At 28.5% G+C, this 57,671-nt stretch carries 57 protein-coding genes and 1 riboswitch (2 of these 58 cut by a window edge); of the genes, 17 read left to right on the forward strand and 40 right to left on the reverse strand.

From position 1 onward, the window contains the following. Window positions 1-632, reverse strand: partial view of a BspA family leucine-rich repeat surface protein gene (locus KO506_RS09920; RefSeq protein WP_215994751.1) — the start only. 3,754 nt of this gene lie to the left of the window's left edge; the window shows 632 of its 4,386 coding nt (coding positions 1-632); it begins with the start codon at window positions 630-632; the stop codon falls past the left edge of the window. Window positions 633-810: 178 nt separating this feature from the next. On the opposite strand from KO506_RS09920, the gene tsaE reads away from it, so the two are divergent. From tsaE to KO506_RS09935, 3 genes are read left to right on the forward strand one after another with little or no spacing between them, the layout of a single operon-like run. Next, entirely contained in the window at window positions 811-1,218 is a 408-nt protein-coding gene (tsaE, locus tag KO506_RS09925) for a tRNA (adenosine(37)-N6)-threonylcarbamoyltransferase complex ATPase subunit type 1 TsaE (RefSeq protein WP_215994752.1), read from the forward strand. A gap of 7 nt (window positions 1,219-1,225) precedes the next feature. After that, window positions 1,226-2,422, forward strand: coding sequence for an alanine dehydrogenase (locus KO506_RS09930; protein WP_215994753.1), 1,197 nt, complete (start codon window positions 1,226-1,228; stop codon window positions 2,420-2,422). Window positions 2,423-2,470: 48 nt separating this feature from the next. Further along, a complete protein-coding gene (locus KO506_RS09935) occupies window positions 2,471-2,839 on the forward strand; it encodes a DUF4258 domain-containing protein (protein WP_215994754.1) in 369 nt (122 codons plus the stop codon). Window positions 2,840-2,878: 39 nt separating this feature from the next. Here the strand turns inward: KO506_RS09935 and KO506_RS09940 are convergent, their stop codons facing one another. Next, window positions 2,879-3,469: a YdeI/OmpD-associated family protein gene (locus KO506_RS09940; protein ID WP_215994755.1), complete on the reverse strand. Its 591-nt coding sequence runs from the start codon at window positions 3,467-3,469 to the stop codon at window positions 2,879-2,881. Then, window positions 3,466-4,146 carry a TrmH family RNA methyltransferase gene (locus KO506_RS09945; protein WP_215994756.1) on the reverse strand — a complete coding sequence of 227 codons (681 nt, stop codon included), beginning with the start codon at window positions 4,144-4,146 and terminating at the stop codon, window positions 3,466-3,468. The genes KO506_RS09940 and KO506_RS09945 overlap by 4 nt, the downstream gene beginning before the upstream one ends. A gap of 65 nt (window positions 4,147-4,211) precedes the next feature. Between KO506_RS09945 and KO506_RS09950 the strand changes: the two genes are divergently transcribed. Beyond that, on the forward strand, window positions 4,212-4,895 hold the full coding sequence (locus tag KO506_RS09950; protein ID WP_215994757.1) for an SIR2 family NAD-dependent protein deacylase: 684 nt from the start codon (window positions 4,212-4,214) through the stop codon (window positions 4,893-4,895). Between the two features lie 7 nt (window positions 4,896-4,902). Here KO506_RS09950 and KO506_RS09955 read toward each other — a convergent pair whose 3' ends face one another. The 11 genes from KO506_RS09955 to rpsF form a co-directional block, all read right to left on the reverse strand. Beyond that, window positions 4,903-5,175, reverse strand: a complete 273-nt coding sequence (locus tag KO506_RS09955) for an STAS domain-containing protein (protein WP_215994758.1) — start codon at window positions 5,173-5,175, stop codon at window positions 4,903-4,905. Between the two features lie 345 nt (window positions 5,176-5,520). After that, entirely contained in the window at window positions 5,521-6,225 is a 705-nt protein-coding gene (locus KO506_RS09960) for a LytR/AlgR family response regulator transcription factor (RefSeq protein ID WP_215994759.1), read from the reverse strand. A gap of 14 nt (window positions 6,226-6,239) precedes the next feature. Beyond that, window positions 6,240-6,563 (reverse strand): Hpt domain-containing protein, encoded by a 324-nt coding sequence (locus KO506_RS09965; RefSeq protein WP_215994760.1) that lies wholly within the window; start codon window positions 6,561-6,563, stop codon window positions 6,240-6,242. A 2-nt stretch (window positions 6,564-6,565) separates the two neighbouring features. Continuing rightward, complete coding sequence (locus tag KO506_RS09970; RefSeq protein WP_215994761.1) at window positions 6,566-7,612, reverse strand: sensor histidine kinase; 1,047 nt, start codon at window positions 7,610-7,612, stop codon at window positions 6,566-6,568. Beyond that, the gene (locus KO506_RS09975; RefSeq protein WP_215994762.1) at window positions 7,612-8,751 is read right to left on the reverse strand and encodes an FIST signal transduction protein; all 1,140 of its coding nucleotides are present in this window, start codon (window positions 8,749-8,751) and stop codon (window positions 7,612-7,614) included. The genes KO506_RS09970 and KO506_RS09975 overlap by 1 nt, the downstream gene beginning before the upstream one ends. 230 nt (window positions 8,752-8,981) lie before the next feature. Further along, a complete protein-coding gene (locus KO506_RS09980) occupies window positions 8,982-9,395 on the reverse strand; it encodes a response regulator (RefSeq protein ID WP_215994763.1) in 414 nt (137 codons plus the stop codon). A 143-nt stretch (window positions 9,396-9,538) separates the two neighbouring features. Then, entirely contained in the window at window positions 9,539-10,006 is a 468-nt protein-coding gene (locus KO506_RS09985) for a DUF6495 family protein (RefSeq protein ID WP_215994764.1), read from the reverse strand. Between the two features lie 61 nt (window positions 10,007-10,067). Further along, window positions 10,068-13,196 (reverse strand): TonB-dependent receptor, encoded by a 3,129-nt coding sequence (locus KO506_RS09990; protein ID WP_215994765.1) that lies wholly within the window; start codon window positions 13,194-13,196, stop codon window positions 10,068-10,070. Between the two features lie 101 nt (window positions 13,197-13,297). Then, complete coding sequence (gene rplI / locus KO506_RS09995) at window positions 13,298-13,744, reverse strand: 50S ribosomal protein L9 (protein WP_215994766.1); 447 nt, start codon at window positions 13,742-13,744, stop codon at window positions 13,298-13,300. Between the two features lie 15 nt (window positions 13,745-13,759). Next, window positions 13,760-14,056 (reverse strand): 30S ribosomal protein S18, encoded by a 297-nt coding sequence (gene rpsR / locus KO506_RS10000; RefSeq protein WP_015480245.1) that lies wholly within the window; start codon window positions 14,054-14,056, stop codon window positions 13,760-13,762. Window positions 14,057-14,059: 3 nt separating this feature from the next. Continuing rightward, complete coding sequence (rpsF, locus tag KO506_RS10005) at window positions 14,060-14,401, reverse strand: 30S ribosomal protein S6 (protein ID WP_068358101.1); 342 nt, start codon at window positions 14,399-14,401, stop codon at window positions 14,060-14,062. A 126-nt stretch (window positions 14,402-14,527) separates the two neighbouring features. Here rpsF and KO506_RS10010 point away from each other — a divergent pair, with 126 nt between their 5' ends. Then, the gene (locus tag KO506_RS10010) at window positions 14,528-15,430 is read left to right on the forward strand and encodes a sterol desaturase family protein (RefSeq protein WP_215994767.1); all 903 of its coding nucleotides are present in this window, start codon (window positions 14,528-14,530) and stop codon (window positions 15,428-15,430) included. 42 nt (window positions 15,431-15,472) lie between these two features. Here KO506_RS10010 and ald read toward each other — a convergent pair whose 3' ends face one another. The 4 genes from ald to KO506_RS10030 form a co-directional block, all read right to left on the reverse strand. After that, window positions 15,473-16,555, reverse strand: a complete 1,083-nt coding sequence (ald, locus tag KO506_RS10015; protein ID WP_215994768.1) for an alanine dehydrogenase — start codon at window positions 16,553-16,555, stop codon at window positions 15,473-15,475. A gap of 202 nt (window positions 16,556-16,757) precedes the next feature. Then, a complete protein-coding gene (locus tag KO506_RS10020) occupies window positions 16,758-17,873 on the reverse strand; it encodes a hypothetical protein (RefSeq protein WP_215994769.1) in 1,116 nt (371 codons plus the stop codon). Between the two features lie 114 nt (window positions 17,874-17,987). Then, the gene (locus KO506_RS10025; protein WP_215994770.1) at window positions 17,988-18,791 is read right to left on the reverse strand and encodes a hypothetical protein; all 804 of its coding nucleotides are present in this window, start codon (window positions 18,789-18,791) and stop codon (window positions 17,988-17,990) included. Continuing rightward, window positions 18,778-19,338, reverse strand: a complete 561-nt coding sequence (locus tag KO506_RS10030) for an RNA polymerase sigma factor (RefSeq protein WP_215994771.1) — start codon at window positions 19,336-19,338, stop codon at window positions 18,778-18,780. Before KO506_RS10030 ends, KO506_RS10025 begins: the two co-directional genes overlap by 14 nt. A 153-nt stretch (window positions 19,339-19,491) precedes the next feature. Here KO506_RS10030 and KO506_RS10035 point away from each other — a divergent pair, with 153 nt between their 5' ends. Beyond that, window positions 19,492-21,129: a hypothetical protein gene (locus KO506_RS10035; protein ID WP_252726836.1), complete on the forward strand. Its 1,638-nt coding sequence runs from the start codon at window positions 19,492-19,494 to the stop codon at window positions 21,127-21,129. 100 nt (window positions 21,130-21,229) lie between these two features. On the opposite strand, the gene priA is transcribed toward KO506_RS10035, so the two are convergent. Next, the gene (gene priA / locus KO506_RS10040; RefSeq protein ID WP_436836412.1) at window positions 21,230-23,653 is read right to left on the reverse strand and encodes a replication restart helicase PriA; all 2,424 of its coding nucleotides are present in this window, start codon (window positions 23,651-23,653) and stop codon (window positions 21,230-21,232) included. A 108-nt stretch (window positions 23,654-23,761) separates the two neighbouring features. Between priA and KO506_RS10045 the strand changes: the two genes are divergently transcribed. Together KO506_RS10045 and KO506_RS10050 are read left to right on the forward strand one after the other, a co-directional pair. Beyond that, window positions 23,762-24,646: an alpha/beta hydrolase gene (locus tag KO506_RS10045; protein WP_215994772.1), complete on the forward strand. Its 885-nt coding sequence runs from the start codon at window positions 23,762-23,764 to the stop codon at window positions 24,644-24,646. Between the two features lie 18 nt (window positions 24,647-24,664). Continuing rightward, on the forward strand, window positions 24,665-25,516 hold the full coding sequence (locus KO506_RS10050) for an alpha/beta fold hydrolase (RefSeq protein ID WP_215994773.1): 852 nt from the start codon (window positions 24,665-24,667) through the stop codon (window positions 25,514-25,516). 124 nt (window positions 25,517-25,640) lie between these two features. On the opposite strand, the gene KO506_RS10055 is transcribed toward KO506_RS10050, so the two are convergent. The 12 genes from KO506_RS10055 to KO506_RS10110 all read right to left on the reverse strand — a co-directional run bounded on the left by KO506_RS10055 (window position 25,641) and on the right by KO506_RS10110 (window position 37,828). Beyond that, on the reverse strand, window positions 25,641-26,423 hold the full coding sequence (locus tag KO506_RS10055; RefSeq protein WP_215994774.1) for an SHOCT domain-containing protein: 783 nt from the start codon (window positions 26,421-26,423) through the stop codon (window positions 25,641-25,643). Between the two features lie 361 nt (window positions 26,424-26,784). After that, window positions 26,785-28,554 carry a translational GTPase TypA gene (typA, locus tag KO506_RS10060; RefSeq protein WP_215994775.1) on the reverse strand — a complete coding sequence of 590 codons (1,770 nt, stop codon included), beginning with the start codon at window positions 28,552-28,554 and terminating at the stop codon, window positions 26,785-26,787. A gap of 124 nt (window positions 28,555-28,678) precedes the next feature. Beyond that, the gene (gene moeB, locus KO506_RS10065) at window positions 28,679-29,731 is read right to left on the reverse strand and encodes a HesA/MoeB/ThiF family protein (RefSeq protein WP_215994776.1); all 1,053 of its coding nucleotides are present in this window, start codon (window positions 29,729-29,731) and stop codon (window positions 28,679-28,681) included. Window positions 29,732-29,776: 45 nt separating this feature from the next. Further along, a complete protein-coding gene (gene thiH, locus KO506_RS10070) occupies window positions 29,777-30,889 on the reverse strand; it encodes a 2-iminoacetate synthase ThiH (RefSeq protein WP_215994777.1) in 1,113 nt (370 codons plus the stop codon). Between the two features lie 3 nt (window positions 30,890-30,892). Further along, on the reverse strand, window positions 30,893-31,663 hold the full coding sequence (locus KO506_RS10075) for a thiazole synthase (protein WP_215994778.1): 771 nt from the start codon (window positions 31,661-31,663) through the stop codon (window positions 30,893-30,895). Window positions 31,664-31,689: 26 nt separating this feature from the next. Continuing rightward, window positions 31,690-32,322, reverse strand: a complete 633-nt coding sequence (gene thiE / locus KO506_RS10080; RefSeq protein WP_215994779.1) for a thiamine phosphate synthase — start codon at window positions 32,320-32,322, stop codon at window positions 31,690-31,692. Then, the gene (locus KO506_RS10085; RefSeq protein ID WP_215994780.1) at window positions 32,322-33,083 is read right to left on the reverse strand and encodes a hydroxymethylpyrimidine/phosphomethylpyrimidine kinase; all 762 of its coding nucleotides are present in this window, start codon (window positions 33,081-33,083) and stop codon (window positions 32,322-32,324) included. Before KO506_RS10085 ends, thiE begins: the two co-directional genes overlap by 1 nt. Before the next feature lie 115 nt (window positions 33,084-33,198). Continuing rightward, on the reverse strand, window positions 33,199-33,795 hold the full coding sequence (locus KO506_RS10090) for a thiamine phosphate synthase (protein WP_215994781.1): 597 nt from the start codon (window positions 33,793-33,795) through the stop codon (window positions 33,199-33,201). A gap of 121 nt (window positions 33,796-33,916) precedes the next feature. Beyond that, window positions 33,917-35,779, reverse strand: a complete 1,863-nt coding sequence (thiC, locus tag KO506_RS10095; RefSeq protein WP_215994782.1) for a phosphomethylpyrimidine synthase ThiC — start codon at window positions 35,777-35,779, stop codon at window positions 33,917-33,919. A 168-nt stretch (window positions 35,780-35,947) separates the two neighbouring features. Continuing rightward, window positions 35,948-36,151: a sulfur carrier protein ThiS gene (gene thiS / locus KO506_RS10100; protein WP_215994783.1), complete on the reverse strand. Its 204-nt coding sequence runs from the start codon at window positions 36,149-36,151 to the stop codon at window positions 35,948-35,950. 69 nt (window positions 36,152-36,220) lie between these two features. Next, window positions 36,221-36,316: riboswitch (TPP riboswitch) on the reverse strand. Between the two features lie 49 nt (window positions 36,317-36,365). Next, on the reverse strand, window positions 36,366-36,662 hold the full coding sequence (locus tag KO506_RS10105) for an LETM1 domain-containing protein (protein WP_215994784.1): 297 nt from the start codon (window positions 36,660-36,662) through the stop codon (window positions 36,366-36,368). After that, window positions 36,662-37,828 carry a proline dehydrogenase family protein gene (locus tag KO506_RS10110; RefSeq protein ID WP_215994843.1) on the reverse strand — a complete coding sequence of 389 codons (1,167 nt, stop codon included), beginning with the start codon at window positions 37,826-37,828 and terminating at the stop codon, window positions 36,662-36,664. The genes KO506_RS10105 and KO506_RS10110 overlap by 1 nt, the downstream gene beginning before the upstream one ends. An 86-nt stretch (window positions 37,829-37,914) precedes the next feature. Here KO506_RS10110 and aroB point away from each other — a divergent pair, with 86 nt between their 5' ends. After that, complete coding sequence (gene aroB / locus KO506_RS10115; RefSeq protein WP_215994785.1) at window positions 37,915-38,973, forward strand: 3-dehydroquinate synthase; 1,059 nt, start codon at window positions 37,915-37,917, stop codon at window positions 38,971-38,973. A 93-nt stretch (window positions 38,974-39,066) separates the two neighbouring features. Here the strand turns inward: aroB and KO506_RS10120 are convergent, their stop codons facing one another. The 3 genes from KO506_RS10120 to KO506_RS10130 form a co-directional block, all read right to left on the reverse strand. Further along, window positions 39,067-41,583, reverse strand: coding sequence for an outer membrane beta-barrel protein (locus KO506_RS10120; RefSeq protein ID WP_215994786.1), 2,517 nt, complete (start codon window positions 41,581-41,583; stop codon window positions 39,067-39,069). Window positions 41,584-41,778: 195 nt separating this feature from the next. Next, complete coding sequence (locus tag KO506_RS10125; RefSeq protein ID WP_215994787.1) at window positions 41,779-42,594, reverse strand: AraC family transcriptional regulator; 816 nt, start codon at window positions 42,592-42,594, stop codon at window positions 41,779-41,781. An 87-nt stretch (window positions 42,595-42,681) separates the two neighbouring features. Beyond that, on the reverse strand, window positions 42,682-43,134 hold the full coding sequence (locus tag KO506_RS10130; protein WP_215994788.1) for a cold-shock protein: 453 nt from the start codon (window positions 43,132-43,134) through the stop codon (window positions 42,682-42,684). A 303-nt stretch (window positions 43,135-43,437) separates the two neighbouring features. Here KO506_RS10130 and KO506_RS10135 point away from each other — a divergent pair, with 303 nt between their 5' ends. The 5 genes from KO506_RS10135 (at window position 43,438) to KO506_RS10155 (ending at window position 49,761) form a co-directional block, all read left to right on the forward strand. Further along, window positions 43,438-44,466 carry a hypothetical protein gene (locus KO506_RS10135; RefSeq protein ID WP_215994789.1) on the forward strand — a complete coding sequence of 343 codons (1,029 nt, stop codon included), beginning with the start codon at window positions 43,438-43,440 and terminating at the stop codon, window positions 44,464-44,466. Window positions 44,467-44,620: 154 nt separating this feature from the next. Beyond that, window positions 44,621-45,292, forward strand: coding sequence for a TetR/AcrR family transcriptional regulator (locus KO506_RS10140; RefSeq protein ID WP_215994790.1), 672 nt, complete (start codon window positions 44,621-44,623; stop codon window positions 45,290-45,292). Window positions 45,293-45,296: 4 nt separating this feature from the next. Next, window positions 45,297-46,961, forward strand: a complete 1,665-nt coding sequence (locus KO506_RS10145; protein ID WP_215994791.1) for a peptidase domain-containing ABC transporter — start codon at window positions 45,297-45,299, stop codon at window positions 46,959-46,961. Between the two features lie 9 nt (window positions 46,962-46,970). Beyond that, a complete protein-coding gene (locus tag KO506_RS10150; protein WP_215994792.1) occupies window positions 46,971-48,335 on the forward strand; it encodes an HlyD family secretion protein in 1,365 nt (454 codons plus the stop codon). A gap of 28 nt (window positions 48,336-48,363) precedes the next feature. Further along, window positions 48,364-49,761 carry a TolC family protein gene (locus KO506_RS10155; RefSeq protein ID WP_215994793.1) on the forward strand — a complete coding sequence of 466 codons (1,398 nt, stop codon included), beginning with the start codon at window positions 48,364-48,366 and terminating at the stop codon, window positions 49,759-49,761. 4 nt (window positions 49,762-49,765) lie between these two features. Here KO506_RS10155 and KO506_RS10160 read toward each other — a convergent pair whose 3' ends face one another. Both KO506_RS10160 and KO506_RS10165 read right to left on the reverse strand, forming a co-directional pair. Continuing rightward, entirely contained in the window at window positions 49,766-49,966 is a 201-nt protein-coding gene (locus KO506_RS10160; RefSeq protein WP_215994794.1) for a helix-turn-helix transcriptional regulator, read from the reverse strand. A gap of 1 nt (window position 49,967) precedes the next feature. Beyond that, complete coding sequence (locus tag KO506_RS10165; protein ID WP_215994795.1) at window positions 49,968-50,411, reverse strand: hypothetical protein; 444 nt, start codon at window positions 50,409-50,411, stop codon at window positions 49,968-49,970. Window positions 50,412-50,530: 119 nt separating this feature from the next. Between KO506_RS10165 and KO506_RS10170 the strand changes: the two genes are divergently transcribed. After that, window positions 50,531-50,962, forward strand: a complete 432-nt coding sequence (locus KO506_RS10170) for a hypothetical protein (protein WP_215994796.1) — start codon at window positions 50,531-50,533, stop codon at window positions 50,960-50,962. Between the two features lie 16 nt (window positions 50,963-50,978). On the opposite strand, the gene KO506_RS10175 is transcribed toward KO506_RS10170, so the two are convergent. After that, the gene (locus KO506_RS10175) at window positions 50,979-51,443 is read right to left on the reverse strand and encodes a MaoC family dehydratase (RefSeq protein ID WP_215994797.1); all 465 of its coding nucleotides are present in this window, start codon (window positions 51,441-51,443) and stop codon (window positions 50,979-50,981) included. Between the two features lie 73 nt (window positions 51,444-51,516). On the opposite strand from KO506_RS10175, the gene KO506_RS10180 reads away from it, so the two are divergent. Next, window positions 51,517-54,771, forward strand: a complete 3,255-nt coding sequence (locus KO506_RS10180; protein WP_215994798.1) for a S41 family peptidase — start codon at window positions 51,517-51,519, stop codon at window positions 54,769-54,771. A 52-nt stretch (window positions 54,772-54,823) separates the two neighbouring features. Here the strand turns inward: KO506_RS10180 and KO506_RS10185 are convergent, their stop codons facing one another. The 3 genes from KO506_RS10185 to KO506_RS10195 all read right to left on the reverse strand — a co-directional run bounded on the left by KO506_RS10185 (window position 54,824) and on the right by KO506_RS10195 (window position 57,100). Then, the gene (locus KO506_RS10185) at window positions 54,824-55,444 is read right to left on the reverse strand and encodes a trimeric intracellular cation channel family protein (protein WP_215994799.1); all 621 of its coding nucleotides are present in this window, start codon (window positions 55,442-55,444) and stop codon (window positions 54,824-54,826) included. Next, a complete protein-coding gene (locus KO506_RS10190) occupies window positions 55,445-56,566 on the reverse strand; it encodes a DEAD/DEAH box helicase (RefSeq protein WP_215994800.1) in 1,122 nt (373 codons plus the stop codon). 135 nt (window positions 56,567-56,701) lie between these two features. After that, window positions 56,702-57,100: an acyl-CoA thioesterase gene (locus tag KO506_RS10195; protein ID WP_215994801.1), complete on the reverse strand. Its 399-nt coding sequence runs from the start codon at window positions 57,098-57,100 to the stop codon at window positions 56,702-56,704. A 93-nt stretch (window positions 57,101-57,193) separates the two neighbouring features. Between KO506_RS10195 and KO506_RS10200 the strand changes: the two genes are divergently transcribed. Next, window positions 57,194-57,671, forward strand: partial view of an MATE family efflux transporter gene (locus KO506_RS10200; RefSeq protein ID WP_215994802.1) — the beginning only. Its footprint extends 866 nt past the window's final position; the window shows 478 of its 1,344 coding nt (coding positions 1-478); its start codon is at window positions 57,194-57,196; its stop codon lies off the right edge, out of view.

Here is a 57,671-nt window from a genome sequence, read left to right on the forward strand (position 1 = left end):
GCTCCATATTGTTTCCCATCTGTTCCATCAATATCATTTCCAATTTGAGACCAATTCCCACTTTCCAATTGATAAACTTTAACATGTCCATCATTATCATATCCAACTCCATCAGTATCATTTCTTCTTGCACCAATAGCAATGATATTACCTGTACTATTTAAACTAACAGAATAACCAAATTCATCGCCAGTTGCTTCTCCAATAATTTCACTACCAAGTTGTACCCAATTAGAACTTATATATTGATATATTTTAACAGAACCAATATTACTATAAGGTGTACTTCCATCATTTAAAGGTGCTCCTACAGCAATTATATTTCCATCATTTGAAATATCTACAGAAAAACCAAATTCATCGCCAAGATTATCTCCTATTATATCGCTTCCTAATTGAAGATATTCCCCTGTATTTTTATCGAAAACTCTAATATACCCTTTACCATGTTCAGCTCCATCATTTTGTGGAGCACCAACAATAATTCTGGATCCATCACCAGATATTGACACAGACTTACCAAATACGTCTCTATTCGTATCTCCAAGAAGATTATTTTGAGTTAGGGTCCACTGACCAACTATCTCTATTGCTGTTAAAAATAGCAATGTGAAAAGTAATTTCAATTTCATAATTATATATTTATTTTTTCAAATATTTGATAATAAATACATTATTACAATACCTACTAATAGGTATTTTAAAAACTTCAACTCACTGATTTTTATGAAAATCACTTTTTTTTATGTAATAATTAAGATTTTGACAAAATCTGTTTTTATTCAATAACTTCACTATTTTTGTGCTACTATGAATAAAAACTATTCTATACATAACTTATCTGAAATCGCATCAGAACTTATCTCATCAGTAAATAATAAAACACTATTATTTTACGGAGAAATGGGGGTTGGTAAAACAACACTAATTAAAGAAATTTGCAAACAATTGGGGGTTTTAGATAACATCTCCTCTCCTACTTTTTCACTGGTTAATGAGTATCAATCAGAAAAAAATGAAATCGTTTATCATTTTGATTTTTATAGAATTAATGACGAAGAAGAAGCTTTAGATATGGGCGTAGAAGAATATTTTTATTCTGATAATTGGTGTTTAATTGAATGGCCAGAAAATATCAAAAATTTACTACCTTTAGATGCTGTTGTAATTCATCTTACTACATTAGATGACAACCAACGTAACATAAAACTTAAATAACCAAACTATGAGTTCATTTTCTCCTTTTAGTAAAGAAGAATTATTGCCACAAACAGAAATGCTAGAGGTTAAAAAGAAAAAAGGAGAATTATTTATTGGTTTGCCTAAAGAATCTTATTTAGGTGAAAAACGAGTTTGTTTAACTCCTGATGCAGTAACAGCATTAACTAATAATGGGCATAGAATTGTTGTAGAAACTGGTGCTGGTGATGGTGCAAATTACACAGACAAAGAATATTCAGAGGCTGGAGCAAAAATTTCTTATAATGTAGAAGAAGCATTTAAATGCAAAATTGTTTTAAAAGTTGCTCCACCATCAGAGAAAGAAATAGAGTATATAAATCCGCAAACTATACTAATATCATCACTTCAACTAAAAACTCAATCTAAAAAATATTTTGAACTTTTAGAGAAAAAAAGAATTACAGCTGTTGCTTTTGATTATATAAAAGACGATCATGATACTTACCCAGTTGTAAAATCTTTAAGCGAAATTGCAGGAATTGCCTCTATTCTAATTGCAGGAGAATTAATGAGCGGAGCCAATAAAGGTAATGGTTTACTTTTAGGAAATATTGGTGGTGTACCACCATCTAGCGTAGTTATTTTTGGTGCAGGAACTGTTGGCGAATTTGCTGCAAAAACAGCATTAGGTTTGGGTGCAAGAGTAAAAGTATTTGATAATTCTATCTCTAAGCTAAGAAAATTACAACATTGCTTAAATTCACCTATTTACACCTCTACAATTCAACCAAAGTCTGTTGCAAAAGCATTAATGAGATGCGATGTTGCAATTGGTGCAATAAGAGGTAAAAACAGATCGCCAATTTGTGCTACTGAAACAATGGTAGAAACCATGAAAGAAGGATCTGTTATTGTTGATGTTAGTATTGATAGAGGGGGTTGTTTTGAAACATCTAGCGTAACTTCTCATAAAAATCCGTCTTTTGTAAAACACGGTGTAATACATTATTGTGTACCAAACATACCTTCTAGGTACGCAAGAACAGCATCTGTTTCTATAAGTAATATATTTACTCCATATTTATTAAATATTGCTGATGAAGGTGGTTTTGAAAATGCTGCACGTTTTGATAAAAGCTTAAGAAATGGAATGTACTTTTATCATGGAATTTTAACCAACAAAACTGTTGCTGATTGGTTTGATATACCTTACAGAGATATTAATTTATTGATTATATAATCTCTTTTTTCAATGTAAAAAAGTACATTTGCACTTCAAAATTTTAGAATGTTTATTAAAAGATTAGGGTATTTTTTATTAGGAGTTTCAATTAGCTCAATTGGAGTGTATTTTTTTTGGGAAAAGAAAAATGCATCTTTCGATTATGGTATGGATGCTAGAACATTAAAAACCATCAGAATTAAAGAACGTTTTTTTTCTGAAGATGCTAAAAAAGTTATGCAAAACTCTAATCTTGATACGCTTAAGATTTCAACTATTTTAAATAATGGTAATGTAGATTTTGGTAATAGTAAACCAAGGCAAAAACCTTGTGCAGAATACGTTATAACTGGTAAAAAGGATTTAGAAAATGTAAACCTATATATAACCAGATGCGATTCTACTGCAACAATTGATAAGATTATTATAGATTAAGTTTTCTATAAATGTTGTTTTTTTTGATATAATTACTATTTAACAATTCTTATACTTATCATATAAACCAAAGTTATTTAATATTAAAGGAATAATTTTATCTAATCTAGTTTGTTTTGTTTTTGCTCTTTTTGCTGATGAAATGTATTCACAAAACTCTCGTTGTTTACTATTTGTAAAATTTTCAAATTTTGATTTTAGAACTTTATTTTCAGATAATTTTTCAGCTAATTCATCTGGTATAATAACATCTTTTTTAGATCTATCAGTTTTAATTTCCTTCCCTTCATTTACATTTTCTATGGCTTCTAAAATGTAAGCCTTTATTAAATTCGCATTAATTTCTTCTAAGTTATTAAAACGCCATTGCAACATAGCTTTCGTTTTGCCTTCTTGTGCATTAATAAATACTTTATGTTTATCTTTTAATAAAGCTCCTTGAAAAAACCATAAACCACAATAGTCTTTAAAAGCTGCTAAACCAACAATGTTTTTCCCTTTGTAAACATAAGTTGGTGCTCCCCATTTTATAGTCTCATCTAAAGGTAAATTAGTAATTATAAATCTTAACAACTCTAATTCTGTTTTCCAATTTTCTTTTTTAGAGATATATTCATCTATTTTATTCATAATTTATCTTTTAAATTTTCTAGATAATGAGCTTCAATTTTATCAATATTTTTAATGGTTTTCTTTACCCAATCATAATATAAAATTTCTTTTTCTTCTTTAGTTAATTGCCAATCTAATTCAGAATTTCTAAGTTTTGTAGTAACATCTTGTAAAATAATTGCTGCTGCTACAGAAATATTTAAACTTTCTGTAAAACCAACCATTGGTATTTTTAAAAATCCGTCTGCATTTTCTTTTACATAATCAGAAACCCCTTCTGCTTCTGCTCCTAATATAAATGCAGATTTTTTGTTAAAATCAAAATTGTGTAATAAATTAGAATCGCTATGAGGAGTTGTAGCAATAATTTGATATCCTTTTTCTTTTAAATTATCTAAACAGTTTTTAGTATTATTTCCATCTGTTTTATAACGATGACTAGTAATCCATTTTTGAGAACCTTTGGCTACATATCTAGAAACTCTATTTATGTATCTATTTTCTATAACATGCAAATCTTGAATACCAAAAATATCGCAAGTTCGTACAACAGCACTTGCATTATGAGGTTGATATATATCTTCTAAAACTACTGTGAAATGACGAGTTCTGTTTTCTAAAACGGTTTTAAAGGTATCCTTTCTTTTATCAGTTAAAAAGCTTTCGAAATATTCTAATTGTTTTTTATCAATCATAAATACAAAATTATGATTTTATTCTTATTTTTATACTCTTAGTCTTTTTTTAAAAAAATTAGTGAATGAAAAAAATTGTTATTTTAACTGGTGCAGGAATTTCTGCAGAAAGTGGTATAGAAACGTTTAGAGATGCAGATGGTTTATGGGAAGGTCATGATGTTATGGAAGTTGCTTCACCAAAAGGTTTTGCAGCAAACCCTGAATTAGTTTTAGATTTTTATAATAAACGTAGAAAACAATTATTAACTGTAAAACCGAATAAAGCTCATTTAAATTTAGTAGAATTAGAAAACAATTTTGATGTTGAAATAATAACACAAAATGTAGATAATTTACACGAAAAAGCAGGTAGTAAAAAAGTTACTCATTTACATGGCGAGCTCTTAAAAGTACGCAGTTCTATTGATGAAACTTTTGTTTTAAATTGGCACAAAGATTTATTTCTGGGCGATTTGTGTATAAATAACAGCCAATTAAGACCACATATTGTATGGTTTGGAGAAATGGTACCAATGTTAGATAAAGCCATAGAAATTACACAGAAGGCAGATATTTTGGTTATTATAGGTACTTCTATGCAAGTATACCCTGCTGCGAGTTTAATAAATTACGCACAGCAAAATATACCTATATATTTTATAGATCCTAAACCATCTGTTTCTGAGAGTAATTTTAATAACTTAACAATTATTAAAAACGTGGCTAGTAAAGGTACAGACGAGTTAATTGAAATATTAAACAGTTAAGCTTTTATTAACTTGCTTGATAAAAATGATCGTAAATTTCTTTACAACCACCACCAACTATAGAAAAGTTTTTATCTTTAGAACTAGCTAATGTCATTAAATGCTGAATTGCATTTAAACCATTTTTATCTATTTCTATAGCTTCTTCTATATTTAGAGTAATTTTATTTTTTTTATCAATTTTATTGATAAAATAAGTTAAAAATTTAGGAACATTTAATGAGTTTACGTTTCCTTTTAGATGATAAACACTTTTCTTTTTAGAGATTTGTAGGGGCATAATATATTTATTTAAGGGTTAATTAATCTATTTCTTATAATATAGGATGTTTTAAGAAAAATTGACTAGTTTAAAAAATGCAAAACTAAATTTTAAGTTTTTTGAATTTTTTATTTTAAATTCTCTCTTTGTTTCTGTTTTAATCTTTTCCAGTTTCTTATTACTAAGCTTACCATAACAATTAACATTTAAAGCAGTTACAAATAATGAAACTAAAATAATGAACACTCCTCTCATGATATATTTATTTATATCATAAAATTAAAAATTAATTAATTTTAAAAGTAAAATCTTCGTTTTTATCAGATTTACTTACGATGAATGAATATTTTAATACGATTAAAGTTATAGTAAATCTAAGCGTTTCATTAACTCTGGCCTATTAGATCTACTTACAGGTATAACTTCTTTTTTAATTAATACGCTATTATCTTCTATATCTATTATCTTTTTTACATTTATTATGTAAGATCGATGAACTTTTAAAAATAAAGAATCTGGTAGTTTTTCTTCAATCTTTTTTAGCGTTGAATGTACTATATAATTTTTATCTTCAGTTTTTATATCAATGTAATCACCTTTTGCTTTTATTAAATATATGGTAGACAAATCTATCTTAATTAATCTACGATCAATATTTACATAAAAATCATTTTTTACGGCAGCTTCTTTTTTAGTTTCAACTTTAGATTCTGATAATTGTAATTTTTCTGCTTTTCTAATTGCTTTTTCAAAACGAGGCAGTTCTATAGGTTTTAAAAGGTAATCTGCAATAAAATCATATTCAAAAGCTTGAATTGCAAATTTAGGATCTGAAGTAGTAAAAATTATTTTTGGTGGGTCTTTTAGTGTTTTTATAAAATCTAAACCACTAAAATTAGGCATGTGTATATCTAAAAAAATTAGATCTACACTGTTTTCGTTTAAATATTTCATAGCATCTATAGCCCCAGAAAATTCTTTAACGAGATTTATTCTTTTTATTTCATTGCAAAGAGTTCTTATAATAACTCTTGCCATTTGTTCATCATCAATAACAATACAATCCATGAAGGGGGAAGCGTCTAAATTGTTTTCAAAAATAAAGAGATATCTAATAATGTTTGTTCAAAATATTCTTTCTGCATATTATCTAAATTATGTTCTCGAAGATTTTTTTCAAACTCATTAGCCTTCTCGTAACTTGTTTCAAGTCCTAAAATACTAAATTTATGTTTAATTCGATGAACATTATCTTCAATTTCTTTAAAATCTTTTTTTTCAATGCTACTATTATATTCTTCTACTTCATCAGGAAACTCTGTTTTAATAACATCTATTAAGGTATTTTTAATAGATTCATCTCCTCTAGCTAACTTATCAATATATTCTAAATTTGGTTTTTCCATAGTTATTTTTTTAAAGTAAATATAAATGTTGTTCCATTGCCTAGTTCAGATTCTAAACAAATTTTACCATGGTAAGCTTCAACTATTTTTTTAACAATAGATAGCCCAATACCTGTAGATTTGTAATCGTTTTCAAGTTTTTGAAATGCAACAAATATTGTTTCGAAGTATTCTTTTTCTATTCCTTTACCATTATCTTTAATTTTAAACTTCCAGAAATCACCTTCATCAAAAAATAAAATATCTACAAGCCCATCATCACCTTTATCATTAAATTTAATAGCATTACTTATTAAGTGATAAAATAATAATTCTAACCTATGTTGATCTCCATAAATTAATGGTAATTTTTCCGGTATTGAAACAGGTATATCATTTTTATTTTCAATTGTAAATGATAAATCATCTATTAAAGAATTTAAATCTACTTTATAACGTTTTGTTTCTGCTTTACCTATTGTAGAATATTGCAAAATACCCTGAATAAGGGTGTCCATTTTTTCTACATTTTCTTTAATTAAATTTACAATTTCTCGACCACCTTCACCTAAATTTTCATAATAATCTTCCTTAATCCAACATGTTAAAGCATCTATACTTTGTAGTGGGGATTTTAAATCATGTGAAACCATGTGAGCATAATCATTTAATTCTTGATTTTGTTGCTCTAAATTAGCTACTAATCTATCTTTCTGTTTATTAATTTCGATAATCTCTTTTGTTTGATTATCTATAAAATCTACTAACTTTAAAGAATCTGAATCTTCATGATTATTTACTTCTTCTAATTCGTAAAATTTTAAATTATTAATTACATTATTTAATTTAGAAATAATTTCTTTCTGTGATTCTGATTCTTTTTTTAATTTTTTATTCGATTCAAAAAGTTCTTCAGAACTAATAGACGCTGCTCTCTGCAGCATTGTAAATTGGTCTTCTGAAGTTATATAAGATCTATTTACAGCATCTAAGAACACTTCCAAGTCTTTGTTGGCATGTAATTCTTTAGGTAAATATTTTCTTATTTGTCTTTTTAAAAGAGAATTCATTATTCACTAATTAGAGTAATAGCCATAGTTTGGTTATGTAATTGGCAATTTACTTCATCATTAAAAGGTGCTATTTCACCATAAGAATATAAACCACAAACTGTAGCATCTTTCCCAACAACTTCTAACACTTCTTCTACTTCTTCTTCTACTCTTTGATCTAAAACTAGTTTTCTACCAATACAACTTACTAAAATTGCTAATTCTGGTTTAGAATTCCTATACTCTAAAGCTTTACTAGCTCCTAATTCTGCTGCATTAACTATACTATCTACATTTGTCATCATTAACTGAACTTTTGATTCTTCAAAAATATCACCAGCTAATATCATAGAGTTTTTTTCTTCATTTATATTAAGAATAGTTCTAACAATTGATTTTTTTTCATCTGAAGATTTTACTTTTAAAGGATATAATAATGCAGCTCCAGGTAATTCTTTACTTTTTTCTCCTAAATAAGTTTTGTATAAATCTAAAGCTGGTTGCCCATCTAATTCATATAAAATATTGCCTTGAGATTTAGTAACAATTCTTTCTGGTCCAAAAGGTGTCCATCCTCCTTTTGTAGCAAATGAAACTTCTAAAGTATCACCATATAAACCAATGGCTACAATTTTACCTTCTTTTGGCAGTTCATTGTAAGATGTTAAAGTAATTTCAAATCTAGATCCATCACCACATAAAGCTCCTGTAATCAACAAATTATCATCTGTAGCAGCATTCATACCTTTGGTTAATTGACTACCATTTACAAAGCTACCATCAGAAACCACAAAAACATATTTTAAATTGTCTTGAGGTAATTGTTCTATTAATTCTTTTCCTGTTTTAAAACTGTTGATTTTGTTTTCATTATTTAAAACATTTGTGGTTTTAATAACAAAACTACTTTTCTCAAATTCTATTGCTGTAATGGTTATAGATTCATCATCTACAGACTCTGAAGTTATGTCTCCTGAAGTTGAGCCAAATACTAAATGGCCATCTGGAAAAACTGTTTTTATTTCATCGTAAATATTTTTATCTTGTAACATATATCTATTACCAAATACAAGAACTAATGGTTCTTTTAAAGTAATTTCTTCTGATATATACTTTAGATTTTCATTTCCGATTTTCTTTAACTGAACAGTTTTCATTTCTTTATTTTTTGAGGGTGAAAATAAATTTAATGTCTATAATTTTTAAATTACAAAATGGGTTGGTTTAAATTTACAATCTTTTTAGCAATTATTAAACCAAATTCAACAGAATATTTATAATTATGTTTTAAATACAATTTAACTTATTATAGATATAATAAAAAGAAAACATTTTAAATGATTATAATCTGATATTTTAAAATTTAGTTTTATTTATAACTATAAATCTATAATTTTCTTAATTCATTAACACTCCAATAAGCTAAAACTGTTTCAATTTTCTTAACATAATCTTCGTATTTTAATGGTTTTAAAACATAACCAGACATTCCTGTTCTATAACATTCTAGCAAATCTTTTTGGTTACTAGATGTAGTTAAAATAATTGTAGGAATGTGTTTTAAATCATCATCTGCCTTAATAATTTTTAAAAACTCAATACCGTTTATTTTAGGCATATTAAGATCTAATAGAATAATATCTGGAATATTAGCTTTGTCTTCTAAAAACTGTAAAGCTTCTTCTCCGTTTTTAGCTTCGTGAATTGTATGTTTTAATTTTAATAATGAAATGGTTCTCTTCATTTTCATTATTTCGATTAAATTATCTTCTACCAATAAAACTTTTAAAATATTTTCCATTTCAGCTATAACATTATAAGGAGTTATCAATATACAAAATAAGTTTAAAGTTAAGTTATTTTTAGGTAATGCTTGTTTAAACGTTAAAAACTTAGGTTAAAACACAAAAAAGTGTCGATAAGCTGTTTTTATCTAAAACTAATTTATTTAATCAATTGACTAAAATACTCAAAAATTTCTCCTTTAGAGATTGCACTTCCTTTTTCAATTAAGTCAAAAATCTCTTCATTTCTCTTTGGATTATATGGTTTAGAACCTTTAAAAATATCTACAGAATTATCTAAAGGATTTTTCATTAACCACTCAAAACCTTCTTTTTTCAATAAATTAATATCCCAATTTACCTTAATTGCTATTCTATGAACCTCTTGTTGATCGCATTTAAATAAATTTACTGATGTTTCAGAAAAGTGTTCTAAATAATTTGTTTTACTTAACACATCATCCCAAACAATATCAGAAAAAATATTCATTTCCTCTTCTGCAACTTCTGGTTTTTCTTTTTTAATTTTATCCCATTCTTTTACATCTATACTTTGTGTAGCTAAAAAGTGTGCAAATTCACTATGTAAGCTTTCAAATTGTTCTTTAGTAAGTTGTCTGTATTTCATATGTATCTATAAAAAAACCGCCCAATTTTGGGCGGTTCAAATATCTTAAAAATTTATTCGTTTAGAAAATATAACGTAAACCAACTTGTGCTTGCCAACGTGAATCTAAATTAGACGAATAACCAAATGTACTAGTTTGTGTTCCATCAAAAGTATAAACTGGTGCACCAGCAGCATCAAAACTAATACCAATTGGTTGAACACTGTTTGGTTGTTGAATTAAACCCCATTTAGAGCTTAATAAGTTACCAAAGTTTAAAATATCTATACTAAATTGAATGGTATTGGTTTTACCATTACTAACATTTATATTTAAGTCTTGTAAAAATTTAATATCCCATCTACCTCTCCAAGGTGCTAAAGCTCCATATCTTTCTGCATATTGTCCTCTTCTACCACTTAAATAATCATCTTGAGCTATAAAAGTATCAAAAGCATCTCCTTGACCAGCTTCAGAGAATTGCATTTGAGAAATTTCATCAGTTGTTGGTATATAGATTAAATCGTTACCAGCTGCTCCATCACCATTAATATCTCCACCATAAGTATAATTAAAACGACCACCTTGTGCATACTCAAAAAATGCAGTTAACGTAGTTGCCCATTTATCTTCTGTACCATAAGTCCATTTTTTACTAGCCACACCAATAAAACGATGAGTGTCTCCGTATTTAGAATAGCTTAATTGCTCGTCATTTACATTGTTTAAAGCAGGATTAAATGCAAACGCATCTCCTGTAATTTCTGCTTCAATTGAGTTCACATCTTTTGCATTTAAGTAATTATAAGCTAAACTTGTATATAAACCATCATCAAAAGTTTTTTGTGCTTTAAAAGAAGCATTCCAGATTCTACCTTTATCAGAATTTGTTAAAGTATAAGCATTTGCATTTCCTAAAAATGAAGTTGCATGATCTTCTGCTAAATAAACTGGTCTATTGTCTACACCTGCTAAAGTACCTGTTGGCGTTTTTAACCCCCAGTTTTGTACGTGAACTCCATTTATATCTTTTGTGTAAGAGATGTCTGTAGTTAAAACTACACCATTTTCTAAACGTTTATCTACACCTATATTTGTTCTCCAAACTTGTGGAAATTTAAAATCTGGATCTACTACTTGGTAAAAGAAAACATCAGAACCACTTACTTGGTTACCTATCCAAACAAAAGGTAAACGACCTGTAAATAAACCTGTTCCTCCTCTAATTTGTAAACTAGCATCACCATTAGTATCCCAATTAAAACCAACTCTTGGTGAAATTAACCATTGATTAGAAGGCATTTCTGTAGAATCGAAAACGTAAGCTTCTCCATCTGCTGGATCATAATACTCAATATCTGGAACAAACCACTCAGAATTCTCTGTATCAATAAATTTTTGAGCTAATTCTGAAGTATTAAAAAACAAAGGTTTATCGAATCTTATACCATAAGTTAATTTAAAATTGTTGCTTATTTCCCATTCATCTTGTACATAAAAAGCTAATTGACCAAAATTCATTTCAGCTAAATTCCAACCACCATCAACACCATCTTCTAAACTATTTCTATCATTAAAAGTGGTTTGAGCAGCAGCCAATGCAGCAGCATAATTATTAGCATCAAAATCAGCAATATCTACACTACCAAAAACATCAAAACCATAACCTTTTAAGTTAAATGAATTTTCGAACATAAACTTTTCAAAAGAAAAACCAACTGTATAAGTATGATCTCCTTGAAAAAAGCTCATATTATTTGTTAATTGAATAACTTTTTGATCTAACTTATTATTGATAGAAAATGGTTCGTGACCAGCTATAATATAAGGTGATCCGTTTTTATAAATGTTAATTACTGGAGCAGGAGCAGAAAATGGATCTCTTGAATCTTCGAAATGAGAATAACCTACTTGTAATTTATTTGATACATTATCAGATAAAGTTGAATTTACTTCTAACTGAAAAGAATTTAATATGTTATTGATTCTGTATCCAGAATTTTCGAATTGTAAAGTATTAAAATCTGGACCCCTTCTGTTGATTGCTGTTGGATGAGCTGGTTTATCTTTAGATGCATCTAAAAAATTATAGATAAAAGCCAAACGATTATTATCATTTATGTTCCAATCTAACTTTAAAATACCTTTTATAGATTCTGTTTGATGTGTATAACCTTCATAAGTTCCAGGATCGTAACCTATACCTAATAAAGCATCTCTAACATCAATTAAATCTTGTTCTAAAACTCTAGATTCATTAATTGCTCCAGAACCTGTATTTGCTACCCAACTTTGTCCTAAATCTTTACGTTCATCTTTTTCAAAATTTGCAAAGAAAAATAACTTGTCTTTAATAATTGGGCCACCAATACTAAAACCTACTTGACTTTGCGATAATTCTGGCACAAATATATTGTCTCCATTTACTTTACTACCTGTTAAGTCTTCGTTTCTGTAAAAACCATAAACAGTTCCTTTAAATTCGTTTGTACCACTTTTGGTAACTGCATTTACGGAAGCACCTGTAAAACCAGATAAAGTTACATCATATGGTGCAGTAGATACAGAAATTTGATCTATGGCATCTAATGAAATTGGCTGTGAACCAGTTTGACCTCCAGGAGTTGGAGCATCTAAACCAAAAGGATTGTTAAAAATAGCACCATCCAAAGAAAAATTATTGAATTGGTCGTTTCTCCCTCCAAAAGAATTACCACTTGCAGATGGCTCTAAACGTGTAAAATCTGATGAAGACCTAGATATGGTTGGTAAAATTTTTAATTGAGTAGCAGAAACACTAGTTTGTGCACCAGTTCTATCGCTATTAAAAGTTTTATTTTTAGATGATGAAATTACAATTTCATCTAAAGCTTGGCCCTCTTCTGCCAATTTACCATTAATAACTGTAGTTTTACCTAAAAGTAAAAATACATTTTCTACTACTTGAGGTTTAAAACCTAAATAACTAAATGTTACTTTATAAGGCCCACCTACTCTTAAATTAATAACAGTAAATCTACCATTATCTTGGGCAGTTGTACCTGTTAATGTACCTGTAGGCTCATGTAAAACTGATATTGTTGCTCCTAAAAGCGGTTCACCAGCATTGTCTGTAACTAGTCCTTTAATTTTAGAGGTAGTAACTTGGGCACTTGAGTAACCAATTACTAATAAAATTAAAGACAACATTAAAAGTAATCTTTTTTTCATTTTATGATTTTATTTGAATTTACCACAAAAATAAGCCATAAAAAAAACACCTGCTTAAAAGCAAGTGTTTATTTCTTAACAAATAGTTAACAAATTTGTAACTATTCTGCAACTACTTCAAAAGTAATATCTGCAACTACAGCTCTGTGTAATCTTACAGCAGCTTCGTATTTACCTAATCTTTTTACAGAACCACCAACAACTTTAATAAATTTCTTGTCTAATTCTGTACCAGCTTTTGTTAATGCAGCAGCTAAATCTATGTTGTTTACAGAACCAAATAATTTGTCTCCAGAACCAGTTTTAGATGCAATTTTAATTTCATATCCTTTAATTGTTTCAGCAATTGCGTTAGCGTCTTCAATTAATTTAGCTTCTTTATAAGCACGTTGTTTTAAATTCTCTGCTAAAACTTTCTTTGCAGATGAAGTTGCTAAAACAGCTTGCCCTGTTGGGATTAAAAAGTTTCTACCATAACCGTTTTTAACAGATACAACATCATCTTTAAATCCTAAATTTTCTACGTCTTGTCTTAATATCAATTCCATTTCTCTAGGTATTTATTATTTTAACATATCACCAACGTAAGGCATTAACGCTAAATGACGCGCTCTTTTAATTGCTTGCGCAACTTTACGTTGATATTTTAATGATGTTCCTGTTAAACGTCTTGGTAAAATTTTACCTTGTTCGTTTACTAAATACATTAAGAAATCTGCATCTTTATAATCGATATATTTGATACCTTTTTTCTTAAATCTACAGTATTTAGCTTCTTTTTTAGTTTCTATATCTAATGGCGTTAAATATCTAACGTCAGCAGATTTACCACCTTTTGCTTGTTGTTCTATTGATGCCATTTCTTATTTTTTTGAAGATTTAACTCTTTCACTTCTAACTTTAGCCCAAGCTGCAGCATGTTTGTCTAATCTAACAGAAAGGTAACGCATAACGCTATCATCTCTTCTAAATTCTAACTCAAATGCAGCAATCTCTTCACCAGCTACTTTGTACTCTAATAAATGGTAAAAACCACTTTTTTTCTTTTGAATTGGATAAGCTAATTTTTTTAAGCCCCAATCTTCTTTAGAAATCATTTCGGCACCTTTAGAAACCAAATAGTCCTCGAACTTTTGTACTGTTTCCTTTATCTGAGTATCAGATAAAACGGGATTCAAAATGAAAACAGTTTCGTAATGATTCATAATTAAAAATTTATTGTTTAATTTTAAGGGTGCAAATATACTAACTTTTTTGTATTTATAGCATCTTTTTTATGTTTTAAAATTCTTATTTTTAAAACCTTAAATTACTCTCCTAATTTTTAAAAAATGGAAATACCAGAAATACCCGATTTAATTCATTACGCAATACCTTTTTTTGCTTTTACAGTTGTTCTAGAAATAATTTTAACTGTAAAGGTTAAACTCGAAGATTATGAATTTAAAGATGCAGGAACATCTATATTAATGGGTTTAGGTAATGTTTTTGTTGGTTTATTTACCAAAGGAATTATTTTAGCTTGCTTTTTTTTTATATATAAATATAGACTTTTTACAATTCATTTTACTTGGTGGTCTTGGTTAATTATTTTATTTGCTGAAGATTTTTGCTATTATTGGAATCATAGAATTGCACATGAAAGTAGATTCTTTTGGGCTAGTCATGTGGTGCATCATTCATCAGAAAAATATAATTTAAGTACTGCTTTAAGACAAACTTGGACAGGGAGTTTCTATACATTTATCTTTTGGTTTCCTTTAGTTTTAATTGGTTTTCATCCTATAATGGTAATTGTACAGATGTCTATCAGTTTAATATATCAATATTGGATTCATACTGAAATGATTGATAAAATGCCAAAATGGTTCGAAACTATTTTTAATACTCCAAGTCATCATAGAGTACACCATGCAACAAATGCACAATATTTAGACAGAAATCATGCTGGTATTTTTATTATTTGGGATAAACTTTTTGGCACTTTTGAACCCGAAGTTGAAAAACCTATTTATGGTTTGGTTACAAACATTAACACTTATAATCCTATTAAAATTGCTTTTTTAGAATGGAAAAATATGTTTAAAGATTTTTATCAATCAAAAACATCACTTATAAACAAATTAAAATATTTGATAAAACCACCTGGATGGAAACATGATGGAACAGGAGTTTTATCTACAGATCTTAGAAAAGATTGGGAAGAAAATAGTGGAAAAAGAAAAAAGAGGTAAACATCACATAAACCTCTTTTTTACAATAAAAACCAAAAATAATTAATCAAAAATACCTTCTAATTCTTTATATACTATTTTACCATTTACAATATTTAAACCTTTAGCTAGGGTTTTGTCTGCTTCACAAGCTTTTTCCCAACCTAGATTTGCTATTTTTAAAATGTAAGTAAGTGTAACGTTTGTTAATGCCATTGTAGATGTGTAAGGTACAGCTCCTGGCATATTTGCAACACAATAATGTACTACATCATCTATAATATATGTAGGATCTTCATGTGTTGTTGCTTTTGTGGTTTCGAAACATCCTCCTTGATCTACAGCTACATCTACAACTACAGTTCCTGGACGCATTTCTTTAAGCATATCTTTTGTGATTAGTTTAGGTGCTTTACCTCCTTTTACTAAAACACCTCCCACAATTAAATCGTGTGTTTTTATATGTTCTCTTATACTATATTCGCTAGAAAAAGCAGTAACTACGTGGTTTGGTAATACATCATTTACATAACGTAAACGTTTCATATTAATATCCATAATAGTTACATGTGCACCTAATCCTGCTGCCATTTTTGCTGCTTGTACTCCAACAACTCCTGCTCCTAAAACTAATACCTTACCTGGTTTTACACCTGGTACACCACCTAATAAAATTCCACGACCTTTAATAGGTTTTTCTAAATATTTTGCTCCTTGTTGTATAGACATTCTACCTGCCACTTCTGACATAGGTGTTAACAAAGGCAAACTACCATCTTCATCTTCTACAGTTTCGTAAGCAATACAAGTAGCTTTACTTTTAAGCATTGCTTTTGTAAGTGGCTCACTTGATGCAAAATGAAAATAAGTAAAAACAATCTGATTTTCTTTTATTAAAGGATACTCTAAAGCAATTGGTTCTTTTACTTTAACAATCATATCACTTTGATTGTAGATATCTTCTATTGTTGGTAAAATTGTAGCACCTACTCTTACATAATCTTTATCAAAAAAACCACTACCTGCACCTGCATTAGATTGTACATATACTGTATGATTGTTTTTAGTCAATGAAAAAACTCCTGCAGGCGTCATTCCAACTCTGCTTTCGTTATTTTTAATTTCTGTAGGGATCCCTATTATCATCAAATTTTATAAAAATAATTATGGTGTAAATTTAAAACCTTTTTGTTTTATTTTAAACAAAAAGGTTTTAAAAAGTTATTTTTATGATAATGACATAATCTTAACATCAAAATAATAAAATGATAAAATTTACTTATATTTTTTAAAAATTACATGTTTTATAGTAAAAATATGTAATCAAAATAGATTATTATCATCGATATTAATTCAAATCTAAACGTATTCCCATAGAAAAGTTTCTAGTTTCGGTATTTTTAAACAATGGATTTAAATCATACTTTACATAAAAGCTCGTATTTTTATAACCTATATAGCTACTTAAACCGTAGTTAAAAACATTCATATTAAAATTATCATATTGTAACTGTTCAACTTCTACATTAGTATTGTCTCTATACTCTAAATATTGTCTTGTACCTAGTTTAAAGCCAACAAAACCACCAACTCCTAAACGCACACCTCTATTTGTTCTATCTCTTACTCTGCCATCATCATAAGTTCTATTTTTAGAAAAATCTAATTCTAAATGCATAGGAAAGTTCATTTGTACGTGACGTAATCTACTTTCTGATAATTGATTACTGAAGTTTTCAATTTCTGTAACATCTCCGTTTTTAACGTGAATTTTATTATCTTTTAAACGTAAGTTGTTCCAAAGAAAAGAGAAACCGTATTTAAAATATAATTTTGATGGTTGTCTAGAAAATCGGGTTTTCCAGGTCCACCCTAATTCGTAAAAATGCGATTGCCATAGTTTATATTCTGAATCATCTAAAGAAGACAAATCGTTATCATTTAAAACATTATTTAATCCCATTGCAAAAACAAATTGAGTTGTGGTACTTCTTTGTTTCTTATTTTTAGTTTTCCATCTTTCTTTTCTTCTATTATTGCGTTCTTCTAAATCTCCCTCAGAAATATTAAGCCTAAAAACTTTACTACCAATAGTAAAAACATTGTCTTCATCTTCGTCTGTAATTGATTCTTCTACATCTTCTGAAGTAGCAATTTTACCATTCGTTTTATCTTGCACTAAAAGTTGTAATAAACGCTCTTGCTCACCAACTAATTTTTCAATTCGTCTTGCATGATAAGCAGCAACTTCTTTCTTAAGAGTTTCTGCAGTGGTTTTTGTGATTTCTCCTTTTTCTAACTTTTTATCAATATCAATAACTTTTACTTTTAAAGAATCTTTTTGTTGTTTGGTAATTCTTTCTATTCTTTTTGATATTTTACTTACTTCTTTCTCGAATGTTTTTTCTTGAGATTGGGCAATAGTTGTACATAACAACACTAGTATTAGTAGTATTCTTTTCATTTTTAATGGGTTTTAAAGATTTTGTTTTTTTCTGTTTTTGTTCAATGAAGTTATAATAAAGTAATCTGTTAATTAATTATTAGATTGCTTATTAAACTCACATTGATAAACTATTTAATCGTTTCTACTGGCAATTGCTGATGCAATATCTGTAACTCTTCTTTTTAATGATTTCATAAAGTTATTCTGAAAGTCATCATCATCAATTGTGCGTTCTACTTCTGCTAAAATAGTATTCGGATTTACTTTTATGTTCGATTTTTTGAGCTCATTTTTAATCGTTCTAAGTACATCTTCTCTATTCACATTGTATTTTGCATAATATTCTTTTACTTCTCTTGGGCTGTGTGTAACTGCATATAATAAATCGTCTGCGTTTATTTTTATAGTGCTATTTGGGTCTTGTTCTAAGATTTTTATTTTATTTATTGAAGATTTTTCTATTTCTGTAGAAATTACATCCTTATTTTCAATATCAACTTTTGCAATAACTGTTTGTTCTTTTTTAGTTGCGTTATTTTTTTTATGTTGATATTTTTCTCTCTTAACAATTACCTTTTCAGTATTTTTTTTGTTATCAAATTCTACTTCTTTTTGATTTACTAAAGCTTCTTCAACAGGAATTTCATTAATAAATTTCTCTATTTTTTTATCAATCAAATTAGTATCAATAGGTGATATTACAATTTCCTCTTTTGGTATAATTTCTTCTGTATCATCAGAAAACATTTTAATACCTATTGTAACCAATAACAAAATACTTGCTGCTGCACCTATATAAAAAAACCTGCCTATTTTCTTTTGTTTTGGTTGTTCGTCTAATTGTACAGACAAACGTTCCCAAGCAGAAGCTGATGGCTTAAAAGTTCTATTCTCAAACTTTTGTTTTACGTCTTTATCTATTTTATTTGTCTTCATTAATTACTTTATTCATTTTAATATAATTCTGTTGCAATAATTTACGTGCTTTAAATAATTGCGATTTTGATGTACTTACAGAAATACCCAATTGCACTGCTATTTCTGAATGTTTAAAACCTTCTATGGCGAATAAATTAAACACCATTTTATAACCTTCTGGTAATTGATCTATCAGTTTTTGAATATCTTCTACAGAAGTATTTTCTAAACTTTCTGTGGCTGCATCATTAAAAACATAATCTTCATCAGATAAATCGATTCTATTTTTTTTTCTGAGATAAGAAATACATGTATTTACCATAATTCTTCTTATCCAACCTTCAAAACTACCTTCGTGTTTAAATCTGTGTAAGTTTGTAAAAACTTTTAAAAAGCCTTGTAACATTAAATCTTCTGCGTGATGTAAATCTTTTACATACTGCCTACAAACACCTAACATTTTAGGCGAATGCTGCTCAAACAATTGTTGCTGCGCTTCTCTGTTATTATTAACCGCTTTTTTTATGAGCGATTTTTCTTGATTATGCAATTTTATAATTTTCAAGCCTCTTCAGTTAGTTTTTATTGCCTTACAAATATAAAGACTACAAAGTTTTTAAAAAGGTTGCTTTGGGTGTTAAAAAAAATCATTTATTTTCAGATTATTTAAAATGGGTATAAAATTTGATACATTTATAACCAATAAGTAATTACAACTATGAAAAACAAACTTACCTTATTATTACTCCTAGTTCCTTTTTATTTTTTTGCACAAACAACCAATAATACTAATTTTAAAACTATTTCTGGTTTTATAAAACATAAAGACAAGGCACTTTCTAATGTAACTATTTTTGTAGAAAACACAATGCGTTATGCAATTTCTGATACAAATGGTTTTTATACTATTAAAGCTAAAATTGGTGAAACCTTAAGTTATAGTTATTCAGGATATTTAAAAACTTACGTTATCGTTGAAGATGTTTCTGAAACGTTGAATATCAATATGATTGTTGAAAACAAATCGTCTAAACTAAGATTTAATTCCAACCCAAAATTGGGTGATGTAAATATTGGAGAAAATGTTCCTGAATTTGGAGTTATTAAAATTGATGGAAAATCTTTAAACAAATATGCTACTTCATTAACAAGAGCTCTTGTAGAAAAACTAACTTTTTTTTACATAAAATTTAATAAATATGGAGAAGAAACACTCTATTTAAAAGGCAAGGAATTTAATGGTTCTGCTGTTTGGTTGATTGATAATTATGAATTTGATATTCCTTTTCCTATTCTAATATCAGAAGTAAAAGAAATTATTGTAATGAACTCTGAAAAAAACAATCCAGTAATTAGAGTTAGTACGAACATAGATTACAAAAAGTTAAAGAATATCGATTTTAACAATTATTTTTTTACTGATGATGATTTTTATAGTTATGATGCTAAAAAAGTCAAGAAATTAAAAAACATCTATCCTTTTTTAGATAAATACAAGAAAATTTCTAAAGAAAAAGAAGCACTAGAATTATTTGAAAACACTTATAAAAAGGACAAAAATAATAAAGATTATTTCTTAAATATTTACAAATATTTTAAAGATAAAAAATTCGATAATACATTTTTATCAGAAATACTATCAACGTATGAAAAGGAAGCTAATAATAATCCAGAAACTCTAAAGGCAATTGCTTATAAATATCAAGAAATAAATGAAGATAAAAAAGCAATTGAAGTTTATAAAAAAATTATAAAACTAAGACCTAATTACCTACAATCTTTTAGAGATTTAGCGAATGCATTTTTAGAACAAAAAGAATATAATGAGTTTTGGAAAACCTATCATTACTTTTTGAATAAAGGCTATAAAGTTAAAGAAGATGATATAGGTGAAATTATTGCATCAGAAATTATAACTGTATATAATTTGGATATCGAAAACGATAATAATCGTAAGAAAATTAAGATTGAAAACCCTAATAAGAATGTAAAAAGTGATGTTAGACTTGTTTTTGAATGGAATACAACTGAAGCTGAATTTATAATAGAATTTGTAAACCCCTATTTAGCGACTTATAAAATTGAGAATTCCTTTAAAGAAAATCAAAGTTTGATAAAAGATCAAAAAATAAAAGGATATACTTCTAAAGAAATTTTTATTGATAAATTAATTCCTGGATTTTACTTAGTAAACCTAACTTATTTAGGCAATAAACAAGAAAAACCTACTACTTTTAAAATTACAACTTATTATAATTGGGGAAAAGAAAATCAATCTAAAAAGATTAAAGTATTTGATTTTTCAAATTACAATGTAAAACATCAGTTAATAAAATTAAGTAGAAAATACTTATAAAGTATTACTGAAACCAATATTAATTAAAAACTAACATTCTAAAATTAGTTAAAAAAACAATTATTAATTGCAACTTTTAGAGCTTTAAGATAAAAATTTCCTAGTAAGCATCAACATCCATAATAAAACGAATTGGTCTAAAATCTTTAACAGCTTCGAACGTGTTTTTAATTTTTGCAACTTGATTTTTAGTGTTTGCTAAACTTTGTTTTGGCGGAATTTTGATTACAATATTTTTAATATACTGATTTCTAATTCTAGAAACTGCAGGTGCTGTTGGTCCTAAAACGTACTCACCAAAAGAAGCATACAAAGCTTTAAAAAGCCAATTTACTCCACTTTCTACTTTATTATAATCTCTATGTTTTAGGGTTATTTTTATCAATCTATAATAAGGAGGATATTTAAACTGCCAACGTTCTTGTAATTGTTCTTTATACATTTCTGTATAATTTGTGGTTGAAACTTGCTGTAATATTTGATGATAAGGATTGTAGGTTTGTATAGCCACATTTCCTTGTTTTTTATATCTACCTGCTCTACCAGAAACTTGCACCATCATTTGATAGGCTCTTTCATGGGCTCTAAAATCTGGAAAATTTAGCATAGTATCAGCATTTAAAACTCCAACAAGGGTTACATTATCAAAATCTAATCCTTTAGATAACATTTGTGTACCTACTAAAACATCAATTTCTCTGGCTTCGAAAGCACCAATTATTTTTTGATATCCGAATTTACCACGAGTTGTATCTAAATCCATTCTTCCTATTTTGTAATCAGGAAACAATTCTTTTAATTCTAATTCAATTTGCTCTGTACCAAAACCTTTGGTGTCTAAGGTATTACTACCACAAGCAGAACAAGAATTTGGCATTGCTCTTTGATAACTACAATAATGGCAACGTAACTCGTGTCTGAATTTATGAAATGTTAAACTAACATCGCAATTAGGACATTGAGGAGCCACTCCACAAGTTTTACATTCTACAATTGGTGAATATCCACGTCTATTTTGAAATAAGATTACTTGTTCTTTTTCATCTAAAGCCCCTTGAATTAATTTTAACAAACGATCAGAAAAATGACCTGTCATTTCCTTTTTCTTTTGTTTATCTTTTACATCTATCAATTCAATTTTTGGTAATTGTACATTTCCATGACGTCTATTTAATTCTACAAAACCATATTTGTTTTGTTGAGCATTAAAATAACTTTCTAAAGAAGGTGTTGCTGAGCCTAATAATATTTTTGCTTGATGCATTTTTGCCAAAACAATAGCTGCATCTCTAGCATTATATCTTGGTGATGGCTCAAATTGTTTATAAGAAGTTTCATGTTCTTCATCAACAACAATTAATCCTAAATTAAAAAAAGGTAGAAAAATAGATGATCTTGCTCCTAAAATAATTTGCGCTTTTGATTTATTTTCAAGCACGTTATTCCACACTTCTACTCTTTCGTTCATTGAATATTTAGAATGAAAAACAGAAATTTGTTCTCCGAAATAAAATTGCAAACGTGTTATAATTTGGGTCGTTAAAGCAATTTCTGGCAATAAAAACAAAACCTGTTTACCATTATCTAAAACTTCTTGAATTAATTTTGTGTAAATCTCAGTTTTACCAGAACTCGTAATTCCATGTAAAAGTGTAACATCTTTTTTTATAAAAGTTTCTTTTATCTCTAAATAGGCTTTTTCTTGAAACTCATTTAAAGTTTTAAGTGAATTAGTATCACCTTTAAAACTAATTCTATCTGTTTGAATTTGGTAAAACTCAAAGATATTTTTATCTACTAAAGATTTTAAAACTGCAGATGAAACGTTCGCTTTTGTTTCTAAATCTTTAGCTTTTATTGGTTTTTTTGTGGTTGATAATTGAAAGAACGTTAAAACTGCTTCTCTCTGTTTTTTGGCTCTAGATAATTCTTCTAATAAAGAATTTAAGGAATCATCAGAAGTATAAGCTGCATGTAAACGAACGTATTTTACCAATTTAGGTTTGTACTGTTCATAAATTTTTTCTTGAATATAAATTGCCGATTTTTTAATCAACTCATTAACAATTGGCATTACTTTTTTCTTACCTAAAATATCTGCAACCTGATGAATTGTTAATTGAGATTGATGTTGCAAAGCTTCAAAAATTAAAAACTCATCATCCCCTAATTCATTTTCATTAATAAAAGCCTCGTTTTTATAAACAATGGTTTCGCTTTCTAATAAAAAAGCAGAAGGTAAAGAAGCTCTATAAACATCACCTAAAGCACACATATAATAATTAGCAATCCATTGCCAGTGTTTTAATTGATGTTCATTTACCAAAGGTTTATCATCTAAAATTTGATGAATATCTTTAGCTTCGTATAATATTGGTGCTTTTTGATGAATATTAAAAACTAAACCCGTAAAAAGCTTAGTTTTACCAAAAGAAACAGCAACTCGCATTCCTTTTTTTAAAAAGTTATATTCTTCATCAGTAACAGAATACGTAAAAGTCTTCTGAATTGGTATAGGTAATATGACGTCTATATAATTGATATTGTAAAATCTTTAACATTTAAAAAATCAAAATTAAATAAAAAATAGTACCTTTATACAAAATAATTTAGCAATTAATCCCCCAAAAACATGACTGCTGAAAACTGGAAAAATAAAGGTAAATTCGTTACCATAGAAAACAAAAAAGTATTTGTAATAGATGAAGGTGATAAACCTGGTACTCTTGCTATACTTCATGGATATCCAACTTCTTCTTACGATTATCATAGAATAATACCTGAACTTGCAAAGTATTTTAGAATTGTTGTACACGATCATTTAGGTTTTGGTTTTTCTGATAAACCAGACTCTTTAACCTATTCTTTAATAGATCAAGCTGATATCGCCTTACAACTTTGGAACAAATTAGGCTTAAAAAGTGTAACTATTTTAGCACATGATTATGGTACATCTATAGCTAAAGAAATTTTGGCTCGTAAAAACCATAATTTAATTCCTATTAGAATTAACAAAATGTATTTGTGTAGTAGCAGTATGAGACTAGAACATTTACATTTAAGAAACATAGACAAACTACTTAAAGACAGAAAATTAGGAAGATACATTTCTAGACTTACAAGTTATGGTTATCGTAAAATAAAAAGAAAGTTTAAGAAAGATAACATCAATTATCAAATTCAAAAAGATTACGATATAAAAGATATGTGGAATCAATTAAATTCTACAGAAGGACAAAAAGAAGTTCATTTTTTAAGTAATTTTATAAACGAACGTTATACTTATTGGCACAGATGGACAAATGCTTTAAAAGAAGCTAAAATACCTGTTAAAATTTTCTGGGAAAAAACGGATCCTGTTGCTATTAAAGAAATTGCTATTGTTTTAGCTACTGAAGATGTTAGTAAATATTTAGTTTGGATAGAAAATGTGAAACATTATTCTATTATAGAAACACCAAATAGTTGGATTAAATTAGTCTTTGATTATCAAAATATAGATAAACCTGTTTTTTAAATTTTATAAAATATTTTAATGGAAACAAAAGAATGGGCTCAGAAAGGTAAAATGGTTTCTGTACTTAATACAAAGGTATTTGTTATTGATGAAGGTAATAGCGAAGAAACTTTAGTATTACAGCATGGCTATGCAACTTCATCTATAGATTATTATAAAGTTTTACCAGAATTAAGTAAGTATTATAGAGTAGTAATACAAGATTTTGTAGGATTTGGCTTTTCTGATAAACCTTCAAATTATTATTTTAATATTTTACAACAAACAGATGTTTGCTTAGAATTATGGAGAATTTTAGATCTTAAAAACATAACTCTTGTTGGGCATAATTATAGTACACAAATTGCTTTAGAGGTGTTAACCAGACAAAGAACAAAACTTATACAAATTGAAGTAAAAAAAGTTGTAATTTTAAATAGTATAATCTCTTTTGATCATAATAATTTAGATAAAGTAAGCTTACATCCTTTAGAACAATTTTCTAATAAAATATTATTAATGCTAAATTCGTTTTCGTTTTACAAAATGAAAATTAAAGATTTCTTTTATGAAAATAATAGTATTTCTGATGAAGAAATTAAAGCTAAGTGGATATTAATAGAACATAAAAGCGGAAGAGAAATCATAGATTATTTACCAAGTTATATAACAGAAAGTAAATTATTATGGCGCAGATGGTTTAATACCTTACAAGTAAACACAACACCTGCAAAGATAATTTCTGGTAAAAATGATATAATTTTTAATGAAAATGAAGCAACTCGTTTTTCTGAAGAGTTTAAAAATAGTACTTTACATTTTATTGATAATTGTGGGCACTACCCTATGTTAGAAAAACCAGAGGATTTTATACAATCAATAATATCTTAAAATAACTTAATTTACGCTATTAAATTGAATAAGTTATAGAGAGTATAGGTAAAGATTATTTTTATAAAAAAAACTCAAGAAAATAAATTCTTGAGCTTATATTTTACTAAATAAAAAACATTATTTACAATCTACTTAACAAATCATTCTTTTTAGAAGTAAATTCATCTTCAGATAAAATTCCTTTGTCTTTTAAACTAGCTAATTTTTCTATTTTACCAAAAATATCTTCCTCAAAGAAACTATTGTCTTCTTGTAAATTTGATATTTGCTGATTATTAGGTTTAAAGATATCTTCTTCAACTAATAAAGGTAATGGTTCTGATTGTTTAGCCGTTTCTTGAACGCCAGAAACAATTGGTAAAGTACTTAAATCTACTGTACCAAATTGACTCGTAAAGGTTACTGAATAATTACCTCCTTGTTGTTGACCTACTCCACCAATATTGTTGTTTAAAGTATCGAAAATAGTAACTTTTCCATTTTGCTGAATTGCCAAACGATTAATATTGTTAAAAATAGCATAACTAGTTCCGTTTTGACTACCTGTTGAATTAGGGTAACCTAAATCTCCCCACCAATTTCCAGAAAAACCACCTTGCTGATTTTCTAATCTTGGTAAAGGTTTATATTGTATTGCTCCTTGCTGAATAAAGTTCGATAATTCTGCACAAAGTCCGTCTACAGTATATTTAAGTTGGTTATTGAACATATCACCAACCATAGTCATACCTCCTAACATCCATTGGCCACCACCACCTAATTCTTGTATATTAAATTGCGCCATTGTTCCATTACTATTCATTAAACAATGTGTTAGATCTGTAACTGCGTTTGAACTAATTCCGTATTTATTTGCAACGTTTAACATGTTTTGAAAACTTGCGTCTGTGAAAATTGCATTCATTTTATATGAGATTTTATTTCTTTTTTTTTATTAAAAATTGCTTCACAATTTTAGTGACAAAGGTAGACTATAGTATTTGTTTAAGTCATTAAAATACATTAAGTTTTTAAAATATTTGTTTGATTTTAAACTAGTTAAGACAAAGTAAAACTAATAAAAATGTATTGTAAACAGTCTAATAAATAAGTAATTCTATACTTTTTAGGGTAATATTGAACATATATTATATTTTATATAATTTTGTTCTTAACATCCATAAAAAAAGCCCAAGTTTTAACTTGAGCTTTTTAATATATTATAAAATATTTTATTAGTAAAACTGCTTACTAAAAGAAATGTTTTTAAATATTAATACTTATACTTATGCTTTAAAATTAATCTTACGCATACGTAAGCTTTCTGGAGTAACTTCTAAATACTCATCAGCTTTAATGTATTCCATATTTTCTTCTAAAGAAAAATCAATTTTTGGAGCAATTTTCATAGCATCATCTGTACCAGATTTACGCATATTTGTTAATTGCTTTCCTTTAATTAAGTTTACAGCCATATCATCTGATTTAGAATTTTCTCCAATAACCTGACCAACATAAATTTCTTGGTTGATATCAATAAAGAAAACACCTCTATCTTGTAAACGGTTTAATGCATAAGCTGTTGCTTTACCTGCTGCAGAAGAAACGATTGCTCCTTTTACTTCTTCAGTAAAGTCTCCTTTATAAGGACCATATTCACTAAATCTATGGTTAATAATAGCTGTACCACCTGTTGCTGTTAAAATTTTATTTCTTAAACCAATCAATCCTCTAGAAGGAATTGAAAATTCTAAATGTTGTAAATCTCCTTTTGGTTCCATTACTAACATATCTCCTTTTCTAAGAGATACTAAGTTAATTGCTTTAGAAGCCATTTCTTCTGGTACATCAATAGACAATGTTTCCATTGGCTCATGTTTTTTACCATCTATTTCTTTAATAATTACTTGTGGTCTACCCACTTGTAATTCATATCCTTCTCTACGCATTGTTTCAATCAATACTGATAAATGTAAAACTCCACGTCCAAAAACGTTAAATTTATCTTCACTATCAGTAGTTTCTACTTTTAATGCAAGGTTTTTTTCTAATTCTTTAAATAAACGATCTCTTAAGTGACGAGATGTTACAAATTTACCTTCTTTACCAAAGAAAGGAGAGTTGTTAATTGTAAACAACATACTCATTGTAGGTTGATCTATTTCTGTTCTTGGTAATGCTTCTGGGTTTTCTAAATCAGCAATTGTATCACCAATTTCAAAACCTTCAACACCTGTAATTGCACAAATATCTCCACAAGGTACTTTATCTACTTGAACTTTACCCATTCCTTCGAATACGTGTAATTCTTTAATTCTTACTTTTTTAGTAGAACCGTCAGCTTTACATAACATGTAATCTTTACCAACTTCTAAGTCTCCTCTAAAAATACGCCCAATTGCAATTCTTCCTGTAAATTTAGAAAAATCTAAAGAAGTAATTTGCATTTGTGCAGTACCTTCATTGTATTTAGTTGCAGGAATAGATTCTAATACAGCATCTAATAAAGGTACAATATCTGTAGTTTCGTTTTGCCAATCTGTACTCATCCAATTGTTCTTTGCAGAACCATAAATTGTAGTAAAGTCTAACTGCTCTTCTGTAGCTTCTAAAGCAAACATTAAGTCAAAAACTTTTTCATGAACGATATCAGGAGTACAGTTTTCTTTATCTACTTTGTTTACTACAACAATAGGAGTTAATCCTAATTCTAAGGCTTTACCTAATACAAAACGAGTTTGTGGCATTGGTCCTTCAAATGCATCAACTAATAACAAAACACCATCAGCCATTTTTAATACACGTTCTACTTCTCCACCAAAATCGGCGTGACCAGGAGTATCAATTACGTTAATTTTTGTGTTTTTATAGTTTACAGAAACGTTTTTAGAAAGAATAGTAATTCCTCTTTCTCTTTCTAAATCATTGTTATCTAACAATAAATCTGTACGTTCTTTACGTTCGTCTAAAATTTTTGCTTGATCTATAATTTTATCTACTAACGTTGTTTTTCCGTGATCAACGTGTGCAATAATTGCGATGTTTCTGATTTGCATGCTTAAATTCTTAAATTTCGTGCAAAAGTAGTTGATTAAATGTAATTTATTACTATTCTACATGTTATTTTTGAGTTGTTATATTTTAAAGACTAAAAATAGTAGAGTATAATTAGGCTAAATTTTAAAAACATCCATTTTTTAAGTTATAAAATGCGCTTTTATTATCATTTTTCTCTAAAATATCAATTGCCTTTTTACTTCTAATTCCAATTGCACAGTAAACAACAGTTGGTTTTTGAGTATCAATCTCATCTAATCTATCATCCAATTCACTTAATGGAATATTTTTACCTCCAATATTATAATCTTCATGTTCGTATTCTTCACGAACATCTAATAAATTGTAGTTTTCTATATTATTTTCAATCTCTTCTAAAGTTATTTCGTTTTTTACTGATTTTATTCCACAGAAAAAATCATAATCTTCTTCTAATTTAGTGATGTTGGCATTTTCTGATTTCTCAAATTTTAATGTTAACTGACGCATTGTTAAGGTGTCATAAATAAGAACTTTGTTTGTTAACACTTCTCCTATTTCGCAAATCATTTTAATGACTTCGTTTGCCTGAAAACTGCCTATAATTCCTGGCAAAACTCCTAAGACTCCTATTTCTGAACAATTTGGAGATTCATTTGGTTTTGGTGGAATTGGATACAAACATCTATAACTTGCACTTTCTTTATAATTTAATACACTCACTTGACCTTCAAACTTAAAAATAGCTCCGTAAACCAAAGGTTTTCTGGTGATAATTGATGCATCATTAGTTAAATATCGAGTAGAAAAATTATCACTTCCATCTACAATAATATCATATTTTTCAAATAAAGAAATTGCATTTTCTCTTGTTAACTTTTCTTGATATACATCGAATGTTACAAACGGATTTAATTTTGATAATCTTTTTGAAGCTGTTACTGCTTTAGAAAATCCAATATCATCAATAGTATATAAAATTTGACGTTGTAAATTACTTTGATCCACTACATCATCATCTATAATTCCGATTGTTCCTACTCCTGCAGCAGTTAGATATTGTAAAACTGGGCAACCTAAACCACCAGCTCCTATCACCAAAACTTTTGCTTTTTTAAGTTTTAATTGTCCTTTCTCTCCTATTTTATCTAAAATAAGATGACGATTGTATTGCTTTTTTTCTTCGGATGTTAGCATCTCTATTTTGATTAAAACTTGTAATTTATAATTTGAAATCGGTAATTAATAACTAAAATATTCCCAATCTTTCCAAACCACTTCTAAACCTCTACTTTTTAACATTTCTACTACTTTTTCTGTACTTCTTTCATCCGAAATTTCGAATTGTTCTAAAGATTGTGGTTCTACAGAATATCCACCAGGATTTGTTTTAGACTCTGCACTGATGGATGTAATGCCCAAATTAACAATATTATTTCTAAAAATTTCACTTTCTCTAGTAGACATTGATAATTCTACATCTTCATCTAACAAACGAAAAGCACAAATTAATTGTACCAAATCTGAATCTGTCATTTCAACTTTTGGATCTAAACCTCCTGAATGTGGACGTAATCTAGGAAAAGAAATTGAATACTTGGTTTTCCAATACGTTTTTTGCAAATATTGTAAATGTAACGCTGTAAAAAAACTATCTGCTCTCCAATCTTCCAACCCAAATAAAGCGCCTAAACCAATTTTATGAACTCCAGCTTTTCCTAAACGATCTGGTGTGTCTAAACGATAATCGAAATTCGATTTTTTTCCTTTTGGATGGTGTTTTTTATACTCATCTCTATGATAGGTTTCTTGATATACCAAAACCGCATACAAACCATTTTGTATTAAAAGTTCATATTCATCTTGATCTAAAGGCTGAACTTCTATAGTAATATTAGAAAAATGAGAACGGATTAATCGAATCGCATTATTAATATAATCTACACCCACTTTTTGATTGGCTTCTCCAGTAACTAATAAAATATGATCGTAACCTTTGTGCTTTAAAAATGCAACTTCCTTTAAAATTTCTGCATCTGTTAACGTTCTTCTCGGAATTTTATTTGTCAAACTAAAACCACAATAAGTGCAAATATTCTGACACTCGTTACTCAAATACATTGGTGCATACATTTGCATCGTATTTCCGAATCTTTTTTTGGTTAAAACCTTACTTTTATAAGCCATTTCTTCTAAAAAAGGTTTGGCTGCAGGAGAAATTAATGCTTTAAAATCTTCTAAATCTCGCTTCTCTTTTGCTAAAGCTTGTTTTACCTCAACTTCTGTTTTATTAAAAATACTTTGTAATATAAAATCCCAATTGTAAGTATCAAAAAGTGTTTTAAAATGACTCATTTCTTAATTTAAAAAACTGGTTAATGGACTACTGGCTTCTGCTTGATTTTTTATAAGAGCCAATTTTGCTTCAAAAGCCATTCTTCCAGATTCAACAGCCATTTTAAATGCTTTTGCCATAGAAATCGGATTTTGAGAAACCGCAATTGCAGTATTTACCAAAACTGCATCTGCACCTAATTCCATTGCGTGAGCTGCATGAGAAGGTGCTCCAATACCAGCATCTACAATAACTGGCACATTAGATTGTTCTATAATAATCTCTAAAAAATCTTGTGTTTTTAAACCTTTATTACTCCCAATTGGTGCACCTAAAGGCATTACGCATTGCGCACCTACTTCTTCTAATCGTTTGCATAAAACAGGATCTGCATGAATATAAGGCATCACTACAAAACCCAATTTAACCAACTCTTCAGCAGCTTTTAAAGTTTCTATTGGATCTGGTAATAAATATCTTGGATCTGGATGAATTTCCAATTTCACCCAATTGGTTTGTAAAGCTTCTCTTGATAACTCTGCTGCAAAAATCGCTTCTTTTGCAGTTCTAACTCCAGAAGTATTTGGCAATAAATTGATGTGTTTATGATTTAAATGTGTTAAAATATCATCTTCATCATTTGTAACATCTACTCTTTTTAAAGCCACTGTTATCAATTCACTTTCTGATGCTAATAAAGATGCTCTCATTAATTTGGAGGAACTAAATTTTCCTGTTCCTGTAAACAAACGAGATGTAAATTCTTTATCGGCTATTTTTAATTTTTGATTCATTTTTTTTATTTTTTTTTATCAATCATCTAGCAAACAACTTTTTGCTCTTTTTGATTATTTATAATTTGATAAAATTTTGAAACTGTATGGATATCTTTTGTAATTGTTCCAGACACAGCAACTCCATAAATACCCGTATTTATAATTTCTGAAACATCTTTTAGCTCAATTCCTCCAATAGCAATTATGGGTGTTTTAGTTTCAAGTTTTTCTAATATATTTTGATATCCTAAAACGCCTAAAACCGGACTTAAATTCTTTTTTGTTTTGGTAAATTGATAAGGTCCTAAACCAATATAATCTACTTTTTTATCTAATAAAATTTTACAATCTTCAACTGTATTTGCGGTTCCTCCTATTATAAAAGAGCTTCCTAAAAACTCACGAACTATTAACGGACATTCATCATTTTTACCCAAATGAACTCCGTCAGCATTTACTGTTTTTGCAATTTTATAATAATCGTTAATAATTAATTTTGTTTGATATTTTGATGTTATTTCTCTCGCTTTTTTGGCTGTTTCTAAAATGACATCAACATCTAAATTTTTTAATCGTAATTGCACCCAATCTGCACCAGTAATACAAACTTTTTCTAGATTACTTAAATGCTCTTCTGGTGTTTTACCTTGTGTTATGTATTGTAATTTACAAATCATTAATTCTGATAAATATGTGTCCCTAATAAGGTTTTGTTAGAACTTAAAAATTGTTCCGTATATAATTTTGCATTTTTACAAGCATCTTCTAAAGGAATATCTTTTGATAAATTCGCAGCCAAAGCTGATGATAAAACACACCCACTTCCATGTTTTTCGAATTTAGAATCCGTGGTTATTGGTGGAATATTCAGTTTTACAATTTTACTGTAATGCACTTCATCCCAACCGACTTTATCTTTTCTATGACCGCCTTTTAGATAAATATTTGTTTTTTCTGATATAAAATCGATAGTTTCTTCTATTGATTTATCAGGAAATAAATCTTTTATTTCGTTGTAATTTGGCGTAATAAAATGACAGTTTTGTAATACTTTTTCAAAAACCAGTAAATCTTGTTTTGAATGAAAACTAAACCCTGCACTTGCCTTTAAGATTGGATCTAAAACTATTTTTATTTCAGAATTATTCTTCTTTAAGAGCAATACAACTTCTAACAAAACTTCCCAAGATTGAATGATTCCTATTTTTACTATTGAAATTGAAAACCGTTCGAAAAGCAATTCAATTTGATTTAAAATAACTTGTTTATCTATCCAAATACAGTTTTTAAATTCAACATCATTTTGAACTGTAACTGCTGTACAAACAGATAAGCCATATAAACCATGCGCTTCAAATGTTTTAATATCAGAAGTGATTCCTGCTCCACTTGAAGGATCTAAACCTGCAATAGTAAGTATGTAGTTTTTTTGATTCAAATTTTTAAGCTTTTAGTTTTTAATCCTGAAATAGATTATTGTTTTGTAAATATGTTCTCGATACATTTTTATTTCGTTTTAACTCAATAAAAACACTCGAACTGACAGATCAAAATCATACTAACGAGTAAAACTTCTCCTTTATACTTTTAAAACTCTCTACAGGATTTTCTACATTCCAAACGCCACCTAAAACTCCAATTCCTTTAAAACCTAATTGTATGGTTTCTTGGATGGTTTCTCTATTGATTCCTCCCATTCCTATAATTGTTTTATTGATATGATTGACATCAAAACCTCTACCTTGATAACCTTGTTTTGATATTGATGAAAAAACAGGACTCAATAAATGATAATCGAATATTAAATTACAAGCCGCTAAATCTTCTGGTTCGTGAAAAGAACTGCTCATTGTTTTACCATTCATTTTTAAACCATTAAAATATCCAATTCCTTTTTCTAAAGAATCTTTTCTTTTTTGTTCCTGAAAATGGATTCCTTTTAAATTAAAATCATTGATCAATTCGTGATAAAAATGTACTACAATTCTATTATGATATTTTCTATCTATTTGATTTAAATACACAATGTGTTCTTCGTAATTTTTATCTGGTTTTCTAAAATGATAAAATTGTAAACCTTCTTTAAATAATTGATTTAATATTTCAATTTCATTAGGAATGTCTTGTTCTGGAGCGATTAGAATTATCATAACTGTTTAGTTTTGAGTTAGGGATTGAAGTGGCATCCTTTTTTGTTTTTTCTACAAAAAAGATATAACGTAAAGCCCGACCACGCTTTTTTTTCAAAAGCGTGGGAACTTCCTAAAAATTTTACAAATACACTTCTGATCCTTTTTCTTTAAATTCTTTCGATTTTTCTTCCATTCCTTTTTGAAAAATTTCATTGTTCTCATCAATTTCATTTTCAGCAGCAAAATCTCGCACTTCTTGCGATATTTTCATAGAGCAAAATTTAGGTCCACACATAGAACAGAAATGGGCAATTTTTGCACCTGCAGCAGGTAAAGTTTCATCGTGATATTCTCTAGCACGTTCTGGATCGAGTCCTAAATTGAATTGATCTTCCCAACGAAACTCAAATCGCGCCATACTTAATGCATTGTCTCTGTGCTGAGCACCTGGGTGACCTTTTGCCAAATCAGCTGCATGCGCTGCTAGTTTATAAGTAACAACTCCCACACGAACATCTTCTTTATTAGGCAAACCCAAATGTTCTTTTGGTGTTACATAACACAACATTGCACAGCCATACCAACCAATCATAGCAGCTCCAATTCCAGATGTAATATGATCGTAACCTGGTGCAATATCAGTTGTTAAAGGCCCTAAAGTGTAAAAAGGAGCTTCGTCACAAACTTCGATTTGCTTTTCCATATTTTCTTTAATCATATGCATTGGCACGTGTCCTGGACCTTCTATAAAACACTGAACTTCGTGCTTACGAGCAATTTGTGTTAATTCTCCTAAAGTTTCTAATTCAGCAAACTGAGCTTCGTCATTGGCATCTGCTACAGAACCTGGTCGTAAACCATCACCTAAAGAAAAAGCAACATCATATTGTTTTAAAATTTCGCAAATATCTTCGAAATGTGTGTACAAAAAACTTTCTTTATGATGTGCCAAACACCATTTTGCCATAATAGAACCACCTCTTGATACAATACCTGTTACACGTTTTGCAGTCATTGGCACATAACGTAACAAAACACCTGCGTGAATGGTAAAATAATCTACACCTTGTTCTGCTTGTTCTATTAAAGTGTCTTTAAAAATTTCCCAAGTTAAATCTTCTGCAACTCCGTTTACTTTTTCTAAAGCTTGATAAATAGGAACTGTACCCACAGGAACAGGCGAATTACGTACAATCCACTCTCTGGTTTCATGAATATTTTGACCTGTTGATAAATCCATAATATTATCTGCTCCCCATCTACAAGCCCAAACTGCTTTTTCTACTTCTTCTTCTATGGATGATGTAGTTGCTGAATTACCAATATTTGCATTAATTTTTACCAAGAAATTTCTCCCTAAGATCATAGGTTCTGCTTCTGGATGATTGATGTTTGATGGAATTACAGCACGACCTCTTGCAACTTCGCTTCTTACAAATTCTGGTGTAATTTTCTCTGGAATTGATGCGCCAAAATGTTCGCCTTTGTGTTGTTTTCTTATTTCGTTCATTTCATCAATTCGTTGATTTTCACGAATTGAGATGTACTCCATTTCTGGAGTAATAATACCTTTTTTAGCATAATGTAATTGGGTTACATTTTGTCCTTTTTTAGCACGTTTTGGCTTGTGTTTTAAATCGAAACGCATGTGGTCTAAACTTTTATCACTTAAACGTTCGTTACAATATTTTGATGAAAATGCATCTAATTGCTCAACATCATTTCTATCTAAAATCCATTGTTCTTTAATTCTTTCTATTCCATTATGAACATTGATTTCTTTACTTGGGTCTGTGTATGGCCCAGAAGTATCGTAAACAGTAACAGGTTCATTTGGCGTTTTATTTTTCGTCATGGAATCAATTGTATCACTCAAAGAAATTTCACGCATTGCTACGTTAATTTGTGGATGTATTTTTCCTTGAACATAATTTTTTTTCGAGTTTGGAAAAGGATTTCTTGTTACTTGACCTTTTTTTGGTGCTGTGTCTTTTTTCTTCATAATATATTTTAAAAGATGTTGTTTTGTTTATTATTAAAACTATTGTGTAGTATTATAAAACTTAGTCAATTTTCGTAAATTTTGCGGTTTCAAAAAGTTCTCGAAACAATTTTTCGTATCTTAAAATCACTCGAACTGACATATTTAATTATTTAATTATCGGTAGATTTATCCACCTTGGGTAGATTTTATAATTAAAACAACATCTTCTTGTTGAAGAATTTTAGAACTCCAATCTGTTTTTTTAACAACAGCATTATTTATGGCAATAGCAATGCCATTGGTAGTGATTTTTAAATAATCAACCAATTCTTGTAATGTTGTTTTGTTGGAAATTTCTTGAGTTTCGTTGTTTACTTTTATAGTCATCATACTTGATTTTTAAAGTAAACTCTAGAAGAAAATAGATACATTTATATACACATAATATGTATAAGCATGCATTTAAGAATGACTTTTTCCTACGTTGGTATTAACCAAATCAGGTTCTAAGGATATTTCTCAAACTAGTAAAACTAGCTACTCCTAAAGTTTAATAATTCAAATATATTATATTTAATGATACAATATATGGATTTAATGTTTTTTATTTTTTATCTCCAGGTAAATCATCTTGAAATGCTGATGGTAAAATATCTGGGATTAATTTGATTAAAAGCGGTAATAATAAAGCTCCACCAGGCAATAAGAAAACAGCTAAAGCAGGTATTGCTTTACAAATATCTAACAACTGAACTCTAATTTTTTCTTTTTCTTCTGATGACAAATTAGAGTGCATAGATTTTTTTATAAGCACAACAGCTTCTTTGCTTTGCCTTAATTCTTGATCAAGTCTAAGCTTATTTCTAATAAGTAACTGTTTTAACTCTTCTATGCTAGTCATTATAATTTTCTTCTCTTTCTTTCTGTTTTAAGTAAATTTAATTCTCTGCTGGTTTGCCCAGCCACAGAAGTATTTTCTTCTGCTCTTCTAATTAAATACGGCATCACATCTCTAACAGGACCAAAAGGTAGGTATTTTGCCACATTATAACCTTGATTTGCTAAATTATAACTGATATGATCGCTCATACCAAAAAGCTGTCCAAACCAAAGACGATTGTCATTAACTTTTATATCATATTTTTTTGCTAAACCCATTAACAAATAAGAACTTTCTTCATTATGAGTACCTGCAAAAACAGCCATTTTCGAGTGTTCCATCATATATTTTATGGCAGCATCGTAATTAATATCTGTAGTCTTTTTGTCTTTACAAATTGGTGAAGGATATCCTTTTTCCTGGGCTCTTTCTCGCTCTTTTTCCATGTAAGCACCACGAACTACTTTCATACCAATGTGAAAATTTTTCTCTTGTGCTTTTTGATGCAACGCTTTAAGATAATCCATTCTATCATGCCTGTACATTTGTAAAGTATTAAAAACAATGGCTTTTTCTTTATTATAAGTAGCCATTAATTCTTCTATTAATTCATCAGCAGCTTTTTGCATCCAACTTTCTTCTGCATCAATTAATAAAGGCACATCTTTTTCTACAGCAATTTTACACACTTTATGAAAACGATCTTCTACTCTTTTCCATTCTTCTTTTTCTTCGGGTGTTAAATCGATATCTTCTGATATTTTTTGATACAATCCAAATCTTCCAAAACCTGATGGTTTAAATACAGCATAAGGAATGGATTTTTTTTCTTCACAAAAATTAATAATTCTAAGAATTTTATTCAAAGCACCATCAAAACTAACTTCTTCGTCTTTACCTTCTACAGAATAATCTAACACACTATGCACTTTTCCATTATCGAACATATTATCGATAATTGGCAAACAATCATCTTCGGTTACGCCTCCACAAAAATGATCGAAAACGGTAGTACGAATTAAACCTTCTATTGGCAAATGGGCTTTTAAAGCAAAGTTGGTTACTGCACTACCTATTTTTACCATGGGTTGACTTTGTATCATCTTAAATAAAAAATACGCACGCTCTAATTGAGAATCAGATTTTAATGCAAAAGCAACCTCTGTGTTATCGAAAAGTTTCATAATTTGAATTTTACTAAAAACAAAGATAGTTGAAGAGTACAAATAATTCAATTATTTATTTTTAATTTGCATACTAAATAAATAAACGAATGCAAACCATACAAGCAGTTTCTTATCCTGTTCATTTTCAAGAAGAAAGTTATAAAGTGCTTTCTAAATTAATCAAAAAAAATAATTATTCTACAATCTTTATTTTGGTTGATGAGAATACTTTAGAGCATTGTTATCCGAAGTTTATACCCAATTTAGCTACAGATAAAAAGATTGAATTGATAGAAATTGAATCTGGAGAAATCAACAAAAATTTAGAAACTTGTATTGGTGTTTGGAATGCAATTACAGATTTAGGTGGAGATCGAAAAAGTTTATTGATTACTTTAGGTGGTGGTGTTATTACAGATTTAGGTGGTTTTGTTGCATCGTGTTTTAAACGCGGAATCGATTTTGTAAACATACCAACAACCTTATTATCCATGGTTGATGCTTCTGTGGGTGGAAAAACTGGTGTAGATCTTGGTGTTTTAAAAAACCAAATTGGTTTGTTTGCAAATCCGCAAATGGTAATTGTTGATAATGCCTATTTAGAAACGGTTGCACCAAGAGAAATAAAATCAGGTACTGCAGAAATTATTAAATATGGTGTAACTTATGACATCAACTTATTTAATCAAATAAAAGATAACAAAGACTTAAATATTAGCGATTTAATTTTTAGATCTGTAGAGATTAAAAACGAAGTTGTTTTACAAGATCCTAAAGAAAAAAATTTACGTAAAATTTTAAATTTTGGGCATACTTTAGGCCACGCCATAGAATCTTTTTACTTAGAATCTGAAGACAAAGAAAACTTAACGCATGGAGAAGCAATTGCAATTGGTATGGTTTGCGAATGTTATATGTCTGCTAAATTATTAGGTTTTCCTGAAGAAAAAGTTACTGATGTTAAAGACGTTGTAGTATCTATTTATGATAAAATAATGTTGTTAAAAGAAGATTTTTCATCAATCTTAGATTTACTAAAACACGATAAGAAAAACGTAAACGGACAAGTAAACTTTGTGCTTTTAAACGATTTTGAAGACTTTAAAATTGATTGTAAAGTGCCTGAAGAATTAATTATAGAAAGTATGGAGTTTTATAATCAATAATACTTTTGATTAAAAATTTTGAAATTTATAACATACAAAAAGACCTTTCAATTATACAATTGAAAGGTCTTTTTAATTTAACCAACTAAATTTTTAAAACTCTCGTTTACCAAATTCGCTATCAATAAACTTCGATTTATTTTTAGCAGCATTAAATGTATAAGACAGATTTAGTGTAACCATATCTACTTCATAAACATAATTTGTGGTTGTGTAAAATTGATTGGCTCTAGAGGTTGTAATCCGTTGTTCGTTTGTGTTTAGCAAGCCCATATCTATATTTTGCCATTGTAAAGTTGCTGTTAATCTATCGTCCATAAACTTTTTTATGAACGTTAAGTTTGGTGAGTAAAAACGAGAATCTTCACCCATTGCTGTATTTCTATCAGACAAATAATTAAAGGTAAATTGTAAAGAAGCATTTTGCCAAAAATTATAAGTTGAATTTAAATTGATAGAATAAATTGTTGATTTAGAATCGATATCATAATTTCTTTCTATACCATCTCTGTGTCTAAAATTTAGAACGCCATCAATATCATAATTATACACATTTACGCCTATAAAATTAGTCCAATTGTCAGTTGGTTTTATAGTTGCACCCAATTCTAAACCTAACGAATTGCTTTTACCCACATTAGAATAAACTCGGTTGATAATACTATCTATAACTTGTCCATTTTCCTCGTAAGCTAAGGTATTTACACGATTTATAACATTATCTACATGTCTAAAATAAGCAGTTGCATACACAGAATTACCGCCTTTTAATTTTTTAGTGACACCTAATTCAACCAAATCTATAAACTCTGGTAATAAAGTATTATCACCTTGTTCAAAAACTTCAGAATGTTCACGTTCTGCAAAACTATTCATTTTAAAAGTAGTGGTTCTTTCTACTCTTTTGCTGTAAGCTGTTTTAATATTTGTTTTATCATTAACCTTATATTGTAAAGATGCAGATGGGAATAATTTTACAAAATCGTAATCGTATACATTTTCTGTAACTTCACTTAATAAGGCTTCTTTGTATTCTCTATCCATAGATTCTACACGAACACCAGCAGCATAATCCCATTTGCTTTTAGATGCAGAAACTTGTGCATAACCAGAATGAATACTTCTTTTTAAACTAATATCACTCGAAAATTCTGGTACTAAAACTCCATCTCTTTCATAAACAAATTTACCTGTATGATCTAAATCTCTATATTGATAACCCGTTTCTAAAGTTCCGAAAGAAAAAGGTTTCCATTTATAATCTAAATTAAAACGAGCTCCATACAAAGGATTATCATTGGTGTTGTATTCTCTTTGGTAAACGATATCATTATCTGGATGCCCTAAATTGTCATTCTCTGTTGGACCACCTAAAAAAGTATATTCGTATAAAATTGATGTAGAAATTTTAGATTGATTATCAAATTGATGAGCATAATCAAAACTACCTAAAGCAAAATCACCTTTTCGTATTCTTAAATTATGATTGTAATACGCAAAAGTATAATCTCTTGTAGATCCACCAATAGGTGAAATGGAATGATTATCATAATACACAATATCTGCCAAACGTTCTTTTGTACGTTTACCTGCAAAAAATCCTAAAGAAAAAGCATCAGATTTATTTGGAGTATAATCAATATTAAAACGTCCATTGTATGTAACTTCATCAAAACTACGCTCTCCATCAGAAGGCAAAAATGTGGTTTTATTTTCTGCTGCATTTACAATGAACATATCTCCTTCTCTTCTACCAGCTTTATCATTTCTCTGGTAACTAGCTCCAACAGAAACATTCCAATTATCTGTTCTGTTATTTACAGTTACGTCAATTCCGTATCTTTTTGCAGCAACTTTTGTTTCGTAATCTTCTATTGATGGGAAACCACCTTTGACATTTACTTGTGCAAAGGTTCCGTTTATTGCTCCTTTTTTAGTGATGATATTTAAAATACCTCCTTTACCTTCAGGATCGTATTTTGCAGAAGGAGCTGTAATTAACTCAACAGTTTCTAATGCATTTGCTGGTAATTGTGCTAAAATAGCACTGGTATCTCCTTGCGTTGGCTTACCATTTATTAAAACTGTAAAACCTTTACTACCTCTTACACTTATTTCGCCTAAACCATCAATAGTTACAGAAGGTAGATTTTTAACAACATCTACTGCATTACCACCCACTGTATTTTGAAACTTTTTAGTATCAAAAACCTGTCTGTCAATTTTGTGTAAAACTGCTTTTTTTTCTGATTTTAAAACCACTTCATTCAACTGATTGCTAGCACCTAAAGATAATTTAATTACCCCTAAATCTTTCTTTTCTCCTTTTTTATTGATGTTGATTGATGCTATTGTTTTTAATTGATAACCGATAAATGAAGCTTCTATATAATAATTACCTGGTTTTATATTATCAATAGAAAAAAGACCATCAAAATCTGTTACAACACCATTTACTAATGTTTTTGTAGTTGAATTATACAGTGCTATTGTTGCGTATTCTAGTGGATAATTTTCATCATTTTCAATAACCTTACCAGTTATTTGTGCAGTTGCAATCTGACTCAGCAATAAAGTCAGAAATAAAAACATACATTTTGTTAATCTCATTGTTTTACTTTTTAGTTAATTTTATTTGATTTGTTTCCATTATTAAGTGATTAGACTAACTCTTAACATAACATTTAATTGATTGATTTGTTAGTTATCAATTAAAATTTGAGTTCTAAATTATATCCTTAACAATATTAAACAAATGTAATTTTGAAACCAATAGCAAAATGGTGTATTTGAAAAACAAATGGTCTAAGAAGTAATATTTACTATTCTAAATTGCTTTGGGGTTAAATGTGTATACCTTTTAAAGTATTTTGTGAAGTGAGATGTGTCTTTAAAATCTAAGCTAAAAGCAATTTCACTAATCGATTCATTAGAATAAATTAAACGTCTTTTAACTTCTTTAATAATATGCTCAGCAACAACATCTGATGCAGTTTTATTAAACTCTTTTCTACAAACGGCATTTAAATTCTGAGGAGAAGTATTTAATCTGTCTGCGTAAAATTGTACATTATTTTTTAAATTTTGAGATAATAAATCTGTAAACAAAATCAATAAATCTGTTCTTTCTACTTTTTCTAACTGAGCGTAGTTTACTAGTTTGGCAAAAAGAGCTTTTAAGCCACCTTCTACTGCTTCACTGTTTATTATATCTTGCTTTTTTTCCCAAGCTAAAGAAGTAAAAAGTGCATTAAAAGAAAGATCTTCTTTTGAAACTTTTATTTTTGATTTATGCTGTAATTTTAAAAGCTGATTATTTAAAAGTTTATCTAGAGTTTTTTCTAAAAACGTTTCTTTTATAATAATTACGTAACCTTTGGGTTTTGTAGTAATTTCCCAATGATGTACTTCGTCTTTTTTAACAATAAAAACAGTTGCTGGTTTTATTTGATAACTTTTTAGATCTAAATGATGATAACCACTACCCTTTATAAAATATACAATTTCTAAATACTTATTATGTTTATGAGGCTTGGTGTAACGTTTATTTACATCAAACTCTTCAATTTTAATGTCTTTGTAATCTGATATTTTATTGTAGGTATTGATGTTATTTTTCATCAAATAAATTTAAATTTATTAAATACTGTCCATAAAAAAAAGCCTTTTTAATTAAAAGGCTTTTTTTATTTGTTTTTAAACAAAAAATTAAATTTTCTTAACTTTTACAGCATTCATACCACGCATTCCTTTTTCAAGTTCGAAAGAAACTTTATCATTTTCTGCAATAGTATCAATTAATCCACTAACGTGAGTAAAATATTTTTCACCATTGTCAGAATCTATAATAAAACCAAAACCTTTAGAACTATCAAAGAAATTTACTTTTCCTTTTCTTACAGGGTCTTCTTCTGGTAAATCTTCTTTTTTAGTTACAGATATCTGAATATCTTCTAACTCGTATTCTACTTTTAATTCTGGATCTGGTGGAGTATCTGTTAAATTTCCATTATGATCTACATAAGCAAACTGTATCCCTGAAGTTCCATTTTCTTCTTTGTTCGCTTTTCTTGCCTCCATTTTTTTACGCTTATCTGCTCTTTTCTTTAAGCGTTTTTTTTCTTTTTCACTTTTACTAAATGTTTGTTGCGATTTTGCCATTAACTATATAAATGTTTTTATTATGATTTAACCTATACTCGTTTGAGAAATTTTCTTTTTCTAAGAATATAAGCTTTAGAAATTGTCTTAAACCTAAAATTATAAAGACAATATAGCTAAGTAGGTAATTTTAAGAAATCTCTCTGTTTTACAAAGGTATTATAAAAAAAAAGGTTTTCAAAATTGAAAGCAATATTAAATTAATTCTAAGCTATAAATGTTAAAAAGTGTTAAAAACTCATTTTTCAAAAACCATAGTTTAAAACCTCTCGTAAGTAACTGTATAATCTAAATTAAAATACAATGACAACATTTAAAACTTTAGCATTAATAGGTGCAATTACAATCGGGTTAACATCTTGTACAGAAAGTAATAATGAATTAACTACTGAACTAGACACAAAAATTTTATTTACCTCTAATAATGGAGATGGTAACGTAAATATATACGATGTAAGTTCTATAAACGCAGTAACACAATCTACACTTACTACAAATACTACAAAAGCAGACGGAATATATTATGATGGAGATGAAGATTTAATTGTACAAGCAAATAGAACAACTTTTGGTTTAGAAGGTTATTCAGATATTTCAATTTTAACTTCTTCTATATCTACAACTGTAAACGCAAGTGTAACTGGTAGTTTAGACATGTCTAGCCCAAGAGAATTAGCTGTAAATGATAACTTTTATGTAGTTGCAGATAATGCTGATGCAGATGGCAATGAAACTACTGCTGATGGTAGATTATTTGTATATGCAAAAAACGGTGATAGTTTTACTTTAAGAAATACAATAACAACAGATATTAAACTTTGGGGAATTACATTTATTGGCAATGATTTATATGCAATTGCAGATACTACAAACGAATTAGCTGTTTATTCAAACTTTTTAAGTAATTCATCTACAACTACTTTATCAGCAACAAAGCAAATTGCTATTGAAGGTATTATTAGAACACATGGTTTAACTTATGATGCTATGACAGACACTATGATTTTAACTGATATTGGTGAAGCCAGCAATGGTCAAGATGATGGAGGGTTTCATGTAATAGAAAATTTTACTAGTAAATTTAGCAGTACAGCAGATGGTGCTACACTTGCTGCATCTGAACAAATTAGAATTGCTGGTTCAAATACGTTATTAGGTAACCCTGTTGATGTTGCTTATGATGGTGAATCTAAAACAGTATTTATTGCTGAAGCTGGTAATGGTGGAGGAAGAATTTTAGCTTACACTAACATTAGTAATGATGGTAACATTACACCAGTTTATAATGCGAGTTTAGCATCTGCATCTGCAGTATACTTGCATAAAGAATAAGATTTGTTTATTTGAATTATTTATAAAAGACCTTTTGATTTCTTCAAAAGGTCTTTTTTTATGATTAATAAGCAATGTTAAAAAATCATTAAAAAATAAATTAATTTCATATTTAATAGTAATACTATTATATTTGCACTTTTAATTATCAAGTATGAAAGATTTATTATCAGTTTTAAAAATATCTGTACCCAATAAAATTTTTATAAAAGATCCAGAAACCTCAGAATTAGGCAAAAGAATTATAGAAAATAGCATTATTTTAATTAATGATATTGGTTTTGAAAGTTTTACTTTTAAAAAATTAGGTGTTAAAATTAAATCGAACGAAAGTTCTATTTACAGGTATTTTGAAAGCAAACATAAACTTCTACTCTACTTATCTTCTTGGTATTGGGCTTGGTTAGAATACCAACTTGTATTAGAAACTTTTAGTATTTCTGATAAAAAAGAAAAATTGAACAAAGCAATACATATTGTTACAAAAACTGTTGAAAAAGACAGTAATTTTTCGCATATCAACGAAACCATATTATATAAAATAATAGTGAACGAAAGTTCTAAATCTTTTTTAACTAAAAAAGTAGACAAAGACAATAAAGAAGGCTATTTTGAAGTCTACAAACGTTTAATATTAAGATTAAAAAATATGATTGCTGATGTAAACCCTAACTATAAATTCCCTTTAAGTTTGGCAAGTACCATTATTGAAGGTGGTTTACATCAACATTTTTTACACGAGCATTTTCCCAAAATTACCAATGCTAAAAAAGGAAAAACACCAACAAAATTTTTTACAAACCTCATTCATCAAACTTTAAATTAATTCAATGGAAAACAAACAACTAACTCCTTGGCAACGTTTTATTGGATTGTTAAGATTAGAAAAAAAGGATATTTTTCAGATATTTTATTACGCTATTTTTGGCGGATTTGTAGCACTCACATTACCTCTTGGTATACAAGCTATTATCAATTTAATACAAGGTGCACAAGTATCTACTTCATGGGTAGTTTTGGTAGTTGTAGTTACAATTGGAGTACTTTTTTCTGGAGCTCTACAGCTAATGCAATTAAGAATTATAGAAACAATTCAACAAAGAATTTTTACAAGAGCTTCTTTTGAATTGAGCTATCGTTTTCCGAAAATAAAAATGAACGAATTGCACAATTATTATCCACCAGAATTAGCAAACCGTTTTTTCGATACAATTACAATTCAAAAAGGTTTATCTAAAATTTTAATTGATGTACCAACTGCAATTCTACAAATTATTTTTGCATTAATTTTATTGTCATTCTATCATCCCTTTTTTATCATTTTTGGTATTCTTTTATTATTCTTAATTTTCATAGTTTTTAAGTTTACTGCACAAAGAGGTTTAGAAACCAGCTTATTAGAGTCTAAAATTAAATACAAAGTAGCACATTGGATACAAGAAGTAGCTAGAACTGTGGTAAGTTTTAAACTTTCTGGTAATACCAATTTAGCCATGACAAAAAATGATGACCTGGTTAACAAATATTTAGAAGCAAGAGAAAATCATTTTAAAGTTTTACTCTTACAATTCAGTCAAATGATTGGTTTTAAAGTAATTGTTACTGCAAGTTTGTTATTAATTGGTGGCGCTTTAGTATTGAGCCAAGAAATGAATATTGGTCAATTTGTTGCTGCAGAAATTATTATACTTTTAGTAATTGGTTCTGTAGAAAAATTAATTATTGGTTTAGAATCTTTTTATGACGTGTTAACATCCATCGAAAAAATAGGACAAGTTGTAGACAAAGAGCTAGAGTCTCAAATTGGTGAAAAACCAATATTTAAAAACGGATTAAACTTAGAGCTAGATGAAGTTTTTTACGATGTAGAAGATAGAGAAAAATCGATCATTAAAAATATTTCATTAACCTTAAAACCAGAAAGTAGAATTTTGGTAATGGGAGAAAGTGGTGCTGGTAAATCTAGTTTATTACGTTTAATTTCTGGAATTATAGAACCTACTTCTGGTAACATTTATGTAAACAACTTATCTTTAAGCAGCTTACACAGAAACCATTACAGGTCTCAACTAGGTTTATCTCTTTCAGAGGAAACACCTTTTGAAGGTACAATTAGAGAAAACTTAATTTTTGGTAATGACAAAGTTAAAGACAATGAAATCTTTGAAATTTTAGAAGTTGTAGGTTTAGCACAATTTTTAAAAGAGCAACCTAGTGGTTTAGACACTATTCTATATCCAGAAGGTAAACAAATGTCTTATACAATTGCTAAAAAAATAATTTTAGCAAGAGCCATTATAAAGCAACCTAAAATAATGATTTTAGAAGATCCTTTAGATCAATTTAATCTAGAAGAAACAGTAAGAATTATTGATTATTTAACCAATGTAAAAAAACCTTGGTCTCTAATTGTGGTGAGTAGTAAAAAGAGTTGGAGAACGAAATGTAATCAGGTTATTACTTTAGAAAAAGGAGAAATTAAATCTATAAATTAAGAAAAAGTCATGTTAAACATTTCTAACAACCAATTAAATAAGACTGTAGATTTAAAAAAGTTTAAATCTGGTAAAAATATTTTTGCTAAAAATTATTACAAGTCTTTTAATAAATTTTTACTTGCAGCAGCAATCTTCGGGTTTATTACCCTCTTTTTACCTTGGACCCAGAATATTACTGGTAATGGTTTAGTAACTACATTAACACCAGATCAAAGACCACAAACTATTCAATCTCAAATTCCTGGAAGAATAGAACAATGGCTTGTAAAAGAAGGAGATACTGTAAAAAAAGGTGACGTTATTTTAAGAATATCCGAAGTAAAAAGCGATTATTTTGATAACAAATTAATAGAAAGAACTAATGAGCAAATTAATGCAAAAACCTCTTCTGTAAATGCTTATCAATTTAAAGTAGAAGCTTTAGACAGACAAATAATTGCTTTAAAAGAAGAACGAAAACTAAAACTAGAACAAGCCCAAAACAAATTATTACAATCTAAATTAAAAGTGAAAAGTGATAGTATAGATTTTGAGGCTGCAAAAACAAATATTAAAATTGCTGAAAGACAATTTACCAGAACTCAAACTTTACAAAACGAAGGTTTAAAAGCTGTAAAAGATGTTGAAGAAAAACGTTTAAAATTACAAGAAACTCAAGCGAAATTAGTTGGAAAAGAAAACAAATTATTAGCTACAAAAAATGATGTTTTAAACGCTAAAGTTGAAATATCTAGAGTAAAAGCAAGTTATGCAGATAAAATTTCGAAAGCAGAAAGCAATCGTTTTACAGCACAATCTAGTGGTTATGATGCTAAAGCACAGGTTTCTAAATTAGAAAATAGTAATAGTAATTACAAAGCAAGAAATAGTTTATTAAATGTTACTGCTCCTTTTGATGCGATTATTAACAAGGCTTTAAAAGGCGGAATTGGAGGTAACTTTAAAGAAGGTGAAGGTTTAGTGGGTATTATGCCAATTAAATACGATTTAGCTGTAGAAACTTTTGTAAGACCAATAGATTTACCTCTTTTACATATTGGTGAAGAAGTTCGTGTTCAGTTTGATGGTTGGCCAGCAATTGTATTTTCTGGTTGGCCAAATGTTTCTTACGGAACTTATGGAGCAAAAGTAGTTGCCATAGAAAATTTTATAAGCGATAATGGAAAATATAGAGTGCTTTTAGCACCAGACGAAACAGATCATAACTGGCCAGGTGCAATTAGAGTTGGTTCTGGTGCAAAAACAATTGCTCTTTTAGAAGATGTACCAATTTGGTTTGAACTTTGGCGACAATTAAACAGCTTTCCTCCTAATTATTATCAACCTGATACCAATAACAAAGGAAAAACGGACAGCAAAAAGAAAAAATAACAGCAATTCATTTTTAGATTTTAAATCGATGAAAAATTACATTTTAACACTGTTTTTATTGATGTTCGCTACATTTTCTGCACAAGAAAAAGTAACGTCTGTGATGAGCTTATCAGAATATTTAAGCTATGTAAAAAAATATCACCCAATTGTAAAACAAGCCAATTTAGTAATTAATAATAGCGAAGCTAAATTACTGAAAGCAAGAGGTGCTTTTGATCCTAAAATTGAGATTGATTTTAATCAAAAGAAATTTAAAGAAAAAGAATATTATAATAAATTAAATGGCGCTTTTAAAATACCAACTTATTATGGATTAGAGTTTAAAGCTAACTTTGAAGATAATGAAGGCGAATACCTAAATCCAGAATATACAGTGCCTACAGATGGTTTATATGCTGTTGGTGTTTCTGCTTCTTTATTAAACGGTTTGCTAATTAATAAAAGAATGGCAGCTTTAAAACAAGCAAAATTCTATATAAATCAAGCAAAAGAAGAGCAACAAATATTGGTAAATGAAATTTTATACAATGCAGCTCTCTCCTATTTTAACTGGTTAAAAAACTATAATGATAAATTGGTTTATGATGATTTTTTAGAAAATGCAAACATCCGTTTTAAGACTACAAAAAGAGCTTTTCAAGAAGGTGAAAAACCTGCTATAGATACTTTAGAAGCTGGCATTAATTTAAACAATAGAAAACTAAATTTAGAAAAAGCACGTATTAAATTAGTGAAAGCATCATTAGAATTGTCTAATTTTCTTTGGATAAATGATAATACACCTGTTGAACTACAAGACCATATAATTCCTGATGTTTCTACTTTAGATAAAGTGGATACCACTTTTAATATTGCGCTTTTTAACAATGCTAATTTTGATATTAACAATCATCCAAAAATTAAATCTTTAGAATTTAAAATACAGAGTTTAAATATTGATAAAAAACTAAAAACAAACAACTTATTACCAAAATTAGATGTTCAGTATAATTTTTTAACAGAAACTCCAGAACTATCTAATTCTTTAAATATTAACAATTACAAAGCTGGTCTAAATTTTAAATTACCTATTTTTTTAAGAAAAGAACGTGGAGATTTAAAACTTGCAAAAACTAAATTGCAAGATGCTAAACTAGAAAATGAAGCCACTAAAATATCCATAAAAAATAAAATAAATGGTTTACAACAAGAATTAGAATCTTACATTATCCAAAGTGAATATATTGCCAATATTGTAAGAGATTATGACACTTTGTTAAAAGCAGAAGAACGTAAATTCTTTTTGGGGGAAAGTTCTTTGTTCTTAGTAAATTACAGAGAATCTAAATTGATAGAAACCAAATTAAAAGCTAATGAATTAGAAAATTCTTTCTTTAAATCGAAAGCTAATTTGTTTAAAGCAGCAGTAATTTCTATCAATTAAGTGCTTAATCATCGTCATCCAAAGTAAAAAAATCATTTACAGAAATATTAAAAACAGCCGATAATTTTAGTGCTAAAACAGTAGATGGCACATACCTGTTTTTTTCAATAGAGTTAATCGTTTGTCTAGAAACACCAATTTTTTTTGCCAAATCATCTTGAGTTAAATCTAAAATGGCACGTTGTACTTTTAAAGTATTTTTCATATTAACGATTCATTCTTTTTAGTTGCCAAAAGAACATCAATTGTACAATCAACATAAAAAATAATACCTGAAAATAATTAAATCCTTTTAGGGTTTCATTTTCATCGAACAATAATCCTACTCCATAATTAATTAAAGGTTGCACCAAAGAATACACAATGGCTAACAGAAAAGCTAACCTATAAGATTGCGATCTTAAACTATCTATAAATTCATCTTCTTCTTTACTTTTTGATAAAGAAATTATCAATAAACCAACCAACAAAAAGGCTTGTAATACTGGTCTTATCCATTCTGAATTGTCTATAAACTTTCTACCAAGCATTAAAATAAAAGCAGAAATTGCAATTATTAATCCGATTTTTTTATACTGATAACCCAATTGAAACTTGTTCATTTTCTCTAACTGACTTCGTTCTCTTTCACAAATTGACTGTTTAGACATCTTATTTATTTTACAAATTGACAAATTTATTTATTATAATGACAAATATACTTTACATTTTAAAATTACACAAATATTTTTATTACATTTATAACATCAACTAACCAAACTTTTAAATTATGGCAACAACTACAAAACCTTCTAAATCTTTCTGGATAATTACTGTTTTAGCACTTATCTGGAATGCAATGGGTGTGCTTGTGTATTTAGGACAAGCTTTTATGACTGATGATATGAAAGCGTTAATTCCTGCAGATCAATTAAAATTAATAGAAAATACTCCTTCTTGGGTAACAGCTGCTTTTGCTATTGCTGTTTGGTTTGGTTTACTAGGGTGTATTTTACTTTTAGTACGCAAAAAAACAGCACATAAAGTATTAATCATTTCTTTATTAGGTGTATTAGTACAAACAGCTTATTCATTTTTTATGACAAATGCTTTAGAAGTTTATGGTAATACAGGTTTAATTCAGCCAATTATTACTATTTTAATTAGCTTTTACTTAGTATTTTTTGCTAAAAAAGCAGAAAATTCCGGAATTTTAGCATAGCAACAAACAAATTTATTTATTCGAATAAAGCCACCAAAAATTCAGCAACACAAGCTGGTTTTTGTTGGTTTTTTATTTCTATAGTACAAGAAAAAGTTATTTTAATTCCGTTGTTTTTTAAATCTTCTATATCTTTAATTGAAGAATGCATTCTTAACTGACTATTTACAGGAACAGGATTTGGAAAACGGACTTTATTTAAACCATAATTTAAGCCCATTTTTACAGATTTAATTACAAAAGTTTCTTCTAACATTCTAGAAATCATAGCTACAGACATAAAACCATGAGCTACAGTACTTTTAAAAGGACTCTCTTTCTCTGCCCTTTTTTCATCAATATGAATCCATTGTTTATCTAAAGTTGCATTTGCAAAATCATTAATCATGGTTTGAGAAATTGTATACCAATTTCCAACAGGCAACTCCTTACCTATCATCATTTTAAAATTTTTAAAATTAGTAAATTCTAATGGCTTCATATTAGTTTTTTTTTAACTTTTTTATCATTATAATGCTATTTCAATTAATTAAATTAGACAAATTTTTTCAACTATGAGACCAATCCTACTTTTTCTTACATTTTTATCAATTTCAATTTACGGCCAAGACAATCCCAAATGGATGAGACATTCCTCAATTTCTCCAGATGGAACTCAAATAGCTTTCACTTACAAAGGCGATTTGTATAAAGTGAATGCTAATGGAGGAACTGCAAAACAACTTACTTATCATAATGCGCACGATTACAAAGCAATTTGGAGCAAGGACGGTTCTAAAATAGCTTTTGCATCCAATAGATATGGTAATTTTGATATTTATGTAATGAATGCTGATGGTGGAACTGCAACAAGATTAACTTTCCATTCTAATGATGAAATTCCGTTTTCTTTTTCTTCGGATGATAAAAATATAGTTTTTGGAGCTTTAAGACAAGATGATGTAAATCATAGACAATATCCACATCGTTCACAATCTGAATTGTATAGTGTTCCTGTAAATTCTGGAAGAGTGTCTCAAATATTTACAATTCCTGCAGAATATATACAGTATTCTAAAGATGGAAAAACAATGTTATATCACGATAAAAAAGGAGGCGAAAATGAATGGAGAAAACATCATACATCTTCTATAACTAGAGACATTTGGCTGTATGATGCAAAAACAAACAGTCATAAAATGATAACTTCTAACAAAGCAGAAGACAGACATCCATTTTTTACTACTGATGAAAAAAGCATGTATTATTTAAGTGAAAGAAGTGGTTCTTTTAATATTCATAAAATGAATTTAGCATCTAAATCTGATGAAAAACTAACCAACTTTAGTTTACATCCTGTTCGTTTTTTGAGTGTAGCAAATGGAGTAATTTCTTTTGGTTATGATGGAGAGTTGTATACCATGGAAGAAGGTACATCACCAGAAAAAGTAGACGTAAAAATTATTACTCAAGATAAAGAAAATACAGAAAAATTTGTTTCTGTAAATGGCGGAATTCAAGAAATGTCAGTTTCGCCAAATGGTAAAGAAATTGCATTTATTGCCAGAGGTGAAGTTTTTGTAACTTCTGTAGACAAATCTTTTACTAAAAGATTAACAAATACTCCCGAAAACGAACGTTTTGTTTCATGGGGACCAAAAGGAACATCAGTAATTTACAGTAGCGAAAGAAATGGAAAATGGAGTGTTTTTAAATCTGAAAAAATCAGAAAAGAAGAGCCTTTTTTCTACGCTGCAACTTTAGTAAAAGAATCTTCTTTAATAGAAAACAAGCTAGATAATTACTTGGCAGAATATTCACCAGATGGAAAAAAAATAGCTTTTATAGAAGGCAGAAGAACACTTAAAATAGTAGATATTGCTTCTAAAAAAGAAACTACACTTTTAACTCCAAAAGACTTATTTCATATGAGAGATGGAGATAAATACTTTACTTGGAGTCCAGATAGTAAATGGTTATTGGTAGATTGGAGCAAAACTTTAAGCAATAGTGAAGTACTTTTAATGGCTGCTGATGGCTCTAAAAGAATCAATTTAAATGAAAGTGGTTATTATGATTATTATCCTAAATGGGTAAATGGAGGGAAACAAATGTTATGGTTTAGTAATAGAAACGGATTAAAATCTTATGCAACTAGTGGTCGTTCTCAATCTGACGTTTATAGTATGTTTTTTACACAAGATGCTTGGGATGAATTTAATTTAAGTGATGAGGATTACAAATTAATGCAAGCCATTAAAGAAGTAGAGAAAAAGAAAAAAGAAGAAGAAAAGAAAGATAAAAAAGACGACAAAAAATCGAAGAAAAAAGATAGCAAATCAAAAGACGATAAAAAAGAAGACAAAACAAAAACACTTGAGTTTGATTGGGCAAATATGAAAGATCGAACCAAAAGATTAACGATTCACTCTTCTAGTTTGGGTGATGCTGTGCTGTCTAAAAAAGGTGATTTTTTATATTATTTAGCAAGTTTTGAAGGGAAATCAAATCTTTGGAGCACTAATTTAAGAACCAAAGAAACAAAAATGTTAATGCCTTTAAACACACGTTCTGGAAGTTTACTATGGGATAAAGAAATGAAAAACCTTTATTTACTAAGTAGTGGAAGAATCACAAAATTAAATCCTGCAAGTAAAAAACGAGAAGGTGTTTCTATAAAAGGTGAAATTTTATTAGATGAATATGCAGAAAGAAAAGCTATGTTCGATCATGTTTGGATACGTACCAATGCTATTTTTTATCACCCAGATTTTCACGGAATTAATTGGGCTAAAATGAAAGAAGAATATCAAAAATATTTACCACATATTTCTAATGGTTACGAATTTTCTGAAATGTTATCAGAAATGTTAGGAGAATTAAACGTTTCTCATGCAGGGGCAGGTTACAGTGGCAGCAACGTTTCTAACGCAGATGCAACAGCATCTTTAGGTATTTTTATGGATTACGATTTTAAAGAAGGTGGAATTTTAATTGATGAAATAATTTCTGGAGGACCTTTAGACAAAGCCAAATTTAAAATTGAAAAAGGAAATATCATCAAAAAAATAAACGGAATAACAATTGCAGATAACGAAGATTTAGCAAAATACCTGAATAGAAAATCAGGAAAATTTATGTTATTAGAAGTTTTAGATCCAAAGACAAAGAAAACTCAAACGATTACTGTTAAGCCAATTTCGTTAGGTGCAGAAAGTAGGTTATTGTACAATAGATGGGTGAAAATCAATGAAAAAGAAGTAGAAAAAGAAAGCAAAGGTCAATTAGGTTATGTCCATATTCCTGGTATGAGTGATGGCCCATATAGAAGTATTTATCAAGATATGATGGGTAAATATGCTGATAAAAAAGGAGTAATTATAGATACTCGTTTTAATGGTGGTGGAGATTTAGTTGCAGATTTAGCAATGTTTTTTACTGGTGTTCCTTTTATAACTTATGCAACAGAAGCTAAAGTTGTGGGTGGTGAACCTACTTCTAGATGGACAAAACCAACACTATCTATTTTTAATGAAAGTATGTATTCTGATGGGCATTGTTATGCTTCTGGATATACTGATTTAAAAATAGGAAAGACAGTTGGTATGCCAGTTCCAGGAACTTGTAGTTTTGCTGGTTGGGAAGGTTTACAAAATGGTGGTTATTGGGGTGTTGTACCTGTAAGTGCTAAAAATAAAGCTGGTGAATGGATGGAAAACAACCAAACTGAACCTACTATTAAAGTTAAAAATATGCCTGGTAAAGTTGATAATGGAATTGATGAACAGCTGATTCGTTCTATTCAAGAGCTCTTAAAAGATGTGAAATAAATTTATAGATTTACATAAAAAAAAAGCGAAACTTTACAGTTTCGCTTTTTTATTATTTTACAAATAAATCATCTTTAATTTTGGGCAATTCTAAATGAAATTTTACCGCAATTAATCTAATAATTACAATTATAGAAGCTGATATGATAAAAACAATATTTTCAGAAAGTTCAAAATAAGAAAGGCTTAAATAAAAAACTCCACCAATTAAACAAGCAGAAGCATAAATTTCCTTTTCAAAAATTAACGGAACTTTGTTTGTTAAAACATCTCTTAAAACGCCACCAAAAACTGCAGAAATCATCCCCATAATTATGGCAATAATTGGATGTAAATTAAAACTTAACCCTTTTTGCAAACCTAATAAGGTAAAAACGCTTAAACCAATAGTATCAAACAAAAAAAGAGTTTTACTTAAAAATGCAATTTTTCTTTTAAATAGAAAAGTTAAAACAACAGCAGTTAAAATTGTCCATAAATAATTTAAATCGCCAATCCAATTTATAGGATGTGCATCAATTAAAACATCACGCAACATTCCTCCTCCAACAGCAGTTACAAAGGCAATAATAATCACGCCAAATAAATCGAACTTTTTATTAGAAGCTACCAAAGCTCCACTAATTGCAAATGCAAAAGTTCCTAATATGTCTAAAACATAAATTAGTTCCATTTACACAGTAACTTCCGTAAACTTTATGTTTAATTCTTTCTGAAGTTGGTGTACTCTTTCTAATTCATAAGGCAAAACTAAAGCTAAAGAAACACCCGTTTTTCCTGCTCTTGCAGTTCTTCCAGATCTATGTGTATAATAATCTGTTTGCTCTGGTAATTGATGATGAATTACAAACTCTAACTCTTTTACATCAATTCCACGTGCAGAAACATCCGTAGAAATTAAATATTGTAAACTTTCATTTTTAAAAGCACGCATTACTTTATCACGTTCTTTTTGTTGCATATCTCCTTCTAATGCTGCTGCAGAAAAACCTTCTTCTATTAATTGTTTGGCTAAATTTTGAGCACCAGCTTTAGTTCTACAGAAAATAATACCTCTTTGAGCCTCTCTTTTTTCTAGAAAAGTAATTATTAAATCTGTTTTTTCTTTAATGGTAGTTTTTACAAAGTGATGTCTAATGTTTTCATTTACCAAAGATTTAGGGTTTATCTCTACTCTTGGTGCATTTCCATCCATATAAGTTTTAATAATCTTCTTAATTTCTTCTGGCATAGTAGCAGAAAATAACCAAGTTTTTCTATCTAACTTTGTTGTAAATTTTAGGATTCTATTTAAATCTTGCTTAAAACCCATACTTAACATTTCATCAGCTTCGTCTAAAATCACTGTTTTTACGTGGCTAATGTCTATTGCTCCTCTTTCAATCAAATCTATTAATCTACCAGGAGTTGCAACTACAATATGCGTTGTTCTTTTTAAATTATTCATTTGTCTGTCAATCTTTTCGCCACCAAAAACGGCTTCTAAAAAGATACGTTCATCAACGTATTTTGTAAACTTGAATAATTGTTTTTTTATCTGCTGTACTAATTCTCTTGTAGGCGATAAAATTAAGGCTTGAATATGCTCTGAACTAGCATCAATTTGATGTAAAACAGGCAAACCAAAAGCCGCAGTTTTCCCTGTTCCTGTTTGAGCTAAACCAATAAAATCTGTAGTTGATTTTAATAAAATTGGTATTGTTTTTTCTTGGATTTCAGTTGGCTTAGAAATCCCTATTTCTTTTATTGATTTTATATAATCTTTACGAATTCCGAGTGCAGAAAATGTTGACATTGTTTCTTAATTTTGTGCAAAGATACTTTTATTAATGTGTAATGAAACAAATTACATAAATTGCTCTAAAAAATAGTCAAAATGAACTTTAGTTTTAGAGAGGTTTTATTGTAAAAATTTTTAAATTATAATAATTTAATTCTGTAATACTTTTAAAACATCTTCTCTAATTCTTGCTGGCTTAAAAGTTTTTGAATTTAACATTACCCATGTTGTTTTTGCTTTTACTAATAATACATCTTCTTTATAAAACTCCATTAAACGCACAGATGTTATTCCTCTGGTTTCACCTACCCAAGTTTTAACAGTAATTTCATCACCTAAACCAGCTTGTTTTAAGTAATCAATTTCGTGCCTCATTACAACCCAAACATATTGTGGCAAAGGATTATCTTTAGTTAAAAAAGACCAATGAGTAGTAGCAATTTTATCCATCCATTTTACATAAACTAAGTTATTTACATGTTCTAAATTGTCTATATCTTCTACAGAAACAGTAATATTTAATGTAAATATATTTTCCTTTTTATTCATTATACAAACATATATATTTTAATATATCTTTAACAATAATAAAACTTAGAATTCGCCTAAACCTTTAATTAATGATGATCTTTGTAAATTCTTATGGCAAAATTAGCAAACGAATTAGGTACAGAAAAAATAAATAGTTTATTGATAAAACAAGCAGTTCCTGCAACAATAGGGATTCTTGTAATGTCTTTAAATATGATTGTTGATACTATTTTTGTTGGGCAATGGGTAGGTGTTTTAGCAATTGCAGCCATAACTGTAGTTTTACCAATTGCCTTTTTAATTTCTTCTATAGGTATGGGAATTGGAATTGGAGGAAGTTCTATTATTTCTAGAGCTTTAGGAGCAGAAAACTCTGAAAAAGCTTTTTTAACTTTTGGTAATCAGATTTGTTTAACACTAATTTTAGCTATTGTCTTTGTACTTTTAGGTAACTTTTTTAGTGTACCTATTTTAAATTTATTTGGTGCAAAAGGAGATATTTTACCAATTGCATCAGAATATTTTGCAATGGTAATTTTTGGAGTGCCATTTTTGGCATTTGCAATGATGGGAAATCCTGTAATTAGAG

Origin of the sequence: Polaribacter vadi, from assembly GCF_018861005.1 — a bacterium.
Classification (GTDB): domain Bacteria; phylum Bacteroidota; class Bacteroidia; order Flavobacteriales; family Flavobacteriaceae; genus Polaribacter; species Polaribacter vadi_A.

Coding starts and splice junctions, on each gene's coding strand:
- tsaE (WP_215994752.1), top strand. CDS start 811: ATGAATAAAAACTATTCTATACATAACTTATCTGAAATCGCATCAGAA.
- KO506_RS09930 (WP_215994753.1), top strand. CDS start 1,226: ATGAGTTCATTTTCTCCTTTTAGTAAAGAAGAATTATTGCCACAAACA.
- KO506_RS09935 (WP_215994754.1), top strand. CDS start 2,471: ATGTTTATTAAAAGATTAGGGTATTTTTTATTAGGAGTTTCAATTAGC.
- KO506_RS09940 (WP_215994755.1), bottom strand. CDS start 3,469: ATGAATAAAATAGATGAATATATCTCTAAAAAAGAAAATTGGAAAACA.
- KO506_RS09945 (WP_215994756.1), bottom strand. CDS start 4,146: ATGATTGATAAAAAACAATTAGAATATTTCGAAAGCTTTTTAACTGAT.
- KO506_RS09950 (WP_215994757.1), top strand. CDS start 4,212: ATGAAAAAAATTGTTATTTTAACTGGTGCAGGAATTTCTGCAGAAAGT.
- KO506_RS09955 (WP_215994758.1), bottom strand. CDS start 5,175: ATGCCCCTACAAATCTCTAAAAAGAAAAGTGTTTATCATCTAAAAGGA.
- KO506_RS09960 (WP_215994759.1), bottom strand. CDS start 6,225: ATGGATTGTATTGTTATTGATGATGAACAAATGGCAAGAGTTATTATA.
- KO506_RS09965 (WP_215994760.1), bottom strand. CDS start 6,563: ATGGAAAAACCAAATTTAGAATATATTGATAAGTTAGCTAGAGGAGAT.
- KO506_RS09970 (WP_215994761.1), bottom strand. CDS start 7,612: ATGAATTCTCTTTTAAAAAGACAAATAAGAAAATATTTACCTAAAGAA.
- KO506_RS09975 (WP_215994762.1), bottom strand. CDS start 8,751: ATGAAAACTGTTCAGTTAAAGAAAATCGGAAATGAAAATCTAAAGTAT.
- KO506_RS09980 (WP_215994763.1), bottom strand. CDS start 9,395: ATGGAAAATATTTTAAAAGTTTTATTGGTAGAAGATAATTTAATCGAA.
- KO506_RS09985 (WP_215994764.1), bottom strand. CDS start 10,006: ATGAAATACAGACAACTTACTAAAGAACAATTTGAAAGCTTACATAGT.
- KO506_RS09990 (WP_215994765.1), bottom strand. CDS start 13,196: ATGAAAAAAAGATTACTTTTAATGTTGTCTTTAATTTTATTAGTAATT.
- rplI (WP_215994766.1), bottom strand. CDS start 13,744: ATGGAATTGATATTAAGACAAGACGTAGAAAATTTAGGATTTAAAGAT.
- rpsR (WP_015480245.1), bottom strand. CDS start 14,056: ATGGCATCAATAGAACAACAAGCAAAAGGTGGTAAATCTGCTGACGTT.
- rpsF (WP_068358101.1), bottom strand. CDS start 14,401: ATGAATCATTACGAAACTGTTTTCATTTTGAATCCCGTTTTATCTGAT.
- KO506_RS10010 (WP_215994767.1), top strand. CDS start 14,528: ATGGAAATACCAGAAATACCCGATTTAATTCATTACGCAATACCTTTT.
- ald (WP_215994768.1), bottom strand. CDS start 16,555: ATGATAATAGGGATCCCTACAGAAATTAAAAATAACGAAAGCAGAGTT.
- KO506_RS10020 (WP_215994769.1), bottom strand. CDS start 17,873: ATGAAAAGAATACTACTAATACTAGTGTTGTTATGTACAACTATTGCC.
- KO506_RS10025 (WP_215994770.1), bottom strand. CDS start 18,791: ATGAAGACAAATAAAATAGATAAAGACGTAAAACAAAAGTTTGAGAAT.
- KO506_RS10035 (WP_252726836.1), top strand. CDS start 19,492: ATGAAAAACAAACTTACCTTATTATTACTCCTAGTTCCTTTTTATTTT.
- KO506_RS10045 (WP_215994772.1), top strand. CDS start 23,762: ATGACTGCTGAAAACTGGAAAAATAAAGGTAAATTCGTTACCATAGAA.
- KO506_RS10050 (WP_215994773.1), top strand. CDS start 24,665: ATGGAAACAAAAGAATGGGCTCAGAAAGGTAAAATGGTTTCTGTACTT.
- KO506_RS10055 (WP_215994774.1), bottom strand. CDS start 26,423: ATGAATGCAATTTTCACAGACGCAAGTTTTCAAAACATGTTAAACGTT.
- typA (WP_215994775.1), bottom strand. CDS start 28,554: ATGCAAATCAGAAACATCGCAATTATTGCACACGTTGATCACGGAAAA.
- moeB (WP_215994776.1), bottom strand. CDS start 29,731: ATGCTAACATCCGAAGAAAAAAAGCAATACAATCGTCATCTTATTTTA.
- thiH (WP_215994777.1), bottom strand. CDS start 30,889: ATGAGTCATTTTAAAACACTTTTTGATACTTACAATTGGGATTTTATA.
- KO506_RS10075 (WP_215994778.1), bottom strand. CDS start 31,663: ATGAATCAAAAATTAAAAATAGCCGATAAAGAATTTACATCTCGTTTG.
- thiE (WP_215994779.1), bottom strand. CDS start 32,322: ATGATTTGTAAATTACAATACATAACACAAGGTAAAACACCAGAAGAG.
- KO506_RS10090 (WP_215994781.1), bottom strand. CDS start 33,795: ATGATAATTCTAATCGCTCCAGAACAAGACATTCCTAATGAAATTGAA.
- thiC (WP_215994782.1), bottom strand. CDS start 35,779: ATGAAGAAAAAAGACACAGCACCAAAAAAAGGTCAAGTAACAAGAAAT.
- thiS (WP_215994783.1), bottom strand. CDS start 36,151: ATGATGACTATAAAAGTAAACAACGAAACTCAAGAAATTTCCAACAAA.
- KO506_RS10105 (WP_215994784.1), bottom strand. CDS start 36,662: ATGACTAGCATAGAAGAGTTAAAACAGTTACTTATTAGAAATAAGCTT.
- aroB (WP_215994785.1), top strand. CDS start 37,915: ATGCAAACCATACAAGCAGTTTCTTATCCTGTTCATTTTCAAGAAGAA.
- KO506_RS10120 (WP_215994786.1), bottom strand. CDS start 41,583: ATGAGATTAACAAAATGTATGTTTTTATTTCTGACTTTATTGCTGAGT.
- KO506_RS10125 (WP_215994787.1), bottom strand. CDS start 42,594: ATGAAAAATAACATCAATACCTACAATAAAATATCAGATTACAAAGAC.
- KO506_RS10130 (WP_215994788.1), bottom strand. CDS start 43,134: ATGGCAAAATCGCAACAAACATTTAGTAAAAGTGAAAAAGAAAAAAAA.
- KO506_RS10135 (WP_215994789.1), top strand. CDS start 43,438: ATGACAACATTTAAAACTTTAGCATTAATAGGTGCAATTACAATCGGG.
- KO506_RS10140 (WP_215994790.1), top strand. CDS start 44,621: ATGAAAGATTTATTATCAGTTTTAAAAATATCTGTACCCAATAAAATT.
- KO506_RS10145 (WP_215994791.1), top strand. CDS start 45,297: ATGGAAAACAAACAACTAACTCCTTGGCAACGTTTTATTGGATTGTTA.
- KO506_RS10150 (WP_215994792.1), top strand. CDS start 46,971: ATGTTAAACATTTCTAACAACCAATTAAATAAGACTGTAGATTTAAAA.
- KO506_RS10155 (WP_215994793.1), top strand. CDS start 48,364: ATGAAAAATTACATTTTAACACTGTTTTTATTGATGTTCGCTACATTT.
- KO506_RS10160 (WP_215994794.1), bottom strand. CDS start 49,966: ATGAAAAATACTTTAAAAGTACAACGTGCCATTTTAGATTTAACTCAA.
- KO506_RS10165 (WP_215994795.1), bottom strand. CDS start 50,411: ATGTCTAAACAGTCAATTTGTGAAAGAGAACGAAGTCAGTTAGAGAAA.
- KO506_RS10170 (WP_215994796.1), top strand. CDS start 50,531: ATGGCAACAACTACAAAACCTTCTAAATCTTTCTGGATAATTACTGTT.
- KO506_RS10175 (WP_215994797.1), bottom strand. CDS start 51,443: ATGAAGCCATTAGAATTTACTAATTTTAAAAATTTTAAAATGATGATA.
- KO506_RS10180 (WP_215994798.1), top strand. CDS start 51,517: ATGAGACCAATCCTACTTTTTCTTACATTTTTATCAATTTCAATTTAC.
- KO506_RS10185 (WP_215994799.1), bottom strand. CDS start 55,444: ATGGAACTAATTTATGTTTTAGACATATTAGGAACTTTTGCATTTGCA.
- KO506_RS10190 (WP_215994800.1), bottom strand. CDS start 56,566: ATGTCAACATTTTCTGCACTCGGAATTCGTAAAGATTATATAAAATCA.
- KO506_RS10195 (WP_215994801.1), bottom strand. CDS start 57,100: ATGAATAAAAAGGAAAATATATTTACATTAAATATTACTGTTTCTGTA.